This window comes from Pseudomonas sp. AN3A02 (assembly GCF_011765255.1).
GTDB lineage: Bacteria > Pseudomonadota > Gammaproteobacteria > Pseudomonadales > Pseudomonadaceae > Aquipseudomonas.
In genome coordinates, this window is sequence record NZ_JAARNI010000003.1 from 112991 (window position 1) to 168568 (window position 55578).

55 protein-coding genes (2 of these 55 only partly in view) are annotated in these 55578 nt (G+C 61.4%); 32 read left to right on the forward strand and 23 right to left on the reverse strand.

All coding sequences use genetic code 11. The annotated features are described in order from the left end of the window. Nucleotides 1-839 carry the 3' portion of an aldehyde dehydrogenase gene (locus tag HBJ59_RS15000; RefSeq protein ID WP_017476698.1) on the forward strand. 655 nt of this gene lie to the left of the window's left edge, so the window shows 839 of its 1494 coding nt (coding positions 656-1494); its start codon lies off the left edge, out of view; its stop codon occupies nt 837-839. 163 nt (nt 840-1002) lie between these two features. Next, entirely contained in the window at nt 1003-2145 is a 1143-nt protein-coding gene (locus HBJ59_RS15005; protein WP_076013146.1) for an MFS transporter, read from the forward strand. Nucleotides 2146-2235: 90 nt separating this feature from the next. Here HBJ59_RS15005 and HBJ59_RS15010 read toward each other — a convergent pair whose 3' ends face one another. Together HBJ59_RS15010 and HBJ59_RS15015 are read right to left on the reverse strand one after the other, a co-directional pair. Then, nucleotides 2236-3798 (reverse strand): phospholipase D family protein, encoded by a 1563-nt coding sequence (locus tag HBJ59_RS15010; protein ID WP_076013145.1) that lies wholly within the window; start codon nt 3796-3798, stop codon nt 2236-2238. A gap of 62 nt (nt 3799-3860) precedes the next feature. Next, nucleotides 3861-5285: a PLP-dependent aminotransferase family protein gene (locus HBJ59_RS15015; RefSeq protein ID WP_076013144.1), complete on the reverse strand. Its 1425-nt coding sequence runs from the start codon at nt 5283-5285 to the stop codon at nt 3861-3863. Between the two features lie 165 nt (nt 5286-5450). Between HBJ59_RS15015 and HBJ59_RS15020 the strand changes: the two genes are divergently transcribed. Continuing rightward, the gene (locus HBJ59_RS15020; RefSeq protein ID WP_167664001.1) at nt 5451-5687 is read left to right on the forward strand and encodes a DUF1127 domain-containing protein; all 237 of its coding nucleotides are present in this window, start codon (nt 5451-5453) and stop codon (nt 5685-5687) included. A gap of 1 nt (nt 5688) precedes the next feature. Here the strand turns inward: HBJ59_RS15020 and HBJ59_RS15025 are convergent, their stop codons facing one another. After that, entirely contained in the window at nt 5689-6981 is a 1293-nt protein-coding gene (locus HBJ59_RS15025) for an FAD-binding oxidoreductase (RefSeq protein WP_167664002.1), read from the reverse strand. A gap of 115 nt (nt 6982-7096) precedes the next feature. Here HBJ59_RS15025 and HBJ59_RS15030 point away from each other — a divergent pair, with 115 nt between their 5' ends. Then, entirely contained in the window at nt 7097-7450 is a 354-nt protein-coding gene (locus HBJ59_RS15030; RefSeq protein WP_008439419.1) for a YkgJ family cysteine cluster protein, read from the forward strand. Between the two features lie 3 nt (nt 7451-7453). Here the strand turns inward: HBJ59_RS15030 and HBJ59_RS15035 are convergent, their stop codons facing one another. Continuing rightward, nucleotides 7454-7942: an Lrp/AsnC ligand binding domain-containing protein gene (locus HBJ59_RS15035; protein ID WP_003206849.1), complete on the reverse strand. Its 489-nt coding sequence runs from the start codon at nt 7940-7942 to the stop codon at nt 7454-7456. A gap of 156 nt (nt 7943-8098) precedes the next feature. On the opposite strand from HBJ59_RS15035, the gene dadA reads away from it, so the two are divergent. The 6 genes from dadA (at nt 8099) to HBJ59_RS15065 (ending at nt 14203) form a co-directional block, all read left to right on the forward strand. Further along, the gene (gene dadA / locus HBJ59_RS15040; RefSeq protein WP_063033857.1) at nt 8099-9400 is read left to right on the forward strand and encodes a D-amino acid dehydrogenase; all 1302 of its coding nucleotides are present in this window, start codon (nt 8099-8101) and stop codon (nt 9398-9400) included. Next, nucleotides 9372-9725 carry a RidA family protein gene (locus HBJ59_RS15045; protein WP_003208752.1) on the forward strand — a complete coding sequence of 118 codons (354 nt, stop codon included), beginning with the start codon at nt 9372-9374 and terminating at the stop codon, nt 9723-9725. The genes dadA and HBJ59_RS15045 overlap by 29 nt, the downstream gene beginning before the upstream one ends. 79 nt (nt 9726-9804) lie before the next feature. Then, on the forward strand, nt 9805-10881 hold the full coding sequence (gene alr, locus HBJ59_RS15050) for an alanine racemase (RefSeq protein ID WP_167664003.1): 1077 nt from the start codon (nt 9805-9807) through the stop codon (nt 10879-10881). 116 nt (nt 10882-10997) lie between these two features. Continuing rightward, complete coding sequence (locus HBJ59_RS15055; protein WP_003208755.1) at nt 10998-11546, forward strand: cupin domain-containing protein; 549 nt, start codon at nt 10998-11000, stop codon at nt 11544-11546. Nucleotides 11547-11728: 182 nt separating this feature from the next. After that, nucleotides 11729-12145: a cytochrome c5 family protein gene (locus tag HBJ59_RS15060; protein WP_167664198.1), complete on the forward strand. Its 417-nt coding sequence runs from the start codon at nt 11729-11731 to the stop codon at nt 12143-12145. Nucleotides 12146-12280: 135 nt separating this feature from the next. After that, a complete protein-coding gene (locus tag HBJ59_RS15065) occupies nt 12281-14203 on the forward strand; it encodes an acetyl-CoA hydrolase/transferase C-terminal domain-containing protein (RefSeq protein WP_076013139.1) in 1923 nt (640 codons plus the stop codon). A 110-nt stretch (nt 14204-14313) separates the two neighbouring features. Here HBJ59_RS15065 and HBJ59_RS15070 read toward each other — a convergent pair whose 3' ends face one another. Further along, a complete protein-coding gene (locus HBJ59_RS15070; RefSeq protein WP_008439415.1) occupies nt 14314-14886 on the reverse strand; it encodes a xanthine phosphoribosyltransferase in 573 nt (190 codons plus the stop codon). A gap of 57 nt (nt 14887-14943) precedes the next feature. Next, on the reverse strand, nt 14944-16953 hold the full coding sequence (gene rep / locus HBJ59_RS15075; RefSeq protein WP_167664004.1) for a DNA helicase Rep: 2010 nt from the start codon (nt 16951-16953) through the stop codon (nt 14944-14946). A 267-nt stretch (nt 16954-17220) separates the two neighbouring features. Here rep and HBJ59_RS15080 point away from each other — a divergent pair, with 267 nt between their 5' ends. Next, entirely contained in the window at nt 17221-18891 is a 1671-nt protein-coding gene (locus tag HBJ59_RS15080; RefSeq protein WP_076013137.1) for a bifunctional diguanylate cyclase/phosphodiesterase, read from the forward strand. Nucleotides 18892-19019: 128 nt separating this feature from the next. Here HBJ59_RS15080 and HBJ59_RS15085 read toward each other — a convergent pair whose 3' ends face one another. Then, a complete protein-coding gene (locus HBJ59_RS15085) occupies nt 19020-20423 on the reverse strand; it encodes a NorM family multidrug efflux MATE transporter (RefSeq protein ID WP_167664005.1) in 1404 nt (467 codons plus the stop codon). Nucleotides 20424-20575: 152 nt separating this feature from the next. Between HBJ59_RS15085 and HBJ59_RS15090 the strand changes: the two genes are divergently transcribed. Continuing rightward, the gene (locus HBJ59_RS15090; RefSeq protein WP_167664006.1) at nt 20576-21496 is read left to right on the forward strand and encodes a LysR substrate-binding domain-containing protein; all 921 of its coding nucleotides are present in this window, start codon (nt 20576-20578) and stop codon (nt 21494-21496) included. A 178-nt stretch (nt 21497-21674) separates the two neighbouring features. Further along, entirely contained in the window at nt 21675-23651 is a 1977-nt protein-coding gene (locus tag HBJ59_RS15095) for a methyl-accepting chemotaxis protein (protein WP_167664007.1), read from the forward strand. Between the two features lie 117 nt (nt 23652-23768). Here the strand turns inward: HBJ59_RS15095 and HBJ59_RS15100 are convergent, their stop codons facing one another. Then, nucleotides 23769-24692 (reverse strand): ABC transporter six-transmembrane domain-containing protein, encoded by a 924-nt coding sequence (locus HBJ59_RS15100; protein ID WP_167664008.1) that lies wholly within the window; start codon nt 24690-24692, stop codon nt 23769-23771. Between the two features lie 114 nt (nt 24693-24806). Between HBJ59_RS15100 and HBJ59_RS15105 the strand changes: the two genes are divergently transcribed. Beyond that, complete coding sequence (locus HBJ59_RS15105) at nt 24807-25391, forward strand: TetR/AcrR family transcriptional regulator (RefSeq protein ID WP_167664009.1); 585 nt, start codon at nt 24807-24809, stop codon at nt 25389-25391. Here HBJ59_RS15105 and HBJ59_RS15110 read toward each other — a convergent pair. Beyond that, nucleotides 25378-26874, reverse strand: coding sequence for a YifB family Mg chelatase-like AAA ATPase (locus tag HBJ59_RS15110; protein WP_167664010.1), 1497 nt, complete (start codon nt 26872-26874; stop codon nt 25378-25380). The genes HBJ59_RS15105 and HBJ59_RS15110 overlap by 14 nt on opposite strands. A gap of 97 nt (nt 26875-26971) precedes the next feature. Then, on the reverse strand, nt 26972-27880 hold the full coding sequence (locus HBJ59_RS15115; RefSeq protein WP_167664011.1) for a LysR family transcriptional regulator: 909 nt from the start codon (nt 27878-27880) through the stop codon (nt 26972-26974). Nucleotides 27881-28114: 234 nt separating this feature from the next. On the opposite strand from HBJ59_RS15115, the gene cfa reads away from it, so the two are divergent. After that, on the forward strand, nt 28115-29227 hold the full coding sequence (gene cfa / locus HBJ59_RS15120; protein WP_167664012.1) for a cyclopropane fatty acyl phospholipid synthase: 1113 nt from the start codon (nt 28115-28117) through the stop codon (nt 29225-29227). Nucleotides 29228-29279: 52 nt separating this feature from the next. Here cfa and HBJ59_RS15125 read toward each other — a convergent pair whose 3' ends face one another. Then, nucleotides 29280-29540 carry an accessory factor UbiK family protein gene (locus tag HBJ59_RS15125; protein WP_167664013.1) on the reverse strand — a complete coding sequence of 87 codons (261 nt, stop codon included), beginning with the start codon at nt 29538-29540 and terminating at the stop codon, nt 29280-29282. Between the two features lie 419 nt (nt 29541-29959). On the opposite strand from HBJ59_RS15125, the gene glnK reads away from it, so the two are divergent. The 4 genes from glnK (at nt 29960) to sutA (ending at nt 32732) form a co-directional block, all read left to right on the forward strand. Beyond that, complete coding sequence (glnK, locus tag HBJ59_RS15130) at nt 29960-30298, forward strand: P-II family nitrogen regulator (RefSeq protein WP_002555808.1); 339 nt, start codon at nt 29960-29962, stop codon at nt 30296-30298. Nucleotides 30299-30332: 34 nt separating this feature from the next. Continuing rightward, entirely contained in the window at nt 30333-31670 is a 1338-nt protein-coding gene (locus HBJ59_RS15135; protein ID WP_076013128.1) for an ammonium transporter, read from the forward strand. A gap of 209 nt (nt 31671-31879) precedes the next feature. Next, nucleotides 31880-32305 (forward strand): secondary thiamine-phosphate synthase enzyme YjbQ, encoded by a 426-nt coding sequence (locus HBJ59_RS15140; RefSeq protein WP_017476675.1) that lies wholly within the window; start codon nt 31880-31882, stop codon nt 32303-32305. Nucleotides 32306-32408: 103 nt separating this feature from the next. Then, nucleotides 32409-32732: a transcriptional regulator SutA gene (gene sutA / locus HBJ59_RS15145; protein WP_076013127.1), complete on the forward strand. Its 324-nt coding sequence runs from the start codon at nt 32409-32411 to the stop codon at nt 32730-32732. A gap of 255 nt (nt 32733-32987) precedes the next feature. Here sutA and HBJ59_RS15150 read toward each other — a convergent pair whose 3' ends face one another. From HBJ59_RS15150 to HBJ59_RS15175, 6 genes are read right to left on the reverse strand one after another with little or no spacing between them, the layout of a single operon-like run. Then, nucleotides 32988-33686: an HAD family hydrolase gene (locus tag HBJ59_RS15150; RefSeq protein WP_076013126.1), complete on the reverse strand. Its 699-nt coding sequence runs from the start codon at nt 33684-33686 to the stop codon at nt 32988-32990. Continuing rightward, nucleotides 33683-34582: a tyrosine recombinase XerC gene (xerC, locus tag HBJ59_RS15155; RefSeq protein WP_076013125.1), complete on the reverse strand. Its 900-nt coding sequence runs from the start codon at nt 34580-34582 to the stop codon at nt 33683-33685. The genes HBJ59_RS15150 and xerC overlap by 4 nt, the downstream gene beginning before the upstream one ends. Nucleotides 34583-34584: 2 nt before the next feature. Then, a complete protein-coding gene (locus tag HBJ59_RS15160; RefSeq protein ID WP_167664014.1) occupies nt 34585-35301 on the reverse strand; it encodes a DUF484 family protein in 717 nt (238 codons plus the stop codon). A 13-nt stretch (nt 35302-35314) separates the two neighbouring features. After that, nucleotides 35315-36145 carry a diaminopimelate epimerase gene (gene dapF / locus HBJ59_RS15165; protein ID WP_003208798.1) on the reverse strand — a complete coding sequence of 277 codons (831 nt, stop codon included), beginning with the start codon at nt 36143-36145 and terminating at the stop codon, nt 35315-35317. Between the two features lie 4 nt (nt 36146-36149). Continuing rightward, complete coding sequence (gene lysA, locus HBJ59_RS15170) at nt 36150-37397, reverse strand: diaminopimelate decarboxylase (protein WP_076013123.1); 1248 nt, start codon at nt 37395-37397, stop codon at nt 36150-36152. A gap of 9 nt (nt 37398-37406) precedes the next feature. Continuing rightward, on the reverse strand, nt 37407-37568 hold the full coding sequence (locus HBJ59_RS15175; protein WP_003208801.1) for a lipoprotein: 162 nt from the start codon (nt 37566-37568) through the stop codon (nt 37407-37409). Nucleotides 37569-37807: 239 nt separating this feature from the next. Here HBJ59_RS15175 and cyaY point away from each other — a divergent pair, with 239 nt between their 5' ends. The 3 genes from cyaY (at nt 37808) to rnk (ending at nt 38903) form a co-directional block, all read left to right on the forward strand. Continuing rightward, on the forward strand, nt 37808-38140 hold the full coding sequence (gene cyaY / locus HBJ59_RS15180; protein WP_076013122.1) for an iron donor protein CyaY: 333 nt from the start codon (nt 37808-37810) through the stop codon (nt 38138-38140). 2 nt (nt 38141-38142) lie between these two features. Further along, complete coding sequence (locus HBJ59_RS15185) at nt 38143-38361, forward strand: DUF1289 domain-containing protein (RefSeq protein WP_010168015.1); 219 nt, start codon at nt 38143-38145, stop codon at nt 38359-38361. A gap of 131 nt (nt 38362-38492) precedes the next feature. Next, complete coding sequence (gene rnk / locus HBJ59_RS15190) at nt 38493-38903, forward strand: nucleoside diphosphate kinase regulator (protein ID WP_017476667.1); 411 nt, start codon at nt 38493-38495, stop codon at nt 38901-38903. Here the strand turns inward: rnk and HBJ59_RS15195 are convergent. The 3 genes from HBJ59_RS15195 to HBJ59_RS15205 form a co-directional block, all read right to left on the reverse strand. After that, nucleotides 38900-41740, reverse strand: a complete 2841-nt coding sequence (locus tag HBJ59_RS15195) for a class I adenylate cyclase (RefSeq protein WP_167664015.1) — start codon at nt 41738-41740, stop codon at nt 38900-38902. The two genes, rnk and HBJ59_RS15195, sit on opposite strands and share 4 nt — an antisense overlap. 168 nt (nt 41741-41908) lie before the next feature. Further along, a complete protein-coding gene (locus HBJ59_RS15200; protein ID WP_076013120.1) occupies nt 41909-42157 on the reverse strand; it encodes a TIGR02647 family protein in 249 nt (82 codons plus the stop codon). A gap of 148 nt (nt 42158-42305) precedes the next feature. Beyond that, a complete protein-coding gene (locus HBJ59_RS15205) occupies nt 42306-42590 on the reverse strand; it encodes a hypothetical protein (protein WP_076013119.1) in 285 nt (94 codons plus the stop codon). A gap of 125 nt (nt 42591-42715) precedes the next feature. Between HBJ59_RS15205 and HBJ59_RS15210 the strand changes: the two genes are divergently transcribed. Continuing rightward, nucleotides 42716-43375, forward strand: coding sequence for a glutathione S-transferase family protein (locus HBJ59_RS15210; protein WP_167664016.1), 660 nt, complete (start codon nt 42716-42718; stop codon nt 43373-43375). A 145-nt stretch (nt 43376-43520) separates the two neighbouring features. Here HBJ59_RS15210 and argH read toward each other — a convergent pair whose 3' ends face one another. Then, entirely contained in the window at nt 43521-44915 is a 1395-nt protein-coding gene (gene argH, locus HBJ59_RS15215) for an argininosuccinate lyase (protein ID WP_076013117.1), read from the reverse strand. Between the two features lie 562 nt (nt 44916-45477). Here argH and HBJ59_RS15220 point away from each other — a divergent pair. The 7 genes from HBJ59_RS15220 (at nt 45478) to HBJ59_RS15250 (ending at nt 51876) form a co-directional block, all read left to right on the forward strand. Then, nucleotides 45478-46224, forward strand: a complete 747-nt coding sequence (locus tag HBJ59_RS15220; protein WP_017476662.1) for a LytTR family DNA-binding domain-containing protein — start codon at nt 45478-45480, stop codon at nt 46222-46224. A 138-nt stretch (nt 46225-46362) separates the two neighbouring features. Continuing rightward, nucleotides 46363-47304 (forward strand): hydroxymethylbilane synthase, encoded by a 942-nt coding sequence (gene hemC / locus HBJ59_RS15225; protein WP_003208822.1) that lies wholly within the window; start codon nt 46363-46365, stop codon nt 47302-47304. Continuing rightward, nucleotides 47301-48068 carry a uroporphyrinogen-III synthase gene (locus tag HBJ59_RS15230; RefSeq protein ID WP_167664017.1) on the forward strand — a complete coding sequence of 256 codons (768 nt, stop codon included), beginning with the start codon at nt 47301-47303 and terminating at the stop codon, nt 48066-48068. The genes hemC and HBJ59_RS15230 overlap by 4 nt, the downstream gene beginning before the upstream one ends. 18 nt (nt 48069-48086) lie before the next feature. Continuing rightward, on the forward strand, nt 48087-49205 hold the full coding sequence (locus HBJ59_RS15235) for a uroporphyrinogen-III C-methyltransferase (protein WP_167664018.1): 1119 nt from the start codon (nt 48087-48089) through the stop codon (nt 49203-49205). 5 nt (nt 49206-49210) lie between these two features. Further along, nucleotides 49211-50452 carry a heme biosynthesis protein HemY gene (locus HBJ59_RS15240; protein WP_167664019.1) on the forward strand — a complete coding sequence of 414 codons (1242 nt, stop codon included), beginning with the start codon at nt 49211-49213 and terminating at the stop codon, nt 50450-50452. A 237-nt stretch (nt 50453-50689) separates the two neighbouring features. Then, a complete protein-coding gene (locus tag HBJ59_RS15245; protein WP_167664020.1) occupies nt 50690-51211 on the forward strand; it encodes a disulfide bond formation protein B in 522 nt (173 codons plus the stop codon). 206 nt (nt 51212-51417) lie between these two features. After that, nucleotides 51418-51876 carry an Rsd/AlgQ family anti-sigma factor gene (locus HBJ59_RS15250; protein WP_076013113.1) on the forward strand — a complete coding sequence of 153 codons (459 nt, stop codon included), beginning with the start codon at nt 51418-51420 and terminating at the stop codon, nt 51874-51876. 53 nt (nt 51877-51929) lie between these two features. Here HBJ59_RS15250 and HBJ59_RS15255 read toward each other — a convergent pair whose 3' ends face one another. Then, nucleotides 51930-52595, reverse strand: coding sequence for an FKBP-type peptidyl-prolyl cis-trans isomerase (locus tag HBJ59_RS15255; protein WP_167664021.1), 666 nt, complete (start codon nt 52593-52595; stop codon nt 51930-51932). A 192-nt stretch (nt 52596-52787) separates the two neighbouring features. Between HBJ59_RS15255 and HBJ59_RS15260 the strand changes: the two genes are divergently transcribed. Next, nucleotides 52788-53990: an AlgP family protein gene (locus tag HBJ59_RS15260; RefSeq protein ID WP_167664022.1), complete on the forward strand. Its 1203-nt coding sequence runs from the start codon at nt 52788-52790 to the stop codon at nt 53988-53990. Here the strand turns inward: HBJ59_RS15260 and HBJ59_RS15265 are convergent. Beyond that, the gene (locus HBJ59_RS15265; RefSeq protein WP_167664023.1) at nt 53987-54448 is read right to left on the reverse strand and encodes a TIGR02444 family protein; all 462 of its coding nucleotides are present in this window, start codon (nt 54446-54448) and stop codon (nt 53987-53989) included. The genes HBJ59_RS15260 and HBJ59_RS15265 overlap by 4 nt on opposite strands. 50 nt (nt 54449-54498) lie before the next feature. Here HBJ59_RS15265 and HBJ59_RS15270 point away from each other — a divergent pair, with 50 nt between their 5' ends. Then, nucleotides 54499-55578: the 5' portion of an ATP-binding cassette domain-containing protein gene (locus HBJ59_RS15270; protein ID WP_076013109.1), read on the forward strand. Its footprint extends 831 nt past the window's final position; 1080 of the gene's 1911 nt are visible here — the first part of the coding sequence; it begins with the start codon at nt 54499-54501; its stop codon lies beyond the right edge, outside the window.

Sequence of the window (55578 nt, forward strand, 5' to 3'; positions counted from 1 at the left end):
TGCTGCCGGGCTATGGACACACCGTGGGTAACGCCCTGGCGCTGCACATGGACGTCGACACCCTGGTGTTCACCGGTTCGACCAAGATCGCCAAGCAACTGCTGATTCGTTCCGGTGAGTCGAACATGAAGCGCGTCTGGCTGGAAGCTGGCGGCAAGAGCCCGAACATTGTGTTCGCCGATGCTCCGGATCTGCAAGCCGCTGCCGAATCCGCCGCCGGCGCCATCGCCTTCAACCAGGGCGAAGTGTGCACCGCCGGTTCGCGCCTGCTGGTGGAGCGTTCGATCAAGGATAAATTCCTGCCGCTGGTGATCGAGGCCCTCAAGGCCTGGAAGCCGGGCAACCCGCTGGACCCGGCCACCACGGTCGGCGCGCTGGTGGATACCCAGCAGATGAACACTGTGCTGTCGTACATCGAAGCCGGGCATGCCGATGGCGCCAAGCTGGTGGCCGGCGGCAAGCGCACGCTGCAGGAAAGCGGTGGCACCTATGTCGAGCCAACGATCTTCGACGGCGTGACCAACGCCATGAAGATCGCCCAGGAAGAAATCTTCGGCCCCGTGCTGTCGGTGATTGCCTTCGACAGCGTGGAAGAAGCCATTGCGATCGCCAACGACACCCAATACGGCCTGGCCGCTGCGGTGTGGACGTCGAACATCTCCAAGGCGCACCTGACCGCCAAGGCACTGCGTGCCGGTAGCGTTTGGGTCAACCAGTACGATGGCGGCGACATGACTGCACCGTTCGGTGGTTTCAAGCAATCGGGTAACGGCCGCGACAAGTCGCTGCACGCGTTCGACAAGTACACCGAGCTGAAGGCGACCTGGATCAAGTTGTAAGTAATCCCGGCGACTCCCTGTAGGAGCGAGCTTGCTCGCGAAGGACTTGAACGATGACGCGGGCATTCTGAATGCACGCGGTGCTCTCAAGTTTTTCGCGAGCTAGCTCGCTCCTACAGTTCGTTTGCGGCCCTGAAAAATAATGATCCACAGGAGCGTGGAAATGCGTTGGGCGACCTATTTCGCCGTGTTGGCGTCGGTCTTGAGCGTGGGCCTGGCCTTGGGCGTGAGCATGCCGCTGGTGTCCCTGCGCCTGGAAAGCTGGGGCTACGGCAGCTTCGCCATCGGCGTCATGGCGGCGATGCCGGCCTTCGGTGTGCTGCTTGGTGCCAAGGTCTCCAGCGGCCTGGCTTCGCGCCTGGGCACGGCGAACCTGATGCGCCTGTGCCTGTGGGCCGGGGCGATTTCCATCGGTTTGCTGGCGGTATTGCCCAGCTACCCGGTGTGGCTGGTGCTGCGGCTGATGATCGGGGTGATCCTGACCATCGTGTTTATCCTCGGCGAAAGCTGGATCAACCAACTGGTAATCGAGCGCTGGCGCGGCCGTCTGGTGGCGCTGTATGGCTGCAGCTATGCGTTGAGCCAACTGTCAGGCCCGTTGCTGCTGGGCGCGCTGGGTACGGATAACGACATTGGCTTCTGGGTGGGCGTTGGTCTGCTGACGTTCTCGCCGATCCTGCTGCTGGGCCGTTCCGGTGCGCCGACTGCCGAGTCCTTCAGCGTGACCTTCGGCGACTTGCTGCGCTTCTGCCAGGGCTTGCCGGCGATTGCCTGGGCAGTGGCGTTATTCGCCGCGTTCGAGGCGATGATTCTTACGCTGTTGCCGGTGTACTGCCTGCAACAGGGCTTCACCGCCGAGATTGCCTTGGCAATGGTCAGCACCGTGGTGGTCGGTGATGCGTTGCTGCAACTGCCGATTGGTGCGCTGGCGGACTACCTGCCTCGGCGCACGCTGTTTCTCGGCTGCGCGCTGATGCTGCTGGTGACGAGCCTGGCGATTCCGCTGTTGCTCGATACGCTGATGATCTGGCCGGTGTGGGTGCTGTTCGGGGCCAGTGCCGGTGGGTTGTTCACCCTGTCACTGATCCTGATTGGCGAGCGCTACCGCGACGACGCGCTGGTGCGCGCCAATGCGCATATCGCGCAGCTGTGGGGCATTGGCTGCTTGATCGGCCCACTGGTGGCCGGTGCCGGCAGCCAGTGGATCAGCGGGCATGCGTTGCCGCTGTTGATGGCGGCGGGAGCGCTGGGATTGGTGATTCTGCTGCTTCGCCAAGGTGCATTCGGCGCGACACAGCCCGTGTAGGAGCAAGCTTGCCCGCGATGGTCGTCAACGATAACGTTTGCTGCCTGAAAGAACGCGGTGCTCTCGGGTTTTTCGCGAGCAAGCTTGCTCCTACAACATGCGCTCCAGGCCGACGCTGGTAGCAAACCAGGCATTGAACCGGCGCCACCAACTGCCGGGTTCACGGGTCAGGGTGTGCAGTTGGCCGTTGTCTTCGGTCACCCACACCACCTGGCCGTCCTGCAGTTTCGCCTGATAGCTCAACGGGGGCGCCATGCCCTCCAGTGCCAGGTTGCGCACGTGCTCCGCCAGCTCGGGGCTGTCCACCAGCACCCCGACTTCGGTGTTCCACAGCACCGAGCGCGGGTCGAAGTTGAATGAGCCGATGAAGGATTTCTCCCGGTCAAAGATGATCGCCTTGCTGTGCAGGCTGGAATCCGAGCCGTGGAAAGTGCCCTTGCGGAACAGATGAGGGCCGCTGCCGCCTCCGTCTCCCGGCTGGCGGCGCAATTCGTACAGCTTTACCCCGTGCTCCAGCAATGCCTTGCGATAGGGCGCATAACCACCGTGCACGGCCGGCACGTCGGTGGCTTCCAGGGAGTTGGTCAGCAGACTCACCGATACCCCGGCGTCCGCGCGCCCGGTCAGGTACACCAGCCCGGGCTGCCCAGGCACGAAGTAAGCCGAAATCATCATCAGCTCATGGCTGACACCTTCCAGCTCCGGCGCCAATTGGGTGGTCAGGAGCAGTCGCGGATCCGGATCGGCCTTGGCCAGTACCTTGCTCGGCGCATCCCACAGCGCCTGGTTCCAGGCCCAGATCAGCTCGCGGCGCCAGATGTCCATGCGCGGCTGAGTCTTGTAAGTGCGCAGGCGGTTGTACAGCGCATGATTTTGCTGGCGCGATTCGGCGAGGGATTCCTCGAGGCGTATGCGGGCGCTGGCCAGGTCGCCTTTGGTGGCGCTGCTGACGAAGTCACCGATGGGTTTGCTCAGGGCGCTGTTCCAGTACTGATCGAAACTGTGGCCCAGTTGCTCGGCCACCGGCCCCACGCTGAGCATGTCGATATCGGTAAAGTTGAGGTTGGGTTCGGCGTCGAAATACTCATCCCCCAGGTTGCGCCCGCCGACGATGGCGACGCTGTTGTCCGCCAGCCACAGTTTGTTGTGCATGCGCCGATGTTGCAGCGACAGGTCGAACAGCCGCGCCATGGCACGGGTCACGCCGGTGCTGCGGCCCAGGTGCAGCGGGTTGAACAGGCGAATCTGGATCTGCGGGTGGGCGGCGAGGGTGGCGATGATCTGGTCCAGGCCGTCGCTGGTGGTGTCGTCCAGCAGGATGCGCACGCGCACGCCACGGTCGGCAGCCTTGAGCAATTCATCCACCAACATCCGCGTACTGATGCCGTCGTGGACGATGTAGTACTGCAAGTCGAGGCTGGTCTGTGCGTTGCGGATCAGTTCGGCACGGGCCATGAAGGCTTCGCTGCTGTTGGGCAGCAGGCGGAATCCGGAGCGGCCTTTGTACGGTGCGGCCTGGGCCAGGATCGAGCGGCCGAAGGACGACTCGTTGGCCGGCAGCGCCTCGCTGGGCGTGCGTGGCGCGTTGATGGTGGCGCAGCCGCCCAGGGTCAGCATGCCCAGCAGGAAAAACGGTAATAGCCGTTGGGTCATCAATGACGTGGGTTCCGAATCAGGGCGGTTGTCGGCATATGACGGCTATTTCCCGAGAAAGGTCAGTCCGCGGCTTCGGCCAGCAACTTGATGGCCGTTGCGCCGACCTTGCGCACGGCCTCTTCAATCTGCGGCGTTGGTTTGGCAGCGTAGTTCATGCGCAGGCAATTCCTGTACTTGCCGGAGGCGGAAAAGATACTTCCCACAGCAATCTGTACACCTTCATCCAGCAACAACCGGTTGAGCTTCAGGGTGTCGAAGCCTTCCGGTAATTCCACCCACAGCATGAAACTGCCCTGTGGACGGCTGGCGCGGGTGCCGGCCGGGAAGTAACGGCTGACCCAATCGAGCATCAGGTCGCGATTACGCTGGTATTGCGTACGCATTCGCCGCAAATGCGGTTCGAAATGCCCGTCTTTCAGGAATTCGGCAATCGCAATCTGCGGCTGCGTTGCGGTGGAGCCGGTGCTGATGTATTTCATGTGCAGCACGCGCTCCAGGTACCGACCGGGTGCTACCCAGCCGATCCGCAGGCCCGGCGCCAGGGTCTTCGAGAAGGAGCTGCACAGGACGACGCGGCCATCTTCGTCGAAGGACTTGATGGTGCGTGGGCGCGGGTAGCTGTAGGCCAGTTCGCCATACACATCGTCTTCGATGATTGCCACGTCAAAGCGCTGGGCCAGGGTCAGCAGCGCGCGTTTACGCGACTCCGGCATGATGTAGCCCAGCGGGTTGTTGCAGTTGGGGGTCAGCTGTATGACTTTGATCGGCCACTGTTCCAGCGCCAGCTCCAGCGCATCCAGGCTGATACCGGTGAGCGGGTCGGTGGGGATTTCCAGGGCTTTCATGCCCAGGCCTTTGAGGGTCTGCATGGCGCCGTGGAAGCTTGGCGAGTCGACGGCAACGATGTCGCCCGGCTCGCAGATGGCGTGGATACTGGCGGACAGCGCTTCGTGGCAACCGGTGGTGATCACCAGGTCCTGGGGCGTCAGTTGGCAGCCTGAATCGAGCATCAGGCGCGCGATCTGTTCGCGCAGCTCCAGGTTGCCGTGGATGGTGTCGTAATACAGTCCCGGCATGTCCTGGCGCCGACTGATCCGGGCGAGGCTGCGCAGCAGCGGTTTCATGGTCGGCGACAATACATCCGGCATGCCCCGGCCCAACTGTATGGTGTCTTTGCGTGGCACCGCGCGGATCAGTTCCAGCACCTGGTCCCATTGGGAAATCTCCACCGGGCGCTGGGCCGGGCGGCCTACTGCCGGCAGTGCCGGTAAGTCGCGGCCTACCGGTACGAAGTAGCCGGATTTGGGTTTGGGCATCGCCAGGCCGTTGTCTTCCAGCATCCGGTAGGCCTGCTGTACGGTGCTCAGGCTCACCCCGTGCTCCACGCTCAAGGCCCGCACCGACGGCAATCGATCGCCCGGGCGATAAAAGCCCTGCTCGATTCGCGTGCCCAACAGTTCGGCGAGGTTGACGTATAGGGTCATGGCGATGCTTCCCGATTACCAGTACAGATAGGCTGAAAATACAGGATTCAGCCGCCAATAGGCAGTATCTGTATGGATTTAATACTGGGTGGTTGAATCTGTCATGGTTTTGCGCGCCGGCTCATCCTACGTACTCATGGCAATACGTAAATGAGGGGCAGGAAAATGAGCGGTTTGAGCGATGTGCGGTTGGCGTTACACAGTCAGGAACTGGAAGCCGGGCAGGAGCGGCGAATGGCGGCGCGTCACAAGGCCCCGGCACTCCGCTCCTGGGCGTTGTTCTGGCACCGCATGCACACGCGCAAGACCTTGCTGGAACTGACCCCGGAGCAACTGCGTGACGTGGGCTTGAGTGTCGAACAGGCGCGCCAGGAAGGCTTGAAACCCTTCTGGCGCGGTTGATTCAGACCAGTTCTTTCAACCGGTGCCAGAGCATTCCCAGCGCCAACAGCGGCGAGCGCAAATGCTTGCCGCCCGGGAAGGTGATGTGCGGCACCTTGGCAAACAGATCAAAACGCCCGCTTTGCTGGCCGCTGATGGCTTCGCCCAGCAGTTTGCCCGCCAGGTGGGTGGCATTGAGGCCGTGACCCGCATAGGCCTGGGCGAAATACACGTTGGGTTGGTCGGCCAGCCGGCCAATCTGCGGCAGGCGGTTGGCGCCGATGCCGATCATGCCGCCCCATTGGTAGTCGATTTTTACGTTGGCCAACTGCGGGAACACCTGGAGCATCTTGGGGCGCATGTAGGCGCCAATGTCCTGTGGGTCGCGTCCGGAATAATGGCAGGCACCGCCGAACAGCAAGCGTCGGTCGGCGGACAAGCGGAAGTAGTCCACTGTCACTCGCTGATCACACACCGCCATGTTCTGCGGCAGCAGCTCGGCCGCCTGGGCTTCGCTTAACGGCTCGGTGGCGATGATGTAGCTGCCGGCGGGCAGCACCTTGCCGCTCAGGTGCGGGTTAAGGCCGTTCAAATAAGCATTGCAGCCCAGCACCAGGGTCTTGGCGCGCACGTTGCCCTGGGCGGTGTGAACGTTGACCTCCGGGCCGTAATCAATCCGCACCGCCTCGGAATGCTCGAACAACTGGACGCCCAACTGCTGTGCCGCTGCTGCCTCGCCGAGGGCCAGGTTCAGCGGGTGCAGGTGGCCGGAGCCCATGTCGATCATGCCGCCAACATAGCGGTTGGAGCCGATCACACTGCGCATCTCGCTCGCTTGCAGCAGGCGCACTTCATGGCGATAGCCAAGGCCTTGCAGCTCTTCGGCGTCGGCGGCCAGGTGTTCCAGGTCGCGGGGTTTGTTGGCCAGGTCGCAGTAACCCCAGGTCAGGTCGCAAGCGATCTGCGAACGCTCGACACGCTGGCGCACGATCTCTACCGCTTCCAGGCCCATCAGTTTCATCTGGCGCACGCCCTCGGTACCGATGACGTTGGTGAACTGGTCCAGTCCATGGCCGACACCACGAATCAGCTGCCCGCCATTGCGCCCGCTGGCGCCCCAGGCAATCTTGCGGGCTTCCAGCAACACCACGCTGAAACCACGCTCGGCCAATTCCAGGGCGGTGTTAAGCCCCGAAAAGCCGCCGCCAACCACGCACACATCGGCCACGATCTCACCTGTCAGCACCGGATAATCAGGCTGTGGGAAACTGCTGGCGGCGTAGTAGGAATTGGCGTGCCGGGCGCTGGCGGTCATGGGGAGCATCCCTGTTTGGAAAATTTGACGCAGGATACAGCGGTCGGGCGAAGCTGTCTCACCGAGGGCTTTTAGGGCAGAATTCACGCCTATTCGCCGTTCGGTCCCTGTGTCGATGAGTTGCAACAGTCAGAAAGTCAACGCGCTGCGCCGGCAGATTCCCTCGTTCGAGTGCGTTCCGGGTTGCCACGACTGCTGTGGGCCGGTAACCACGTCCACCGAGGAAATGTCGCGCCTGCCGCGCAAGACCGCTGCCGAGCAGGAAGCGGCGATGGACGAACTCAACTGCGTGCACCTCGGCCCCAACGGCTGCACGGTGTATGACGAACGCCCGCTGATTTGCCGGCTGTTCGGCACCACGCCGACCTTGCCATGCCCCAACGACCGCCGCCCGGTGGAGTTGATCCACCCGCGGGTGGAAAAGCAGATTCACGCGTACATGGCGAGCACGCGGCAAGTGCTGGTCTAGCCCTCAGTCCGGGATCGGCAGGTTCAAACTCTCCTTCACCTCTTCCATCACGATATAGCTCTTGGATTCCCTTACGTGGGGCAGCTTGAGCAGGATATCGCCGAGCAATTTGCGGTAGGACGCCATCTCGGAGATGCGCGCCTTCACCAGGTAGTCGAAATCCCCCGACACCAGATGGCACTCCAGCACGTGGGGCAGTTTCAGCACGGCGCGTCGGAATTCTTCAAAGGTGTCGCCGGACTTGTAGTCGAGGCTGATCTCGACAAACACCAGCAGGCTGCCCTTCAAATGCTGCGGATTGAGCCGGGCGTTGTAGCCCATGATGATCCCTTCGCGCTCCAGGCGCCGGACACGCTCGGTGCACGGTGTGGTCGACAGGCCGACCTTTTCCCCCAGCTCAGTAAACGAAATTCGCCCGTCAGCCTGCAGGATGCGCAGGATGTTACGGTCGATCTTGTCCAGCTCCCGCTTGGTCTGAGTGTTGGTCCGCATAGGGGATGCTCCTCCGTGAAAAGGGTTTTTGCCGAGAATTGTCGCCAAATATAGGCAGTTATATAGTGAAATGCACTGGTGATTGCTTTTTATACTGCCCACATCTTTGTGCTGAACAACAAACGTCAGCGGTCAAGCCGTGATGAGGGAATAAAAATGCGCGTTCTGGTCTTGGGTAGCGGTGTCATTGGCGTGGCCAGTGCCTACTATTTGGCACGAGCTGGTTTTGAAGTGGTCGTGGTCGACCGTCAGCCGGCTGTGGCCATGGAGACCAGTTTCGCCAACGCCGGGCAGATCTCGCCGGGCTACGCCTCGCCATGGGCTGCACCAGGTGTGCCGCTCAAGGCCATCAAATGGCTGCTGGAGCGCCACGCACCCCTGGCGATCAAGGCCACCGCCGATATTGATCAGTACCTGTGGATGGCGCAGATGCTGCGCAACTGCACCGCCAGCCGCTATGCGGTGAACAAGGAGCGCATGGTGCGCCTGTCCGAGTACAGCCGCGACTGCATCGATGAGCTGCGCGCCGAGACCGGCATTGCCTACGAAGGCCGCACCTTGGGGACCACGCAGTTGTTCCGTACCCAGGCCCAACTGGACGGTGCCGCCAAGGACATCGCCGTGTTGAAAGAGTCTGGCGTGCCTTACGAGCTGCTGGACCGCGCCGGCATTGCCCGCGTCGAGCCGGCCCTGGCCAGCGTTACGGATATCCTCGCCGGTGCCCTGCGCCTGCCGAACGACCAGACCGGCGACTGTCAGATGTTTACCACCCGCCTTGCCGACATGTGCAAGCAACTGGGTGTCGAATTCCGCTTCGAGCAAGATATCCAGCGCCTGGACTACGCCGGTGACCGGATCAACGGCGTATGGATCGACGGCAAGCTGGAAACCGCCGATCGCTACGTGCTGGCTCTCGGCAGCTACTCGCCGAAACTGCTCAAGCCACTGGGGATCAAGGCGCCGGTGTACCCGCTCAAGGGTTACTCGATGACCGTGCCGATCACCAACGCGGCGATGGCCCCGACTTCGACCATTCTCGACGAGACCTACAAGGTCGCGATCACCCGTTTCGACAACCGCATTCGCGTTGGTGGCATGGCTGAGATAGCCGGTTTTGACCTGTCGCTGAACCCTCGCCGGCGGGAAACCCTGGAGATGATCGTCAACGACCTTTATCCTCAGGGCGGTGATTTGAGCCAGGCCAGTTTCTGGACCGGCCTGCGCCCGACCACGCCAGACGGCACGCCGATTGTCGGTGCTACTCCGTTCAAAAACCTGTTCCTGAACACCGGTCACGGCACCCTCGGTTGGACGATGGCCTGTGGCTCTGGTCGTTTGCTGGCCGATTTGATGGCGAAGAAAACCCCGCAAATCAGTGCCGAAGGCCTCGATATTTCCCGTTATGGCAACCATCAGGAGTCCGCAAAACATGTCAATCCAGCGCCAGCTCACCAATGAGCGCATGAGCCAGATCGTTGTTCACAGCGGTACCGTGTATCTGGCAGGGCAGGTCGGCGACGACATGAGTGCCGGGATTGAACAGCAGACCCGCGAAACCCTCGTCAATATCGAGCGTTTGCTGGACCTGGCCGGTACCGACAAGACCAAGCTGCTGTCGGTGACCATCTACCTGAAAGACATCGACGCTGATTTCGCCGGGATGAACGCGGTATGGGACAAGTGGCTGCCAAAAGGCGTCGCGCCGGCCCGTGCCACGGTTGAAGCGAAACTCTGCGAACCGGAAATCCTGGTGGAGCTGTCGGTTGTGGCCGCTCTGCCTTAAGCAAAACTCCTCTCCCGGTGCCCGCGCAGTCAGTGGGTGCCGGTTTTTTCTTCTCACTGCCGCCTAGAAGCCCGCCGCCATGCGTCCTGCCCGTGCCCTGATCGACCTCCAAGCCCTGCGCCACAACTACCAACTGGCCCGTGAAGTCACGGGTGGGGCCAAGGCTCTCGCCGTGATCAAGGCCGATGCCTACGGCCACGGTGCCGTGCGCGTTGCCCAGGCGCTGGAAGCCGAGGCGGACGGCTTTGCCGTGGCCTGCATCGAGGAAGCGCTGGAACTGCGGGCCGCCGGAATTCGCGGGCCGGTGCTGTTGCTCGAAGGTTTTTTCGAAGCCGACGAACTGCCGCTGATCATCGAGCATGATTTCTGGTGCGTGGTGCATTCGCTGTGGCAGTTAGATGCAATTGAACAGGCGCAGCTCAGCCAGCCGCTGACCGTCTGGCTCAAGCTTGATTCGGGCATGCACCGTGTCGGCTTGCACCCCAAGGATTATCACGACGCTTACCAGCGGCTGCTGGCCAGCGGCAAAGTCGCGAAGATCGTGCTGATGAGCCACTTCGCCCGTGCCGATGAGCTCGACAGCACCAGCAGCGAAGAGCAAGTAGCGGTGTTTGAAGCAGCGCGCAAGGGCTTGTCGGCCCAGGTCAGCCTGCGCAATTCGCCGTCGGTGCTGGGCTGGCCGAACGTTTCCAGTGACTGGGTGCGCCCGGGCATCATGCTCTACGGCGCCACGCCATTTGGCGAAGACCAGGCCATCGCCGCGCGTTTGCAGCCGGTGATGACCCTCGAATCGAAAGTCATCTGCGTACGTGAACTGCCGGCCGGTGAGCCGGTGGGTTACGGCGCCAGGTTCATCACGCCGAAACCGATGCGCGTCGGCGTGGTTGCCATGGGTTATGCCGACGGATACCCGCGCCACGCCCCCACCGGGACCCCGGTGCTGGTGGCCGGCCAGCGCAGTCAGTTGCTGGGCCGCGTGTCGATGGACATGCTGTGTATTGACCTGACCGACGTGCCCCAGGCCGGGCTTGGTTCCACCGTCGAATTGTGGGGCAAAAATATCCTCGCCAGTGACGTTGCCACCGCCGCCGACACCATTCCGTACCAGATCTTCTGCAACCTGCGCAGGGTGCCACGGCTCTATTCCGGCGCTTGAGCGGCACCCACGAATGGCAGATTCCGGGATTTAGGCCAAAGTGTTGTAAATACTGAACGCTGTCGCCATGATAACGCTCAATTACAACAACGCCTGAATCCTAGGAGGCTCCTGCATTGGACGTCGGCGAACGACTGCAATCCATCCGTAAACTGAAAGGTCTTTCCCAGCGTGAGCTAGCCAAGCGCGCGGGCGTCACCAACAGCACCATTTCGATGATCGAAAAAAACAGTGTCAGCCCCTCCATCAGCTCCTTGCGCAAGGTGCTGGGCGGCATTCCCATGTCGATGGTGGAGTTCTTTTCCGAGGAGATCCTCCAGGAAAAACCGACCCAGATCGTCTATAAAGCCAATGAGCTGATCGATATCTCCGACGGCGCCGTCACCATGAAACTGGTGGGCCGCGCGCACCCGAGCCGGGCGATTGCGTTCCTCAACGAGATCTACCCGCCCGGTGCTGATACCGGCGAAGAGATGCTCACCCATGAGGGCGAGGAAACCGGGATTCTGGTGGAAGGCCGCCTGGAACTGGTAGTCGGCCTTGAAACTTTTGTGCTCGAAGCCGGCGATAGCTACTACTTTGAAAGCACCAAGCCGCACCGTTTTCGTAATCCGTTCGAAGTGCCGGCGCGACTAATCAGCGCAGCCACACCCGCGAACTTTTAAGAAAAGAGGCGTCCTGCCTATGTCGCAGAGACTCCCGTAGCAGCATTCCGCCCTGCTGAATCTCCCCTTGGTTAATAGGGTTGTTTCGGCCGGGCGGGCTAACCGTTATACTTTCGCCGCCTGCGAAACCGTGGCCGCAGGCGTGAATAGCCACCATTGAGGGTGAACGCGTGAACCTAATTATGAAAATGCTGGCTGCACCAGCAACCGTACTGGCCCTATGGGCTGTCAGCGCTCAAGCTGCGACGAATGATGAAATTGCCAAACGCCTGGAGCCTGTCGGCCAGGTGTGCGTCCAGGGCCAAGAGTGCAAGGGGATGGAAGTAGCAGTGGCTGCTGGCGGCGGCGGTGGCGCGAAATCGCCGGATGAGGTAATCGCCAAGCACTGCAACGCTTGCCACGGTACCGGCCTGTTGGGCGCTCCGAAAATTGGCGACACCGCCGCCTGGAAAGACCGCGCGGATCACCAGGGGGGCCTCGACGGCCTGCTGGCGAAGGCCATCACCGGCCTGAACGCCATGCCGCCAAAAGGCACCTGTGCCGACTGCTCGGATGACGAGCTTAAAGGTGCGATCGAGAAGATGTCGGGTCTTAAATAAACCGATCTTCGCCAAAAAAGCCGCTGATCAGCGGCTTTTTTGTGCCTGAAATTTGCCTTTTGAGGCTGTTCTTTGCAGCAAAGACCCGGCAAGCTCGGTCCAACCCCAATTCATGGAATGTTCGGGAGAAGTCGGATGGTGCAGTTGTGTTCAATTGAGCAAGCGGTCGACGACGTACTGGCACGGCTGCCGGCGCATATTCACATGGGCATGCCCTTGGGCCTGGGCAAACCCAACCTGTTCGTCAACGCGCTGTACCGGCGTATCGCCAAGCTGCCGGACCGGGCGCTGACCCTCTACACCGCCCTGGCCCTGGGTCGGCCCACCTTGGGCGACGGTTTGCAGAAGCGCTTCCTCGAACCCTTTATCGAACGGGTCTTCGGTGACTATCCCGAGCTGGATTTCCTCGCTGCCCTGCACAAGGACAATCTGCCGGCCAACATTCATGTGCAGCAGTTTTTCATGCAGCCTGGCAGTTTGTTGCACAGCGCCTCGGCCCAGCAGGATTACGTCAGCAGCAACTACAGCCACGCCGCCCGCGACATCAATGCCGCCGGCCTGAACCTCGTCGCGCAACTGGTGGCCAGCAGCGCCGAACATCCGGACCGCCTGAGCCTGAGCTGCAACCCCGACATCACCCTCGACCTGTTGCCGATGATCGCCAAGCGCCGCGAGGCCGGCGAGACCATTCTGGTGGTGGGCCAGGTTCACAGCGATTTGCCCTACATGCCCGGCGACGCTGAACTGGGCATGGATGAATTCGACTTCCTGATCGACGAGAAGGACAGCACCACGCTGTTCTCCACCCCCAACATGCCAGTGGGTTTCCAAGACCACTTTATCGGTTTGCACGCCAGCACCCTGGTGCGCGACGGTGGCACCTTGCAGATCGGCATCGGCTCCATGGGCGACGCGCTGACCGCCGCCTTGCTGGCGCGCCAGGCGGACAACGAGGCGTATCGCCTGTTGCTCACCGACCTGGATGTGTACCAATGGGCGCCGCTGATCAGCCATGAAGGCGGCGTCGCGCCCTTCGCCCGTGGCCTGTACGGTTGCAGCGAAATGTTCGTCAACGGCTTGCTGGTGTTGGCCGACGCCGGGATTGTGCGGCGCAAGGTGTACCCGGACGTGGCGACCCAGGAGCGGGCCAACGCCGGCACCCTGGACGAAGCGGCGCAGACCGACGGCATTTCGGTGCACGGCGGCTTCTTCCTCGGCCCGCAAAGTTTCTACGAGCGCCTGCGGGATTTGCCCCAGAGCAAGCGCCTGGAATTCAACATGACCCGCATCAGCTACATCAACGAGCTGTACGGCCAAGAAGAACTCAAGCGCTTGCAGCGCCTGGATGCGCGGTTTATCAACAGCGCGTTTACCGTGACCCTGTTGGGCGCGGGCGTGGCCGACCAGTTGGAAGACGGCCGGGTGCTCAGCGGTGTCGGCGGGCAATACAACTTTGTCGCCCAGGGCCATGCGCTGGAAGGCGCGCGCTCGATTCTGATCCTGCGCAGCTGGCGCGAATCGGGGGGTGATGTCAGCTCCAATATCGTCTGGGAATACGGCCACTGCACGATTCCCCGGCACCTGCGGGACATCGTCATCACCGAATACGGGATCGCGGATTTGCGTGGGCAGACTGATGCCAAGGTGATTGAGCGGCTGCTGAATATCACCGACTCACGATTCCAGGAAGACTTGATCGAACAGGCGCAGAAGGCTGGGAAGTTGCCGAAGGATTTCCAGCTGGATCCGCGGTTTGCCGACAACACGCCGGAGCGTTTGCAGGCGATTCAGGCGCGGCATCCCCGGTTGTTCCCGGAGTATCCGTTGGGCTGTGACTTCACCGATGAAGAGCGGGATTTGCTGCGGGCGTTGAACTGGCTCAAGAGCAAATTCAAGCTGACGGAGATTCTGGAATTGGGCAAGGCGGCGCTGGATGCACCGGAGCCGGAGGCGTTTCCCGAGCATTTGGTGCGGATGCGGTTGGATAAGCCGGAGGGGTTGAAAGAGGACTTGTATCAGCGCCTGCTGCTGGCAGGGCTTCGGGCGACGTCACTGTAGGAGCAAGCTTGCTCGCGAAAAACGTCCAGACAACGCGTTCATCCAGAATGCCAGCGTTATCGTTAACGTTCTTCGCGAGCAAGCTCGCTCCTACAGTATGTGGGTGTCGGTTACTCGATGAAGGTAACTACACCACCCGCCAACGACTGCACCCGCGCCAGCGACTCAACCCGATAACCCTGCGCATCCAGCTCCGCACGGCCACCCTGGAACGACTTCTCGATCACAATCCCCAAACCCGCAACGGTCGCGCCGGCCTGTTTGATGATCGAAATCAGTGCTTGGGACGCCTTACCGTTGGCCAGGAAGTCATCGATGATCAGCACGCGGTCGCTGCTGGTCAGGTGGCGCGGGGAAATCGCCACGGTGCTTTCGGTTTTCTTGGTGAAGGAATACACCGTTGCCGACAGCAGGTTCTCAGTCAGGGTCAGGGACTGTTGCTTGCGCGCGAAAATCACCGGTACGCCGAGGTTCAGGCCGGTCATGATCGCCGGCGCAATGCCCGAGGCTTCGATGGTGACGATCTTGGTAATGCCCGAATCCTTGAACAACGCAGCGAATTCGTCACCGATCAGTTTCATCAGCGCCGGGTCGATCTGGTGGTTCAGAAAGGCGTCGACCTTGAGTACCTGATCGGAAAGCACGATGCCTTCTTCGCGAATTTTCTTGTGCAGTGCTTCCACGAAAGCTTCCTCTGTTGGCGCAACACGCGCCGAAAGTAGATTAAAAAGTAGTCGATTCTAGCGCTTTAACATCGCGCGTATATCCGCCAGTGCGGTATTGCCGCGAACGGCTTTGACTTCGGTTGGTGTGTCGTCGTTGCCTTCCCACGCCAGGTCATCCGGCGGCAGCTCGTCGAGGAACCGGCTGGGGGCACAATCGATGATCTCGCCGTACTGCTTGCGTTTCGCGGCAAAGGTGAAGGCCAGGGTCTGACGCGCGCGCGTAATGCCCACGTAGGCCAGGCGCCGTTCTTCTTCGATGGTGTCGGCTTCGATACTGGAGCGGTGCGGGAGGATTTCCTCTTCCATGCCCATGATGAACACGTAGGGGAATTCCAGGCCCTTGGACGCATGCAAGGTCATCATCTGCACGCCTTCGGCGCCGTCTTCCTCTTCCTGCTGGCGTTCAAGCATGTCCCGCAGGACCAGCTTGCCGATGGCATCCTCGACGGTCATCTCGCCTTCTTCGTCCTTCTCGAGGGTGTTTTTCAACGCCTCGATCAGGAACCACACGTTGCCCATGCGGTAATCGGCGGCCTTGTCGCTGGAGCTGTTGGCGCGCAGCCAGTTCTCGTAGTCGATGTCCATGACCATGCTGCGCAGGGCGCTGATCGGGTCTTCGCCGGAACATTGCTCGCGCACCTTGTCCATGAAACGCTTGAAGCGCGCCAGGCGATCGGTGAAGCGGGTGTCCAGGTGTTCGCCCAGGCCGATTTCGTCGGTGGCGGCGTACATCGAGATCTTGCGTTCGGTGGCGTAGTTGCCGAGCTTTTCCAGGGTGGTCGAACCGATTTCCCGGCGTGGGACGTTAATCACCCGCAGGAAGGCGTTGTCGTCGTCCGGGTTCACGATCAGCCGGAAGTAGGCCATCAGGTCTTTCACTTCCTGGCGTCCGAAAAAGCTGTTGCCGCCCGACAGACGATAAGGAATCTGGTGGTGCTGCAGCTTCAACTCGATCAGCTTGGCCTGGTAGTTGCCGCGGTACAGGATCGCAAAGTCGCTGTAGGGCCGGTCGGTACGCAGGTGCAGGGTGAGCAGTTCGACGGCCACGCGTTCGGCTTCGGCGTCTTCGTTGCGGCAGCGGATCACGCGGATCTCGTCGCCGTGGCCCATCTCGCTCCACAGTTGTTTTTCAAACTCGTGGGGGTTGTTGGAGATCAGTACGTTGGCGCAACGCAGGATGCGGCTGGTGGAGCGGTAGTTCTGCTCCAGCATCACCACTTTCAGGGACGGGTAGTCCTCCTTGAGCAGCATCAGGTTTTCCGGGCGGGCGCCGCGCCAGGCGTAGATCGACTGGTCGTCGTCGCCCACCACGGTGAACTGGTTGCGCGTGCCGATCAGCAGCTTCACCAGCAGGTACTGGCTGGCGTTGGTGTCCTGGTATTCGTCCACCAGCAGGTAGCGGACCTTGTTCTGCCACTTTTCGAGGATGTCGGCGTGTTCCTGGAACAGCTTCACCGGCAGCAGGATAAGGTCGTCGAAGTCCACCGCGTTGAACGCCTTGAGCGTGCGCTGATAGTGGGTGTAGACGATGGCGGCGGTCTGTTCCTTGGGGTTACGCGCATTTTCGAGGGCTTCGGCGGGCAGGATCAGGTCGTTTTTCCACGAGCCGATCATGTTCTTGATCTCGTCGACGCCGTCGTCGCCCGCGTATTCCTTTTGCATGATGTCGGTCATCAGCGCCTTGACGTCAGTCTCGTCAAAGATCGAGAAGCCCGGCTTGTAGCCCAACCGCACATGCTCCTTGCGGATGATGTTCAGCCCCAGGTTGTGGAAGGTACACACAGTGAGGCCACGGCCTTCGCCACCCTTGAGCAGGGTGCCGACGCGCTCTTTCATTTCCCGCGCCGCCTTGTTGGTAAAGGTCATGGCGACGATGTACTGGGCGCGGATGCCGCAGCTCTGGATCAGGTGCGCGATCTTGCGGGTGATCACGCTGGTCTTGCCGGAACCGGCACCGGCGAGCACCAATAGAGGGCCGCCGACGTAGTTCACGGCTTCTTGCTGCCGGGGATTGAGTCGGGACATACAGAATTCAGGGAGTCATTGATCAAAAGGGCGGGCATTTTAACAGGCTGGCAAGATTCTGCTGCCTCTGAACGACAGTGTGACGTACCACTCGATCTAAATTTGCCGGTTTTGTTACTTTGCCGCAGGATGTATAGGGTATTTAGGACTATTGTTCGGTCTAGAGCCGCGCAGTGCGTATTTGATAACCCATATCATTGGTCATTATCTGGCCGCACGTCATAATGCCCGCCGCCAACGAAATTTTGCAGAGTCTAGGGAGCTAGCTTGTCTACGCCTGTCGAACCCTTGCGTTTGCTGCTACTGGCCGATGAGCCAGCGTGGGCAGCGTTATTGCGCGAGTGCCTGGCGCCGATGGGCGACGGAGCTGTGCTGATCAGCGCGCCAAACTGGGAGTCTGTGAGCAATCTGTTCGACGACGATCACAGTGCGGTGTTGTTGACCACGGCCAGCCTTCAGCCCGGCCCCGGTCGTTGCAGCTTGCCAACGGTATTGCTGTTGGAAGAGGAACCTCTGGTTTCGCCCCTCGGCGTCAGCGACTGGCTGATCCTGAATGCATTGGATGTCGATACATTGCGCCGTTGCCTGCGGCATGTGCGCGAGCGCGGTGTGCTGGAAAACACCCTGCAACGCCTGGCCGAGCAGGACCCGCTGACCGGTATCGCCAACCGCCAGGGTTTCCAGACCCTGCTGACCGCCCGCCTGGCGGAAAACGAAGGCCGTGGCGTCGCCCTCGGTCACCTCGACCTGGACAACTTCCGCCACGCCAACGACGCCCTCGGCCACCAGGCCGGCGACCGGCTGATCCTGCAAGTAGTCTCGCGGCTCAAGAGCCAGCTGGAGGCGGGTGATCAACTGGCGCGCCTGGGCAGCGATGAATTCGCCCTGCTGATCGACACCCGCCGCGCGCCCCAGCGCGCCGAATGGATGGCTGAACGCATCATCGAAGCCATGGCCGAACCGTATTGGGTCGATGGCGAAAGCCTGCTGATCGGTTGTAGCCTCGGCGTGGCACATGCCCGGGCCAGGGCCGGCGCCGACCCGCTGATGTGGCACGCCCATATCGCCATGCAGCAAGCCAAGAGCACCCAGGGCTGCACCTTTCATATCTTCAACGAACGCATCAACCGCAACGCCCGCAGTCTCGCCGACCTGGAAAGCGAACTTCGCCGGGCGTTGCGCCGTGACGAGCTGGAACTGCATTACCAGCCGCGGCTGGACCTCGACGACGGGCATATCGTCGGCCTTGAAGCGTTGGTGCGCTGGCGCCACGGTGAGCGCGGGCTGTTGCCGCCGAGCGAGTTCGTGCCCCTGGCCGAGCAGAGCGGCTTGATCGTGCCGCTGGGCTACTGGGTGATTTCCCGGGCCCTGCGCGACATGCAGGACCTGCGCGAACGCGGGATTGCGCCGTTGCACATGGCCGTCAACCTGTCGTTCCGCCAGTTCCAGGACAGCCAATTGCTCAGCACCCTCAGCCGGCTGATTGCCGAGCGTGGCGTGGAAGCCCAGTGGCTGGAATTTGAACTGACGGAAACCGCGGTGATGCGCCGCAGCGACCTGGTCAAGCAGACCATGGACGCCCTTGGCCGCCTGGGCGTGCGCTTTTCCCTGGATGACTTTGGCACCGGCTTCTCGTCGTTCGTGCACCTCAACAGCCTGCCGATTGCCTTGCTGAAGATCGACAAGAGCTTCGTCGGCGGTATGGAAGAGCGCGAAGAGAACCGCAAACTGGTCCACGCGATGATCAACCTGGCCCACAACCTGAACCTGGAAGTGGTGGCCGAGGGCGTGGAAACCGCAGAGCAACTGGCGTTGCTGCGGTTGTTCGGCTGCGATCAGGCCCAGGGTTACCTGATCAGCAAACCGTTGCCGCTGTCGGAACTGGTGGACTACCTGACGTTTGGTGACAGCCAGGAGTTGGTGGGCGGCGTGATCTAATATTGTGAACCCGATCAGAAATGTGGGAGCGGGCTTGCTCGCGAATGCGGTATTTCAGGCAACCAATTCATAGCTGACCCACCGCATTCGCGAGCAAGCCCGCTCCCACATTTGACCGAGTACAGCCGTTACTCAGGCTGCGCGCCTTGAAATCCGCGTTGGGTTTCAGGCTCCTGGCGAATCATCCGCTTCATCTTCCGTTCAAACGCCCAGGTAAGGCTGACTGCCGCGCACGCCAGGCCCAGAGCCAGGCCCCACCACACGCCAGTCGGCCCCCAGCCGAGATTGAACGCCATCAACCACGCAGCCGGTGCGCCGATCAGCCAATAGCAACCCAACCCGACCAGGAACGTGGTCTTGGCATCCTTGAGCCCGCGAATGCAGCCCATGGCGATGGTCTGCACGCCGTCGAACAGCTCAAACCAAGCGGCCACCGCCAGCAGGCTGACCGCGAGGTTGATCACGTCGCGAAACGCCGGGTCATTCTGGTCGAGGAACAAGCTGATCAACTGGTGCGAGAACAACCACAGCACCGCTGCAAAGCCCAGCATCACCAGCGCGCCAAAGCCGATGCCAACCCTTCCGGCCAGCCGTGCGTCCAGCAGGTTCCCGGCCCCGTAATGCTGGCCGATGCGCATGGTGATCGCGTAAGACATGCCCGCCGGAACCATGAACGCCACCGACACAATCTGCAGGGCAATCTGGTGCGAGGCCAATTGCGTGCTGCCCATGGTGCCCATGCACAGCGCCGCGAACGCAAACAGCCCGACTTCCACCGCATAGGTGCCACCAATCGGCAGGCCCAGGCGCCACAGTTCCCGCAGGTAATGCAGGTTGGGCCGCAGCAGGCCCTTGCGCAGCGGATAGGCGTCGTAGGCGCGGTTGTATTTGATGTACCAGATCAGCGCCAGGGCCATGCAGTTGGCGACGATGGCCGTGACCAGGCCAATGCCCACCAGCCCAAGTTTCGGCAGGCCGAACATGCCTTCAATCAACGCGTGGTTGAGCAGGTAGTTGATCACCGTGCCGCCCAGGCTGATAACCATCACCGGCGTGGCCTTGCCGATGGCGCTGGTGAAGCCGCGCAGGGCCATGAACGTCAGGTAGCCGGGCAGGGCGAACGGCAGGATGGTCAGGAACTGGCCGGCCGACGCGACGTTGGTTTCGGTCTGGCCGAACATCAGCAGCACCGGCTTGAGGTTCCACAGCAACAAGCCGGCCACCAGCGCCATCAACCAGGCCAGCCACAGCCCGGCCTGGGTCAGGCGCGTGGCGCCTTCAATGTCGCCCGCGCCCTGGCGGATCGCGACCAACGTGCCCACGGCGGCGATCACGCCGATGCAGAAAATCGACACGAACGAATAGCTCGCCGCACCCAGGCCACCGCCGGCCAGGGCCTCGGGGCTCAGGCGGGCCATCATCAGGGTGTCGGTCAGCACCATCAGCATGTGGGCCAACTGTGAGGCAATCAACGGCCCTGACAGCCGCAGAATGGCCCAGAGTTCGGTACGTGCCGGATGCTGCATGATCATCACGCTCAAAAAGTCAGGGAAGGGTGGAAGGGTTGATTCTCGGCGCTCACAGCGCGTTGCACAAAGGGATAAATCCGATGGCACGCATGATTAAAACTCATGCCTGAATGATTCTGGTAGGGTTTCGAGATTGCGCCGTCGGAGCTTTCGCCATGTCTCGTCGTCTTCCTCCTCTTTACGCCTTGCGCGCGTTTGAAGCCGCATCCCGCTACAACTCGTTCACCCGGGCGGCGGAAGAGTTGTCGATCACCCAAAGCGCGGTGAGCCGGCACATTCGTACCCTGGAAGAGCACTTCGCCTGCCGCCTGTTCCAGCGCAGCGGCCGCACCTTGCAGCTCACCGAGGCGGCGCGCCTGTTGCTGCCGGGCGTGCGCGAAGGCTTCGCGGCCCTGGAGCGCGCCTGTCACACGTTGAACGCAGAGGACGACATCCTGCGCATGAAGGCGCCCTCCACCCTGACCATGCGCTGGCTGCTGGCGCGGCTCAGTCGCTTCCGGCATTTGCAGCCGGGCAATGAAGTGCAACTGACCAGCGCCTGGATGAGCATCGATGAAGTGGACTTCAACCAGGAACCGTTCGATTGCGCGGTATTGCTGAGTAACGGCCATTTCCCGCCGGACTGGGAAGCCAGTTACCTGTTTCCTGAGCTGTTGATTCCGGTGGGCGCGCCGAACCTGTTGAGCGACGGGCCCTGGGATGTCACACGGCTGGCAACCGCCGAGTTGCTGCATCCGACACCCGACCGGCGTGACTGGCGCTATTGGCTGGAGCGCATGGGGTTGTCATCCCAGGTTTCGCTCAAGGGCGGGCAGGTGTTCGACACATTGGAATTGGGCATGATCGCGGCCGCACGGGGTTACGGCGTTTCCATGGGCGACTTGCTGATGGTGGCTGAAGACGTTGCTCAAGGCCGCCTGAGCCTGCCATGGCCAACCGCCGTGGCCAGTGGGGAAAATTACTATCTGGTGTGGCCGAAAACCCGGCCCGGTGGTGAGCGTTTGCGCCGGCTGGCGGACTTTCTCCAAGGCGAGGTCCAGGCGATGGAATTGCCCGAGGTAGAGCGGCTGGATTGAGCGGATTACGCATTTGCGAGCAATCGTTTGCGTGATACCCCTGTGATTCGCTCAAGTATTGAGCCTGCCCGCCGAAGTAGGGTTGTTGGAACTACCGTTCTACAACGTTTCCCCTATTAGAATTTTGCCGAGCAGCGCTATGAGATCAGGATGATCCTGGCCTCGGCCAGGAGCCTTCATGTCTCAACCTCGCGCCCGGATCGCCTCTCAACTGGGGCTTGCCCTCGCCGTGATACTGGCTGTCGTCATCAGCGGCAGCACGGTGTTCGCCTTGCGTTCGCTGGACTCAGCCAACCTCGACACCCGCGAGGAGCATCTGGCCAGCGAGGCTCGCTTGCTGGCCGACCAACTCAATACCTTCCACAGCACCTTGCGCGAGAGCACCCAGCGTTTGAGCGGGCTGTTTGAAAAGCGCTTCAGCGCCGGCTTGAGCACGCGTCCTGAACAACCGGTGACGGTGGCGGGCGTGCAGACCCCGGGCCTTTACCTGGGCGAGGAAGTGCTCAACAACAATTTCGCTGAAGTTGATGAGTTCAAGCAGATGTCCGGCGGCGTGGCGACCGTATTCGTACGCAGCGGGGAGGACTTTATCCGCGTCAGCACGTCCCTGACCAAGCAGGACGGCAGCCGCGCCATCGGTACGGCGCTGGATCATCAGCACCCGGCCTATCAACGCTTGCTCGGCGGGCAGGGCTATGTCGGCCGCGCGGTGTTGTTTGATCGCTCCTACATGACCCAGTACAGCCCGGTGCGTGATGCCAGCGGCAAAGTGATTGCGGTGCTATTTGTCGGCTTCGACTACACCGACGCGCAGAACGCCCAGTTCGACAACCTCAAGCGCTTCCGCATCGGCCAGACCGGTTCCCTGGCGCTGCTGGACGAGCAGAAGCACTGGCTGGTCCCGCCAGCTGGGGTGCAGGCATTGGATCAGTCGATTCCGGTCATGCTCGACCTGGCCGCCAAACCTGGAAAAGGCCGTTTCTGGAGCGACAAGAACGAAGACTTCTACAGCGTCGCGGTGCCGTTTGAAGGCGGCCCGTGGTCGGTGGTGGCGAGCATGCCGAAAGCCGAAATTCGCGCGGTGACCTGGTCGGTGGGGATTCGCCTGGCGATCGGCAGTTTGCTCGCGATGCTGCTGGCGGTGGGCGCGGCGGTCTGGCTGCTGCGCAGCAAATTGCAGCCGTTGGGCGACCTGGTGCGTCAGGCTGAAGCCCTGGGCGCCGGTGATTTGAGCGTGCGCTTGAACGTTTCCAGCCATGATGAAATCGGCCAGCTAGCCCGCAGTTTCAACCAGATGGGCGAAGCCCTGTCGACCATGGTGTCGCATATCCGCAAGGCGGCAGAAGACGTTAACAGCCGTGCCCAGGCGTTGTCGGGTTTGTCCGGCGGTGCGTACGAAGGCATGGAGCAACAGTCCGGCGAAATCACCAGCATGGCCGGCGCGGTAGAAGAGTTCAGCGCCACCTCGCTGAACATCGCCGACAACATGGGCAACACCGAGCGCCTGGCCCAGGACAACGCCCAGCAAACCAAGATCGGCCGCACCTCGATGCAAGAAGCGTCGTCGTCCCTGGAACACATCGCCACCGCGCTGAACAGCACGGCCACGGTGGTCAATACCTTGGGCCAGCGCTCCCAGGAAATCGGCGGGATCGTCGGTGTGATCACCGCGATTGCCGAACAGACCAACCTGCTGGCGCTCAACGCCGCCATCGAAGCGGCGCGGGCCGGTGAGCAAGGGCGCGGGTTCGCGGTGGTGGCCGATGAAGTGCGCAACCTCGCGTCGCGCACCCGTCAGGCCACGGATGAGATTTCCGGAATGATCCAGAGCATCCAGCAGGAAACCGGCAACGCCATCAGCACCATGGAACAAGGCAACGTGCTGATGCAGGAAGGCCTGGCACGCAATGCTGACGTGGCATCAGCCTTGGCGCGGATCGACGAGCAAAGCCGCTCGGCGGGCCAGCAGTTTGCGGCGATTACCACCGCTACCCAAGAGCAGAGCAGCACCGCGACCTTGCTTAGCAGCAACTTGCAGAGCATCGCCCTGGCCAACAGCGAGCAGCGTGAAGTGGTGTCGAACCTGGCGATTACCGCCAAGGAACTGGAGACCCTGGCGGCGGGCTTGCGGCATGAGGTGGACCGTTTTCGTTGATTGACTGTTCGGGCCGCATCGCGGGCAAGCCCGCTCCCACAGTTGACCGTGTTCAATTGAAGAAACCGGTTCGATGTGGGAGCCGGGCTTGCCCGCGATGACGGACGATTCGACGCCTCAAAGTTCGGATCGGTCGCCCAGCCCCGGGTCCACACGCTTGCCAATGTCCTTGAGTCGCGCCAGTTGGTCGACCATCCCTGGCGCTTCATCCAGGCTGCTGACAAAGGTCCACAGGTAAGTCATCACCGCATACACGTGGCCGGCCTTGACTGCCGGCGACAGCGCCAACTGGCTGATCGCAACCACAAACAGCAGTGCCGCCAGCGTGCCGATAAACAGGAACGCTGCGGCCTCGCGGTCCGACAGCCAGATGCGCAGGCGTGACAGCACCTGGTAGTGCCGCTGCAAGGTCTGCGCGCCGACCTTTTCCACCAGGCCGATTTCCTTTTCCAGGCGGTCATTCAAGCGCTCATGCAGCTCCTGATTGCGCCGGGCGAAACGTGGCAGCAAGGTCGTGCAGAGCACCAGCGCGGTCAGGCAGGCCAGGCCGATCCACGGTTCGATCACCAACAACATCACTGCCGCACCGACGATCGACACCAGCGCCGTCGCGATGATTGGCACGTGTTTTTCGAAGAAATCCACAAAGTCCCGCGCCAACACCACCCGCGCCGCTGCCCGTGAGGTGCTGTGGTTTTGCAGGCGCTGGTTGAGAATCACCGGTACCGCGAGGTCGGCGTAGATGCGGGTGAAGGTGCGCGTGTCCAGCGCCCGTCGCGCCGCCCCGACCACCCAGAACGCCAGCACCACGGCGGCGTAGAACAGCGCGCTGCCGGCGTCGCCGCGGATAATTGAGTCCACCGCGAACCCGGCAAACAGCGGGTAGGCCAGCAGCAACGCGTTCTCCAGCGCCACCAGCGACAAGGTGCAGAACAGTTTCCCGGGATAGGCCCTGGCGATCGCCTTGAGGGTTTGGCTGGCGGATTGTTGCCCGATCTTTTTGCTTTCTTCGATCAGAATCTGCGGTGTTACGGATGACATGGGGTGCACCAAGGGTGAGATAAGCGCTAGTATTGAGCGACTGCTCAAGTATCCTTGAGCGACCGCTCAAAAAGCAAGCGCCGTCGATCTGCCGGTGCCTGAAGGAAAAGCCTCATGTCGCGTATCGACCGTAAAGACCAGATTATCGCCGCCGCCTTGGAGCTGTTTCGCAGCAAAGGCTTCGCCGATGTCTCCACCCGCGATCTGGCGGAGCATGCCGGGCTGTCCCGCAGCCATGTCTATCACTACTTCAGCGACTGGAAAGACCTGCGCCGCGAAGCCTTTGTGCGGTTTGCCAACGAGCAACTGGACGAGGTGCGGGTGCCGTTGGAAGGTCTGCCGCCGCTGCAAGCGCTCGAAGGTTTCCTGCGTGACTGCTTGCCCTCCACGGCAGACGCCGGCTGGGCGCTGTGGCTGGATGCCTGGGATGAAGCCATGCATGACGAGCCACTGGCCCAGGCTTACCTGGTGATCAACGCCCAATGGCAGGCCATGCTCGCCGAGATCATCGAGCAAGGTGTGGCGGCCGAGGTGTTCCGCTGTGAGTCGCCCAAACGCGCGGCGCGGCAGTTGTTCGCCGTCGCCATGGGCTATGCCGATGACTTGATGCTCAAACCCTCCGTTGAATCCGCTGAAGCGGTAATGGATGAGGTGATGGAAGTGGCGGGGCTGCTCCTGGCGTTGCCTAAGAAGCGCTAGCCGGCCGGTACTGCAAGGCTTCCGCCAGATGATGGCGGGCGATGGCCTCCACCTGTTCCAGGTCGGCCAGGGTCCGCGCGACCTTGAGCAAGCGATGGGCTGCCCGCAATGACAGTGTCAGTCGTTCGCACGCGCTCTCCAGCCAGCCTTCATCGGCCTTCGCCAGTTTGCAGTGCTGGCGTAGCCCCGGCAGGTCGAGAAAAGCATTGGCGCAGCCCTGGCGCCGTTGTTGGCGTTCCCGGGCCTCGGCGACGAGCATGGAAGCGCTGGCGGTATCGTCACCTGACTGTTTGCCGGGGTTCAGCGCGGTGCTTTCCCGGGCGACGGTCACGTGCAGGTCGATCCGGTCCAGCAGCGGACCCGAGAGCTTGTTGCGATAGCGCTGGATCTGCTCCGGCGTACATCGACAGCGCCCGCTCGGCTCGCCCACATAGCCGCAAGGGCATGGATTCATGGCCGCCACCAACTGAAAGCGCGCCGGGAAACTCACCCGGTCGCGGGCGCGGGAAATCACGATATGCCCGGATTCCAGCGGCTCACGCAGCACCTCTAGTACCTTGCGATCAAACTCCGGCAGCTCGTCGAGAAACAACACACCATGATGGGCCAGAGTAATTTCCCCTGGCTGCGGTTTCGAGCCACCGCCCACCAGCGCCGGACCGGATGCCGAATGATGCGGCTGGCGAAACGGCCGGTGTGGCCAATGGCTCAGCGGCGCCAGGCTGACCACCGACTGAATCGCCGCCACCTCCAGCGCTTCCTGCTCACTCAAGGGCGGCAACAACCCCGGCAGACGGCTGGCCAGCAAGGTTTTGCCCGTTCCCGGTGGCCCGCTGAGCAACAGGTTGTGGGCACCCGCCGCAGCGATCAGCAGCGCGCGTTTGGCTGCGAGCTGGCCTTGGACTTCACTCAAGTCCGGGTAGGGTTTGTTCAGGTACATCAGGCCACTGGAAACGAAGGGCTCGATCGGCACGTGACCGTTCAGGTGCGCCACCACTTGCAGCAGATGATCCACCGCAATCACCTTCAACCCCGAGGCCAGGCACGCCTCTTCCGCATTGGCCCGAGGCACGATCAACGTGCGCCCGACCTTGCGCGCCGCCAGGGCTGCCGGCAACACACCTTTCACCGCCCGCACCTCGCCGGACAGCGCCAGCTCGCCCAGGCATTCCACGTTGTCGAGGGTCAGCGTCGGCACCTGCACACTGGCGGCAAGAATCCCCAAGGCAATCGCCAAATCAAAACGCCCGCCGTCCTTGGGCAGGTCGGCGGGCGCGAGGTTGAGGGTGATGCGGCGGGACGGGTATTGCAGCGCAGAGTTGAGAATGGCGCTGCGCACGCGGTCCTTGCTTTCCTTGACGGCGGTCTCCGGCAGGCCTACCAGCGTCAGCGAAGGCAAGCCGTTGGCCATGTGCACCTCGACGGTGACTGCGGGGGCTTCAACGCCAATCTGGGCGCGGCTGTGGACGATGGCGAGGGACATGCTCGTTCCTTGAAATGAGTGGCCGCTTCCTGCGGTTTTTCAAGGGTAGTTCAGCGCTGGCGCAGCGCAGCGGCGAGGTTTTACAGAACGTATCGGGCTACTGGCTGGGCGGTGGCACACACAAGAACTCCTTCGCCAACGTCAACCACGCCTGCGCCGCAAACGACAGCTTGCACTGCCTACGCCACGCCAGCATCAGTCGCCAGTTCAGGGCCGGCGATTGTATTTCCGCGATGCTGAATTGGCTGGCGTCGAGGGTGTCGCAGAACGCCCGGGGCAGCAGGGTGATGCCCACGCCCAGGCGCACCAGGGAGGCAATAAAGTCCCATTGGCTGCTGCGGCCACTGATACGCGGCTCAAAACCGGCCAGGGCGCAGGCATCGAGTACAAATTGGTTAAGGGTGAAGGTGTCATCGTAAAAGATGAATTCGCAGGCTTGCAGCTCGCTCAGTTCAACTGAGCTGCGCCCCTGCCAGGGCGAGTCATGGGGCGCGAGCAGGCACAGTGGCGATTCGAACAAGGGCATGGATTCAAATTCGGACCAGATGTCCGCCACGCGCGGCGAGTCCAGGATGGTGCCGAACTCCAGGGTGCCTTGGCGCAGGTCCTGAATGGTGACGTTGCCGCCGCTTTCGAACAGTTTCAGTTCGATCTTCGGATAACGGGCGTGATACGCCGCAAAGATCGGCGCCAATGCGAGGTGGGTGGAGGGCGAAAGCCCCATGCGCAGGGCGCCGCGCTCGACCTGCTGGAGGTCTTGCAGCTCCACGTTCATCTCATCGTGCAGCGCGATCATTTCCCTGGCGCGCTTGAGCACTATTTCCCCAGCGTCCGTCAGGGTGAAGCGTTTCCCCATACGATCCAGCAGCTTCAGCCCAAGGCTCGCCTCCAGTTGCTGCACCATTTTGCTGACCGTTGGCTGGGTCAGGTGCAGCTTCACGGCGGCTTTGGTGAAGCTCTGCTGGTCCACGACTTCTACGAAATAACGAAGCGCCCTGATGTCCATCTTGCATTCCAATTTCGCATGGTTTTCATAAGATTAATTCATTATATCTTTAAAAAATGGCTGGATAAGATTTGTTACATCTGTTCCCAGCCAGCGTACCCGGTGATGCCGTAAGGGCCTTGCCAGACGCTTCCATGGCCAGATTTCTCGCAGTGTATGAATCAAAGGCAACGCTATTTCTGGAGAGCAATTGTGCTTAACAAAACGCGTCATTCTTTTTCCGGTTCTGATGAGATGTCTCAGGGAGCGCGCTTCGTTAAGGAGTTGCTGGCGCAGGCGCAGATCGAGGTCAACGGGCCGTCGGCTGCGGATATGCAGCTGTACCACGGTGGCACGTTCGACCTGGCCCTGGCCAAAGGCAACCTTGGTCTTGGCGAGGATTACATGGAAGGCGGTTGGGACGCCGAGGCGCTGGATGAGTTTTTCTACCGGCTTATGCGTTCCGGGGTGATCGACCAGGCCAACCCGGCCACCTTGTTGTTTCACGCGTTCAGCTCCCGGTGGTTGAACCTGCAAAACAAGAAACGCGCCTGGCAAGTCGGCGAGGCGCATTACGACCTTGGCAATGAGTTCTACGCGCGCATGCTCGACTCGCGCATGACTTACACCTGTGGCTACTGGAAAGACGCCACCACCCTGGAGCAGGCGCAGTTCGCCAAGCTGGACCTGATCTGTAAAAAGCTCGGACTCAAGCCGGGCATGCGCGTGCTGGATATCGGCTGTGGCTGGGGCAGTTTCATGAGCCATGCTGCCGAGCACTATGGTGTCGAGTGCGTTGGCGTGACCATTTCCAAAGAGCAGGCGGAGTGGGGCCGCGCCAAGTACTCACATCTGCCGATCGAGTTTCGTCTGCAGGACTATCGGGATATCGACGAGCAATTCGACCATATCGCCAGCGTCGGCATGTTTGAGCATGTGGGGCGCAAGAACCATCGGGCGTATATGGAGGTGGCCAACCGCTGCCTGAAGGACGACGGGCTATTCCTGTTGCACACCATCGGCAAGAACCAGCGCAACAGCACGCCGGATCCGTGGATCGACAAATACATCTTTCCCAACGGGGATTTGCCCTCGATCGGGCAGATTGGCGACGCCATGGACGGGTTGTTTGTTGCCGAGGATTTGCACAACTTTGGCGCCGACTACGACAAGACGCTGATGGCCTGGTGCGAAAACTTCGAACTGGCTTGGCCGGATTTCGCCGAAACCTTCGGCCGGCGTTTCTACCGGATGTGGCGCTATTACCTGCTGTCGTGTGCAGGGGCGTTTCGCGCGCGGGATATCCAGTTGTGGCAGTGGGTATTGTCGAAGAAGGGGGTTGTCGGCGGGTATCAGCGGGTGAGCTGAAGGTTACAACGGTTTAACGGGGACAGGCGAAGCCTGCCCCGGTTGGGCCGGTTTATTCGGCGGCCGATGTCAATCGCGCTTCCAGTTCCGCCACCTTGGCCTCAAGGCTTTCCAATCGCGCCCGAGTGCGCGCCAACACCACCATCTGGCTATCAAACTCTTCCCGGCTTACCAGGTCCAGCTTGCTGAAACCGCTTTGCAGCAGCGCTTTGAACTGGCTTTCAATTTCATTGCGCGGCAGCGGCGTGTCGCCGCTGAACAGGCGGGAGGCGTGGCCGCTCAGGGCGTCGAGGAGGTCTTTGGGCGCGAGCATGGGAAGTAGTCCGGAAAATCTGTTGGCCGGCAGTGTATCACGCAGCGTCTATAGTCATTTCCAGCAGCGGCGGCGCACGCTTTTCGCGCATGGGGACGGGCGGTCGCGCACCGTTTTCGTGCGTATCTTCGCCGTCGTAGCGCCCGGTAGGTGGGCGCGAGCGAACAAAGGACTGATTTCAGTGATTTTTACGGAGCTGGCAAGCTTTCTGCTTAGACGATCATGACCCATGCACTGATGCAGTCGCTGTGACGATGCAGTGCGCCGACGGAGCGGGGTAGGTTTCGTCACCAGTGGTTAGCGAGCGTCGCAATGGCAAATGCCAAGGCGACGAAGCGTTACAAAGCCAGGCACTGCGCTTAGACTTGAGACGGGTTTGTTTTCCTGGGGCAAGTCCACCAATTCGGGAGAGAGTTTTCATGAAGCTAGTCACTGCCATCATCAAGCCGTTCAAGTTGGACGATGTACGCGAGTCACTGTCCGAGATCGGCGTGCAGGGCATTACCGTTACTGAGGTCAAAGGCTTCGGTCGGCAGAAGGGTCACACCGAGCTGTATCGCGGCGCGGAATACGTGGTCGATTTCCTGCCAAAGGTGAAGATTGATGTCGCCATTGACGACAAGGATCTTGACCGGGTTATCGAGGCGATAACCAAGGCTGCCAACACCGGCAAGATCGGTGACGGCAAGATCTTCGTGGTCAATCTGGAACAGGCTATTCGCATCCGTACCGGCGAAACCGATACCGACGCAATCTAAGCCGCCAAACCCCAACGCCCCAGGAGAAAACAATATGACTCTGCGTAAATTCGCAGGGCTCGGAGCCCTGTTGTCCATCGTAATGCCAAGCCTGGCCATGGCGGCAGACGAAGTGGCTGCTCCAGTCCTCAATTCCGGCGACACCGCTTGGATGCTCACATCCACTGCGTTGGTGCTGTTCATGACCATTCCAGGCCTGGCGCTGTTCTACGGCGGCATGGTTCGCTCCAAAAACATTCTTTCCGTGATGATGCAGTGCTTCGCCATCACCGGCTTGATCACCATCCTGTGGTTCGTCTACGGCTACAGCATGGCGTTCGACACCACCGGGATGGAAGCAGGCGTCGTCAACTTCAACTCGTTTGTGGGTGGCTTGTCCAAACTGTTCCTCTCGGGTGTGACCCCGGCCAGCATCACCGGCCCGGCGGCGTTGTTCCCTGAAGCCGTGTTTGTGACCTTCCAGATGACGTTCGCGATCATCACCCCGGCGCTGATCGTCGGTGCGTTCGCCGAGCGCATGAAGTTCTCCGCGATGCTGATCTTCATGGGCGTCTGGTTCACCCTGGTCTACGCACCGATTGCCCACATGGTGTGGGGCGGTCCGGGTTCGTTGCTGGGCGACTGGGGCGTGCTGGACTTCGCAGGCGGCACCGTGGTGCATATCAACGCCGGTGTGGCTGGCCTGGTGGCGTGCATCGTGCTCGGCAAGCGTAAAGGCTTCCCGACTACCCCAATGGCACCTCACAACCTCGGTTACACCCTGGTGGGCGCGGCCATGCTGTGGGTTGGCTGGTTCGGCTTCAACGCTGGCTCCGCTGCTGCGGCCAACGGCACTGCCGGTATGGCGATGCTGGTGACCCAGATCGCTACCGCGGCTGCTGCGCTGGGCTGGATGTTCGCCGAGTGGGTCACTCACGGTAAGCCAAGCGCTCTGGGCATCGCCTCGGGTGTGGTCGCTGGCCTGGTGGCAATCACTCCAGCCGCTGGCACCGTGGGCCCGATGGGCGCCCTGGTGATCGGCCTGGTTGCCGGTGTGATCTGCTTCTTCTGCGCCACCAGCCTCAAGCGCAAGCTGGGCTACGACGACTCCCTGGACGCGTTCGGCGTTCATGGTATCGGCGGTATCGTGGGTGCGATCCTCACGGGTGTGTTCGCAGCCCCTGCACTGGGCGGCTTCGGCACTGTGACTGACGTGGCGGCGCAGGTCTGGATTCAGGCCAAAGGTGTCGGCTTCACCGTCATCTACACCGCTATCGTGACCTTCATCATCCTCAAGGTGCTGGACATGGTGATGGGCCTGCGGGTGACCGAAGAAGAAGAGGCGGTTGGCCTCGACCTGGCGCAACACAACGAGCGCGGCTACAACTTGTAAGTACGCGAAAAAAAGATGCCCGGCTTGCCGGGCATTTTTTTGCCTGGGGTTTGTCTGTGGCTAAAGGTGTATGGGTTTTTTGGCGACTTTGTGATGGGATCCACACCGCACTTTTCGGTGTGCGAATGTCTTACAGGCATGTAGGCGTATTCGGCACTTTGTTTTTTTCCTGAGCGCGCTAGAATGCGCGCCGATAGGCGGAGAACTGTATGTGGCAACAGACCCTGATTACCCTGCGGGCCAAGCCCCGGGGCTTTCATCTGGTGACGGACGAGTTGCTCGCCGGCCTGCCCGAATTGAAGGCCTGTCGGGTGGGCCTGTTGCATTTGTGGCTGCAGCACACCTCGGCCTCGTTGACGGTCAACGAGAATGCCGACCCGGCGGTTCGCCGTGACTTCGAGCGTTTTTTCAATGCGCTGGTGCCGCAAGGCATGGCGGGATATGAACACAACGACGAAGGTCCGGATGATCTGCCGGCGCACTTCAAGGCCAGTCTCCTGGGCTGCCAGCTGAGTTTGCCGGTAAGGGCCGGCCGCTTGGCGATGGGGACCTGGCAAGGTGTTTATCTGGGCGAGCACCGTGATCATGGCGGTGCTCGTAAAGTCCTCGCCACCTTGCACGGTGATGGGGCATAAGCCACTGGTTATCCGGTGGATGTTGATTTTTTCCCGGCGGCCGTCGACAGGTGGCGAAGCTGGGCTATAACTAATCTGCTTTTCGCAAGTCATGAGGTAGAACATGAGCGACGATGATCTGGAAAACGACGACCTCGAAGTAGGCGACGACGAAACCGAAGAAGGTCTTGAGGCGGCTGCCGAAGACGTGGCTGACGACGACGGTGGCGACGATGCACCGGCCCCGGCAGCCAAGGGCAAGGCCAAGGCTGCGGTGTCGGTCGACGAACTGCCGAGCGTAGAAGCCAAGAACAAAGAGCGCGATGCGCTGGCCCGTGCGATGGAAGAATTCCTCGCTAAAGGCGGCAAAGTGCAGGAAGTCGAGGCTAACGTGGTGGCAGATCCGCCGAAGAAGCCTGATAACAAGTACGGCAGCCGGCCTATCTAAGGTCAGCTGTTCGCTTGCTGAAAAAGCCCGCCGTCGCTGCGGGCTTTTTCATGGGCGCTACAAAATGGTTAGGGCCAACACACATCTAAGGATGAAGAGCGTGTGTGGCGAGGGAGCTTGCTCCCGTTGGGGCGCGAAGCGGCCCCTGGTTGGGTCGACGCGTTCTTTCAGAAAGGCCGTCGTGGCTGGTTCAGGGGCCGCTTCGCAGCCCAGCGGGAGCAAGCTCCCTCGCCACAAAAGCCCTTCATCATCAGGTTACGCGTTCCAGCGGGCGAGGAGTGCTGGCAACTCGGTCAGGCTGCGAATCTCGGCATCCGGGCGTTTTTCTGCTTCCCAGGCCTTGCCCGCCGGGTTGAACCACACCGCCCGCAGCCCCGCCTGCTGCGCACCGGCAATGTCATCCCCCGGATGATCACCCACATGCACCGCCGCGCCCGGCTCTACGCCACCGCGCTGCAAGGCTTCCTGAAACAACCGCGCATCCGGTTTGGCGATACCAATGTCTTCAGCCCTCAGGGCAAAGTGAAAGTAATCCGCCAGCCCCACACGCTGCACGTCGGCATTGCCGTTGGTAATCACCCCCAGCAGGTAGTGCTGGCGTAGCGCGTGGAGCATCGGCTCGGCCTCGGGGAATACCGTGAGCTGGTGCCGGGCGTGGATGAACGCTTCAAAGCACACATCCGCCATCTGCGCCGCTTCCGGCAGCGGATATCCAGCCTCCTCGAAAGCATATTGCAGCACCTTGTGACGCAGCACGCTGATGCGGTATTTCAGCTCAGGATGCCGCTCCAGCACCTGTTGGCGCAGGCTGGCAAACTTCTCCAGGGGCAAGTCGCCCACCTTGGTGGCATGGGTCGCCAACCACTCGCGCATTGACGCCTCGGCGCTGACGATGACCGGCACGTTATCCCAGAGCGTATCGTCCAGGTCGAAGGTGATCAGCTTGATGCTCATGAGTCACTGCCCTTAATGCGTTTGGCCCGAGGATGGGCGCTGTCGTACACCGTTGCCAGGTGCTGGAAGTCCAGGTGGGTGTAGATCTGGGTGGTCTTGATGTCGGAGTGCCCAAGCAGTTCCTGCACCGCGCGCAGGTCCTGTGACGACTCCAGCAAGTGGCTGGCAAAGGAGTGCCGGAGCATGTGCGGGTGCAGGTTTTGCCCCAGCTCGCGCTCGCCGGCGGCCTTGACCCGTACCTGAATGGCCCGGGGCCCGAGGCGCCGGCCTTGCTGGCTGATAAACACCGCGTCATCCGCCGGGTTGGCCAGCGCACGCAGGGGCAGCCACAGCAGCAAGGCTTCGCGGGCCTTTTTGCCCACCGGCAACACGCGGGTCTTGCTGCCTTTGCCGAGCACTTGCACCAGGCCATCTGCCAGGTCCAGTTGATCGAGGTTAAGCCCGGTCAGCTCCGACAGGCGCAGGCCTGAGGAGTAGAACAGTTCGAGGATCGCCTGGTCGCGATGGGCCAGGAAGTCATCTTCCACCGCGCCATCGAGCAACTGAAGGGCACGATCGGTGTCGAGGGTCTTGGGTAGGCGACGTTCACCCTTGGGCGGCGCCAGGCCGTTGGCCGGGTCGTGGTCGCACAGGCCTTCGCGGTTCAGGTAGTGATAGAGGCCGCGCACCGCCGACAGCAGGCGCGCCAGGCTGCGGGAGGATTGGCCTTGCTGGTGCAGGCGGGCGATCAGGCTGCGCAGACCCTGGATATCCAGGGCCTTCCAGCTGCTGATGTGTTGTTTCTCGCAGAACGCCAGGACCTTGTTCAAGTCCCGCCGGTAGGCTTCCAGGGTATGCGGTGACACCTGGCGCTCGCTGCGCAGGTGAGCGCAGTAGGCGTCCAGTTGTCGTTCCATGGCTAGCGCACCGCGCGCAAGGCGGTGGTGAAGCGCGGCAGGACGCGGCCCAGCACTTCGGCGATGTAGCTCAGGAACAGCGTGCCCACCGAGCTTTTGTAGTGCTGCGGATCGCGGCTGGCGATGGCCAGCACTCCATGCAGCCCTTGATGACTCAGGGCAACCACCGCCGTGGAGCCGATCTGCTGGCGCTGCTCGGCACCAAACAGGAAGTCCAGCTCATGCTCACGCAGGGTGCCGCTGATGGTCTTGCCTTCGGACAGCAAGCCGCCAATGGCAGTCTGGGCATCGCTGCCGCTGACCCAACGCCCTACCGGCATCGGGTTGTCGCTGAACAGGATCAGGCTGACAAAAGGCACCTGGAAGTCCTGGCGCAGGCTGTCTTCGACGGCAATCACCGCTTCTTCCAGGCTGGCGGCGTCCATCAGGGTCAGGACCAGGCGGCGGGTCTTGTCGAAAAGGCGGTCGTTGTCGCGGGCCACGTCCATCAGCTGCGAGAGCCGATGACGCATCTCGATATTGCGCTCGCGCAGGATCTTCATCTGCCGCTCCACCAGCGACACGGTATCGCCGCGCTGGTGGGGAATACGCAGGGCTGGCAGCAGCTCTTCGTGTTCGACGAAGAAGTCCGGATTAGCCTCCAGATACGCCGCAACGGCTGCGGCCTCCAGACTTTCGCTTGGGGATGCTTGCGCGGGTACTTGAGGCTTATCAGTCATTAGATTTGCTCACTCATAGACGGACCTGTCCTTCGTAGACGCGGGTGGCCGGGCCGGTCATTTTCACCGGTTGGCCGGGGCCTGCCCATTCGATGGACAGACGTCCGCCGGGCAGGTCGATCAGCAGCGGCGAATCCATCCACCCTTGGCTGATCGCGGCTACGGCAGCGGCGCAGGCGCCGGTACCGCAAGCCTGGGTTTCGCCGGCACCGCGTTCCCAGACGCGCAAGAGCGCACGGGAGCGGTCGATGACCTGCAGGAAACCCACGTTAACCCGCGCCGGAAAGCGCGGGTGGTTTTCGATCTTCGGCCCCAGTTCGTGAACCGGTGCGCTGTTGATGTCATCGACCCGCAGCACGGCATGGGGGTTGCCCATGGACACGGCGGCCAGGTTGACGGTCTTGCCGTCCACGTCCACGGCGTAGCTCAGCGCTTGCTCGGTGGCCTGGAACGGAATGTCCGCCGGCACCAGCCGTGGGGCGCCCATATTGACGCCGATCTGGCCGTCGCTGCGAATATCCAGCTCGATAATGCCGCTTTTGGTCTCGACGCGAATCTGCCGCTTGGCGGTCAGGCGCTTGTCCAGCACAAAACGGGCGAAACAGCGGGCACCGTTGCCGCACTGTTCCACTTCTGAGCCGTCGGAGTTGAAGATCCGGTAACGGAAATCCACTTCCGGGTTGCTCGGTGCTTCCACCAGCAACAATTGGTCGAAGCCGACACCGGTGTGCCGGTCGCCCCACAACTTGGCGTGCTTGGGCAGGATGTGCGCGTGCTGGCTGACCAGGTCGAGAACCATGAAGTCATTGCCCAGCCCGTGCATCTTGGTAAAACGCAGCAACATGGCCTTACTCCGGCAGCAGGCTTTCGCCAGCAAACAACTCGGCTACCGTCTCGCGGCGACGCACTTCAAACGCTTGATCACCGTCCACCAGCACCTCGGCGGTACGTCCGCGGGTGTTGTAGTTGGAGCTCATGACAAACCCGTAGGCACCGGCCGAATGCACCGCCAGCAGGTCGCCTTCTTCGAGGGCCAGCTGACGCTCCTTGGCCAGGAAGTCGCCGGTCTCGCAGATCGGACCGACCACGTCGTAGGTGCGGCCTTCGCCCGCGCGTGGCTTGACGGCCGTCACATCCATCCAGGCCTGGTACAGCGCCGGGCGGATCAGGTCGTTCATCGCCGCGTCAACGATGGCGAAATCCTTGTGTTCGGTGTGCTTGAGGTACTCGACCTGGGTCAGCAGCACGCCGGCATTGGCGACAACGTAGCGGCCCGGCTCGAACATCAGCGTCAGGTCGCGGCCTTCGGTGCGCTCGCGCACGGCCTTGATGTAGTCGCAAACCAGCGGCGGCTCTTCATCGCGATAACGCACGCCCACGCCGCCACCGAGGTCGATGTGGTGCAGGTAGATGCCGCATTCGCCGAGACGGTCGATCAACGCCAGCAGGCGGTCGAGGGCGTCGAGGAACGGTGGCAGGCTGGTCAGTTGCGAGCCGATATGGCAGTCGACGCCCAATACTTCCAGGTTCGGCAGTTGGGCGGCGCGGATGTACACGTCCTCGGCGTCGGCAATGGCGATGCCGAACTTGTTCTCTTTGAGACCGGTGGAAATGTACGGATGAGTGCCGGCATCTACGTCCGGGTTGACCCGCAGGGAGATCGGCGCGCGTACGCCCATCTCGGCGGCCACCACTTGCAGGCGCTCCAGCTCGTCGGTGGATTCAACGTTGAAGCAGTGCACGCCTACTTCCAGGGCGCGGCGCATGTCTTCGCGGCTCTTGCCGACGCCGGAGAACACGATCTTGTCAGCCTTGCCACCCGCCGCCAGCACACGCTCAAGCTCACCACGGGACACGATGTCGAAACCGGCGCCCAGGCGCGCGAGGACATTCAGTACGCCCAGGTTGGAGTTGGCTTTTACCGCGTAGCACACCAGGCTTGGCGTGCCTTCCAGCGCGTCGGCAAAGGAGCGGTATTGCGCTTCGATGTGGGCACGGGAGTACACGTACGTCGGGGTACCAAAGCGCTCGGCAATGGCGGACAGCGCGACACCTTCCGCGAACAGCTCGCCGTCCCGGTAGTTAAAAGCGTCCATGATGTTCCCTTAGTAGGTGTCGTGCTTGTGCGCTTTGGTTTGCGACGATTGCGCCTGTTCATTCGGGTCTTTGCTGTCATCGGGCAGATACAGCGGGCCTTTTTGACCACAGGCACTAACGAGGCAAGCGACCGCGACGAGCGCAGCAAGGGAAGAGATCAGGCGCTTCATGGCGAAATCCTTGAATATGCATTAATTGCGCCCGAGTATACCGACCACCCGCCGGATTGCCTATGTGCCGAAATACCCGTCCGGCGGGGCTTTGCCGAGTTTGTCGCGATTGCGCTTACGCTAATCAGGGATAATTCACGCGGCTGCGGGTAATGAAATCGGTATCCTTTGCAATCATGATGGCGCGTCCGTATTGTGCGGCGCTTGAGCGAGACCAGACACTTTTCGAGGTTCCCACAATGAGTTTGACCGAAGCCCGTTTTCACGACCTGGTGGATTCGACCCAGCAAGCGCTGGAGGATATTTTCGACGACAGCGGTCTGGATGTGGACCTGGAGAACTCGGCCGGTGTGCTGACCGTCAAGTTCGAGAGCGGCCAGCAACTGATCTTCAGTCGCCAGGAACCGCTGCGTCAGCTGTGGCTGGCTGCGCGTTCCGGTGGCGTTCACTTCGACTACGACGAAGAAAGCGGCAAATGGCAGTGCGACAAGAGCGAAGAGTTGTTGGGCGAGATGCTCACGCGCCTGGTCCATGAATATACCGGCGCCGAGCTGGACTTCGACGAGATCTGATCGTGACGCAGCCCGCACCCGTACGCCCGCCCAAGCCGCTGTTCAGCAATGTCAGCCCGGCGGTGCCGTCACCTTGTATCAGTTTATGTCGGCTGGATGAGCACAAAGTCTGCCTCGGCTGCTTCCGCCATGTAGAAGACATCCGCGAATGGCGCTCCGCCGATGATGCGCGGCGCCGCGTGATCGTCGCCCAGGCCGAGCAGCGCAAGGCCTGCGCCTGAGGCCGTCTTGTTTATTTATTGTGCTGTGGTAGTGTCCGGATACACCTCAACTCATCGAGGTCCGTGAGAACCCCGCCTTTTCCTGGCGGGGTTTTGCTTTTTTGTGCAGAAAAAAGGAGTCTGCCTGAATCATGACCGCACCTTCCATCATCCTCACCCGTCTTGACGTGCAGCGTCTTGAGCAACTGATCGACCGTGTCGGCGAGGCGTCGCCGGGCGTTGAAGCCCTGCAACACGAACTCGACCGCGCCGAAGAAGTGGTTGGCCACGATGAAGTGCCTGCAACGGTCGTGACCATGAACTCCAGCGTGCATTGCCGTGAACAAGGCAGTGGCAAGGACTATCACCTGACCCTGGTCTACCCCAAGGACGCGAACGCCGACGAAGGCAAAATCTCGATCCTGGCTCCAGTGGGCAGTGCATTGCTGGGCCTGCAAGTCGGCCAGCACATCGACTGGCCAGCACCGGGTGGCAAGACTCTGAAGCTTGAATTGCTCGGCGTCGAAGGCCAGCCGAAAGACGGTGGCGCCTTTCCTCTCTAAACCTGGTTCAGCGCCTCATTGAGCGCCAGTTCCAGATCAGCCTTGTAGCGCAGGTACAGATTGCTCGGGCTTTGAACATCACCGAGCAGGCCGGACAGGTCCAGATCGGTGATGTAGCAGCGGTAGCGCTCAGCTTCTCGGCGTTGCCCGACGATTTGCTGGGCGACCACCGCAAACAGTTGGTCGCCAAATTCCAGCTCGGAAAACTCCCGTTGATTGCAGTACAAGGTGATCCCCACCTGGCCCGGCGCTGCCTTGCCGATAATCGCCTGCACGTCGTAGAACGGTTTATTGGCCGGGGTTTGCGGCGCAGGGCGCGGTTCGGCCCTGCGTGCCCGGCCGGTGCCAGACGGCAACAGCTGGTAATACAGAATTTGCACCGCGCCGAGGGGCTGTTGCGGGTCCAGCGGCAGCAGCGCGTCACGGCGATAAATGATCGACTGCAGGAAGCGTTGCAGCGGCACCAACAGGCTTTGCTCGTCGTGAAACGGCAGGCGCTGCTGCCAGAGCGCGTTGAATTCATCCAGCACGTACAGCTCGGCAACCCCTTCGTTGATCCGGTAGAACACCTGCACGCAGTCGGGCAGGCCCATCGGCAGCAACAGCGCCAGGTCGTGGTCTTCGAGGGCCATGCTGTCCAGGTGCAGCGGGCTGTAGCTGGCCAGCTCTTCGCTGAGGTAGGCGATCAACGCGTCCTGGGTCGCCAGTGACACATGGTTCGCTTGGCCGGGCGTCAACTCCATCACGTGGTAGTGCTGTTGTACCTGCACCAGGTAGCGATGGTTTTCCTGGCTGAGCAGCAGGTTTTGCGCGGTGTCGAAGATCTCTTCCACGCGCTGGGCAATGAATTGCGCGCGGTTGTGGCAGAAGCAGCGCACGCGCAATCTCGGCAAATGATTGGCCGGCAGTTGATTGAGGTAGTCGCGCAGGCAGTCGAGCAGCGCGTGGGGGCCGTCGTAGCGGCTGACCATCACCTCGTTCCAGCTGTTGAGGATGACCTGGTCCAGGGTCAGCACCAGGTTTTCCCGCACACCCGCATAACTCAGGGAGTCGGTGCGCTCGGTGGTCATCAAAATATTCAGGTCGCGGTGGTGCTTGAGTGGGTCGACGCCGACGTTGATCAACAGCAGCACTTCCTCGGGCACCGCCGAGCGCAACAGGCGTTCTTCATCGACGCTGGCCAAGGGCAGGACGACGGTCTGTTGCAGGCCGCCCAGCAGGTTGAACAGCTCGAATTCGGTCATGTCGCTGCTGCCGGGGTGCAAAGCCAGGCGGGTGCTGCTGTCGATCACGCCGTTGCGGTGGCACCAGGTGAGCATTTCCAGCAGGTCGCGGCTGCGCTTGATCGGCGCGAAGTGCTCCCATTCCAGGGCGGTCAGGCTGCCGTTGTACAGGCCCCAATGATGCTGGCCCGGCTCTTTGCGGTTGGGCGACTGCACCAGGGTCAGGGTGTCTTCGGCAAGATCGGGCGCAATGCCGGGGTTGATGAACTCGACCTTGCCGGCCTTGCGCTCAAAAGCGGCGTACAGGCGCCGGCCGAGCACATTGAGGTCGCGCTTGTTGATCAGGCTGACGGTCTGTTCGGTGCGGGCAAACTGGGTCAGGAAGCGATAGCTGTAGTTAAGCTCGTTCACCAGCGCCCGGCGCTCGGAAGCCACCTGGCGGACTTTCCATTGGCTGCGGCTGTCCAGCAGGGCCAGTTGGCGCTGGTCCCAACCCCATTCACGGGCCAGGCGCTCCAGTAGCAAGCGTTGCCAGCGGTCGGTGCGTTGGCCGGCCGTGAGTTTGCGGTTGACCTTCAGGTACAGGGCGCGCCGCACCAGTTCCAGGCGCTCCGGCTCGTTGCGGGCCTTGAGGTATTCCTCGATGCGGCGGTAGACCACGATGTACGGGTCCAACTCGTCGAGGTCCATCTGGTTGGCAAACACCGCGCGTTTGAAGCGCAAGCTCAGGCACTGCACCTTCGGGTGTTCGCTGGCGTAGACCTCGGTCAGCAGGAGTTTGAGTACCGACTTGTAGGGCGATTCGATGCCCTTGAACAACTGCCACAGGCCGGCGCCGATAAATTCACCCGGTGGGATGTGAGCCAGATGGCCCAGGTCGAGGGTTTCATCGGCGCGGATAAAGCGCTTGGAGATCAGCGCGTGGGTGAATTCTGCATAGCGGGTTTCTTCATACACCGGCACCAGCCACCAGATCGGCGTGCGCCCGGCCAGCCAGATGGCGGTGCGGTAGAACTCGTCCAGCAGCAGGTAATGCTGGCTGGTGCCGCAGTCTTCGGAGCTGAGCTGGGTGTCACGCTCGCCCTGGATAAACCGCGTGGGCTCGATCAGGAAAAAATGCGCCTCGGCGCCCATGCTCAAGGCCCAGGTTTCCAGCAACTGGCATTTTTTGCGTAGCTCGGCCAGCTCGTTCTCACTGAGATCGGCAGCGTGGCAGACCCACACGTCCATATCACTTTGATCGGCCTGGGCCAGCGTGCCGAGGCTGCCCATCAGAAACAGGCCATGAATCGGCCGCGGTGGGTTGCCGTGTCGGGGCTTGTAGGAAAACGTGCGGGTCAGGCGCTGAGCCTCGGCCAAGGCTTGTGCGTCGGGTTCAAAATTCGACAGGCCGGCCGGCGTGCTGCCCGACACATAGCCCGGCAGCAGCGGATGGTTGACGTGAAAGAACAGCGGCAGCAGCGTCAGTACGCTTTGCTGGCGTGGCGTCAGCCCTTCGACGGCCCGGGCCATGCGGCCCTCGTTCAGGGCCAGAAACCGCGCGCGCAACTGGGTCAGCACCTTGCGGTCGATGCCTTCGTCCAGGTCGGGGCGGATTTCGTGGGTGCGGGTCATGTCGAACTCGGTGGCTCGCAGGGCCCGACATGGGCGGCCGTGTAGGAGTTTACAGCCAGTAGCGTAGGAGGTTTAGCGGGATTTTGTTTTTGGCGCCAGAATTTTATCCCGGGCGCAGAAATGCCCGCGGAATCCGTGAAAAGAGGATCCCGTGGGCGATACGAGGTGTCAGGCGGCTTCTTTGCTGGTCGTCAGGATAATCAGCAGGCTTTGTGCGTGTTCGGCAGCATCCCGGCCAAGGCTGGTGAGGTAGCCACCATCTGGCTGGTCGATCAGGTCTTTATCAAACAGGCGCCGGGCAGCGGCAATGGCAGTAGGAGCGGCAGTCTGATGAACTTTCAGACCTTCCTGGGAGCTGCCCAGGTTGAAGAGTGCAAGGATTTCCAGTTCGGCAACCAACTCAGGGGTATACGACATAAGGACTCCAGACTTTCTAGGAATTTTTAGACGTTAGCAGCCATAAGGTGAACGCACTTTGGCGAGCTGTCCAGTCGGAACTCATGCAGTGTTGATGTGGGGCAGGATTGTGGCCAGCAAGCGCTTGCTGGCCAGCGCGGTGTCGGGCTTATTGCTTCTCGGGCGGTAGCTCTGGCAGGGCGCGCAAGGCAGTTTCATACCATTCGGTATTGAAGGCGCGGTCTTCTTCGAGCAAGGCGTCGATTTCGATGGCGAGTACGTGGGCCATCATTTGCAGGATGTCTTCGCGCTCGTAGCCCACCAGGGTCAGCTTGTTGAACGTGGCCTTGGCGGCGGGCGGGTTGTCGCTTTCGAGCTGGTTTTCGATCGCTTCAATCAAGGTGGTCTCGGCGAACTCTTCTTCGTCGTTGTCGATATCGGTTGGCTCGCTCATGGCAGGCTCCTGAAGGAAAGGGCGCCAGTCTACCCCCATTCACTCGGCTGATGCTGCTGGTCAGGCGTGGCATCCCGTTCTATAACCACTGCTGCCAACCCCGTACACGGCCTGGAGGCTTTGTGATGCTCAAGCTTTATGGATTTTCGGTCAGCAACTACTACAACATGGTCAAACTGGCGCTGCTGGAGAAAGGGCTGCCCTTCGAAGAGGTGCCGTTCTACGCAGGCCAGACCCCTGAAGCATTGGCCGTGAGCCCGCGGGGCAAGGTGCCGGTGTTGGGTGTCGAACAAGGCTTTATCAACGAAACCAGCGTGATCCTCGAATACATCGAACAGACCCAGGGCGGTCGATCGCTGCTGCCCAGCGATCCGTTTCAGCGGGCCCAGGTGCTGGCGTTGTGCAGGGAAATCGAGCTGTACATCGAGCTGCCGGCCCGGGCATCTTTTGCCGAGGCGTTTTTCGGGATGCCGGTGCCGGAGGCGATCAAGGAGAAGTCCAGGGCGGAGTTATTGCTGGGGATCGCATCGTTGGGGCGGCACGGGAAGTTCGCGCCGTATGTGGCGGGGGACAGTTTCACGATTGCGGATTTGTACTTTGTGTACAGCGTGGACCTGGCGTGTGCCGTGGCTGGGAAGCTGTTTGGGCTGGACCTGTTGGCTGAGTTGCCGAAGGCCAGGGCGTTGCTGGAGCGCTTGCAGGCGTTGCCGAATGCCCGGCGGGTAGCGGCGGACAAGGAAGCGGCGATGCCGGCGTTTATGGCGATGATTGCCGCCAAGAAATAAAGACTGCTTTTGTGGCGAGGGAGCTTGCTCCCGTTGGGCAGCGAAGCGGCCCCAAAAATGGGACTGCTGCGCAGTCCAACGGGAGCAAGCTCCCTCGCCACAGGTTCAGTGTTCGCCCCTATTTGCCGGGGTACTTACCTTTGGGTTAGCGGCTGGCGAGCAGTTCCTGGCCGCGAACCACGGCAGCCTTCACCTGCGCCGGCGCAGTCCCGCCGATATGGTTACGAGCATTCACCGAGCCTTCCAGGGTCAGTACCGCAAACACGTCCTGCTCGATCTGGTCGCTGAACTTACGCAGCTCTTCCAGGCTCATTTCCGCCAGGTCCTTGCCGGTGTCCACACCGTATTTCACGGCATGCCCGACGATTTCGTGGCAGTCACGGAACGGCAGCCCACGGCGTACCAGGTAGTCGGCCAGGTCGGTGGCGGTGGAGAAACCACGCAGGGCCGCTTCACGCATGATGGCGTGCTTGGGCTTGATCGCCGGGATCATGTCGGCAAAGGCCCGCAGCGAGTCGCGCAGGGTATCGGCGGCGTCGAACAGCGGTTCCTTGTCTTCCTGGTTGTCCTTGTTGTAAGCCAGTGGCTGGCCTTTCATCAGGGTCAACAGGCCCATCAGCGCGCCGAATACGCGGCCGCTTTTGCCGCGTACCAGCTCAGGCACGTCGGGGTTTTTCTTTTGCGGCATGATCGAGCTGCCGGTGCAGAAGCGGTCCGGCAGGTCGATGAACTGGAATTGCGCACTGGTCCACAGCACCAGCTCTTCGGAGAAACGCGACAAGTGCATCATCGCGATGCTGGCCGCGGCGCAGAATTCGATGGCGAAGTCACGGTCCGACACGCCGTCCAGGGAGTTGCCGCCCACGGCGTCGAAACCCAGCAACTGCGCGGTGTATTCGCGGTCGATCGGGTAGGTGGTGCCGGCCAATGCGGCGCTGCCCAGAGGCATGCGGTTGGCACGCTTGCGGCAGTCCACCAGGCGCTCGTAGTCGCGGCTGAGCATTTCGAACCAGGCCAGCAGGTGGTGGCCGAAGGTCACAGGCTGGGCGGTTTGCAGGTGGGTGAAGCCGGGCATGATGGTACCGGACTCACGCTCTGCCTGCTCCAGCAGGCCTTTTTGCAGGCGGGTGATTTCGGCCAGGATCAGGTCGATCTCGTCCCGCAGCCACAGACGGATATCGGTGGCCACTTGGTCGTTACGGCTGCGCCCGGTGTGCAGTTTCTTGCCGGTCACGCCGATGCGGTCGGTGAGGCGGGCTTCGATGTTCATGTGCACGTCTTCCAGGTCGACGCGCCAGTCGAAGGTGCCAGCTTCAATCTCACCACGGATGGTGGTCAGGCCGTCGATGATGCTGTCGCGCTCGGCGTCGGTCAGTACGCCGACCTTGGCCAGCATCGTGGCGTGGGCGATCGAGCCCATGATGTCGTGGCGGTAGAGGCGCTGGTCGAAGGTGACGGAGGCGGTGAAGCGCGCGACGAAGGCGTCGACGGGTTCACTGAAGCGGCCGCCCCAGGACTGGTTGGTCTTGTCGGTGCTCATGGATTCGCTCGTGATCTGCTGGAAAGAGGGCATGAAAGTGTGGCGCCGATAATAACAGGGTTGCCCCCGGAGGCGAGGATGCGGGGGCGCGGCATTTTTATTTGTTTCCAAGATGGCTAAGTGCCTTGCCGCCGGACTCGCGCAGGACGAGACTGGAGCCAGGACCGAACGGGGGTTTAAAACTTGCGGTCTTGGGTAAACAAAGCGTGTTTATTGAAACGATATTTGACGATTGAGCAATATCGTCTTCACGAGCGTCTACAGTGCACTGATAGAGCGTCGCGCTGACAGACGGTGCATTGCACCAATGCCGGGCGATGAGGTCGAACTCCAGGCTAACCATTAGAGAGGGGGTGTTCGTATTGTGTATCAGCAAACCCTACGACGATGCCCAAAGGCAGCAGGCTTTGGGCGCGATTGAACAGGTCCGGGTAAATATTGGTGCCACTCTCGGGGCACTTTTTGCCGCTCGCGCTAGTCTTAGCGTGGATCGCCGTGACGGAAGTCACCGCACCTGTCTACGCTATCCTTGTGCGAGACTCACGCAGGAATCCAGCGCAATATGAATGTCCTGATCGTTGATGACGAACCCCAAGCCCGCGAGCGACTGAGCCGTTTGGTCAGTGAACTCGAGGGTTACAGTGTCCTTGAGCCGAGCGCCACCAGTGGCGAAGAAGCCTTGGCCCTTATTGACAGCCTCAAGCCGGACGTCGTGTTACTCGACATCCGCATGCCGGGCCTTGATGGCTTGCAGGTAGCTGCCCGCCTGAGCGAGCGAGAATCGCCGCCTTCGGTGGTGCTGTGCGCCTCCCAGGATGAGTTCTCCTCCGAGGCTCTGGATGCCAGTGGCGCCAGCTTCCTGGTCAAGCCGATCAATGCCGATGCGTTGCTTCGGGCCTTGAAAAAGGCCGAGCGTCCCAATCGCGTCCAGCTCGCTGCCTTGACCCAGCCCGCGGCCCAGGGCGGCAACGGGCCGCGCAGCCATATCAGTGCCCGCACCCGCAAGGGCATCGAACTGATTCCCCTGGATCAGGTGGTCTATTTCATCGCCGATCACAAGTACGTGACCTTGCGTCACGAGGCCGGTGAAGTGCTGCTCGATGAGCCGCTCAAGGCCCTGGAAGACGAATTTGGCGACCGCTTTGTGCGCATCCACCGCAATGCGCTGGTGGCACGCGAGCGTATCGAACGTCTGCAGCGCACGCCGCTTGGGCACTTTCAGCTGTTCCTGAAAGGCCTCAATGGCGACGCCTTGATCGTCAGCCGGCGCCACGTCGCCGGCGTGCGCAAGATGATGCAGCAGCTTTAGCCCAAGGGCTGACGCGAGCTTCACCGCCCATATCCCGGTGCGACGCGGCCAGGGAGGCCCCGCACTTGCTGATTCAAATCAAAGCGCATTTGCCTGAGCTGTTATTATCTGCCGTATCTATTCAGTACGGATTGATCCATGTCCTCTCGCGAAATCCGCATCGCCACCCGTAAAAGTGCCTTGGCCTTATGGCAGGCCGAGTACGTCAAAGCACGTCTTGAGCAGGCTCATCCTGGCCTGAAGGTGTCCCTGGTGCCCATGGTCAGTCGCGGCGACAAGCTGCTTGATTCGCCATTGTCGAAAATCGGCGGCAAGGGCCTGTTCGTCAAGGAACTGGAAACCGCTCTGTTGGAGAACGAAGCCGACATCGCCGTGCATTCTATGAAAGATGTGCCCATGGACTTCCCCGAAGGCCTGGGCCTTTTTTGCATCTGCGAGCGCGAAGACCCGCGCGATGCTTTCGTTTCCAATACCTACGCCTCTCTTGATGAACTGCCGCTGGGCAGTGTCGTCGGCACCTCCAGCCTGCGTCGCCAGGCACAGTTGCTGACCCGCCGCCCGGACCTGCAAATCCGCTTTTTGCGGGGCAACGTCAATACCCGCCTGGCCAAGCTCGACGCCGGTGAATATGACGCGATCATCCTCGCGGCAGCCGGCTTGATTCGCCTGGGTTTTGAAGACCGCATCACTTCGGCCATCAGCGTCGAAGACAGTTTGCCGGCTGGCGGGCAGGGCGCCGTGGGGATCGAATGCCGCACCGTCGACAGCGAAATTCACGCGCTGCTCAAGCCACTGGATCACCAGGACACCGAGATTCGCGTCACCGCCGAACGCGCCTTGAACAAGCACCTCAACGGTGGCTGCCAAGTGCCGATCGCCTGCTACGCGGTGCTTGAAGGTGAGAACCTCTGGCTGCGTGGGCTGGTGGGCGATCCGAGTGGTGGGTTGCTGCTCACCGCAGAGATCCGCGGGCCACAAAGCGAAGCGACCAGCCTGGGGATCAAAGTCGCCGAGGAACTGCTGGAGAAAGGCGCCGGTGCCATTCTGCAAGCGGTGTACGGCGAGGCCGGGCCGCAGTGACGCAATGGCGTGTGCTGCTGACGCGGCCTGCCGAGGAGTCGGCAGCGTTGGCCGCGACGTTATCTGAAGAAGGTATTTTCAGCAGCAGCCTGCCGTTGCTGGAGATCGAAGCGCTGCGCGTCACGGCTGAGCAACACGCGATCTTTCGCGAGCTGGACCGTTATTGCGCGGTGATCGTGGTGAGCAAGCCGGCGGCGCGCCTGGGTTTGCAGTTATTGGCTCAACACTGGCCACAGCCACCGGCATTGCCGTGGTTCAGCGTCGGTGCTGCTACGGCGCAGGTGCTGGCTGACCACGGCCTTGATGTCAGCTATCCCAAGGAAGGCGACGACAGTGAAGCCTTGCTTGAACTGGTCGCCTTGCGCGAGGCTATCGCCCGGCCTGGGGCCCGGGTGCTGATCCTGCGGGGCGAGGGCGGGCGCGAGTTGCTGGCTGAGCGTTTGCGCGAGCAAGGTGCTAGTGTCGACTATCTGGAGTTGTATCGCCGTTTCCTGCCGGATTACGACAGTGCAACCCTGATCCAACGCATAAACGTGGAACGCTTGAACGGCGTGGTGGTCAGCAGTGGGCAGGGTTTTTTACACCTGCAAGCCCTGGCCGGCCCGGATTGGCCCCTGGTGGCACAGCTGCCATTGTTCGTGCCCAGCCCACGAGTCGCCGAGATGGCCCGTGTCGCTGGTGCGCAAGAAGTTGTGGATTGTCGTGGCGCCAGTGCCGCGGCTTTGTTAGTGGCGTTACGGAGTTTCTCCGTTCCCACTCTCTAATACGCAAAGGATGGATACGTGAGCGAAACAGCCTTGCCTAAAGATGAAGCTCCGCCCGCGCTTGATGCGCCTGTTGAGACACCGGTTACCACCGCCCCGCGCCGTGGTAACGGCCTGGCTATCGTGGCCTTGTTGCTCGGCGCTGCCGGTGTTGCCGCCGGTGGTTGGGGGATCTGGCAGGTCCGTGCACTGCAGGCGAGCAGCCAGCAACAGCTGGGCCAAGTGCAGACCCTGGACGACCAATCCCAGAGCCTCAAGCAGAGCCAGCAGCAGCTGTCGGCACGCCTGGGGCAACTGCCGGGTGCTGAGGAACTGGAAGAGCGCCGTCGGTTGGTGGCGCAATTGCAGGGCGATCAGCAGCGATTGAGCCAACGCCTGGAAACCGTGCTGGGTGCCAGCCGCCAGGACTGGCGCCTGGCCGAGGCCGAACACCTGATCCGCCTGGCCAGCCTGCGTCTTTCCGCCTTGCAGGACATCAACAGTGCCCAAGCGCTGGTCCAAGGCGCTGACGAAATCCTCCGCGAACAAAGTGATCCCGGCTCGTACGCCGCCCGTGAGCAGTTGGCCAAGAGCCTCGCCGCGTTGCGCAATATCGAACAGCCGGACCGTACCGGGTTGTACCTGCAACTGGCGGCATTGCGCGATCAGGTCGTGCAACTGTCGGCCATCGCCCCGGAATACCAGCTCCCGGAAGCCGCCAATGGGGGCCGTCCGACTGCCGATACGGAGAGCCGCTGGAGCCAGTGGTGGGAGCAGATCTCGCGGTATTTCCGCATCGACTTCAACCCGGATGACAACATTCGTCCGCTGCTGGCAGGGCAAGGTCTGAGTCAGGTGCGCCTGGCGCTGAGCCTGGCGCTGGAGCAGGCGCAATGGGCGGCGCTCAACGGCGAGCCGGCTGTGTATAGCCGATCCTTGGGCGAGGCGCGCAGCGTCCTGCAGGACAACTTCAATCAAGACAACCCGCAAAGCAAAAACATGCTGGCCCGTATTGCCGAGCTCGAGCCCAAGGCTGTCTCGGTGGTAACGCCGGACCTGGCCGCAAGCCTGGCCGCCGTGCAGGCTTACCTTGACCGTCGCCACCTGTCTGCCGAAGAAGCCAAGGTTTCTGCTGGCAAGCCGGCGACCCAGGAGTAAAGCCGATGAAGCGTTTCTATGTGATCCTGGTGCTGGCGATTGCGATCGCCCTGGCACTGGCTGTGGGCATTTCGAAACACACCGGTTACGTGCTGATTACTTATCCCCATGTGCTGCATTACGAGTCCGGACTTTGGTCGACGCTGGTGGCGGTGTTTGCCATTGGCTTGGTGATCTATCTGGTCAGGGTGCTGTTGAGCCTGGTGCTGACTTCCGGTGGTGTGGTCAACCCATGGTCGCGGCGCAATCGTAGTCGTCGTGTTCAGATCGCCATCGAACAGGGTCAGATGGACCTCGCCGAAGGGCGGTGGGCCAGTGCCGAGCGTCACTTGCACCGTGCGGCCGAAGCGGAACGCCAGCCATTGCTCTACTACCTCGGTGCTGCCCGCGCGGCCAACGAACAGGGCCGTTATGAGGAGGCGGACGGCCTGCTGGAGCGGGCGCTTGAGCGCCAGCCCCAGGCAGAACTCGCGGTGGCCTTGAGTCATGCGCAGTTGCAGGTGGACCGTGGTGACACCGAGGGTGCCCTGGTCACCTTGCAGGCCATGCATGAGCGGCATCCGCATAACGTCCAGGTATTGCGTCAATTACAGCGGCTTTATCAACAGCGCGGTGATTGGTCTTCGGTCATTCGGCTGTTGCCGGAACTGCGCAAAGACAAAGCGCTGCCGCCTGCCGAGCTGGCCGACCTGGAGCGTCGTGCATGGGGCGAGAACCTGACCTTGGCTGCCCAACGCGAAGAGCAAGGCGAGGCTGGTCAGCAATCCCTTGAGCGGGCGTGGCAGCAATTGACTTCGGCCCAGCGCCAGGAGCCGCAACTGGTGCTGGCCTATGCCGAGCAACTGCGTCAATTGGGCGCGGATGCCAAGGCTGAAGAGGTGCTGCGTGGTGCGCTCAAGCGTGAGTACGACAGCCATCTGATCAGGCTCTACGGCTTGCTGCGAGGCAGCGATTCGGCGAAGCAGTTGAAGTTTGCCGAAGGCTGGCTCAAGGACCATCCGGGCGATGCCAGCCTGTTGCTGACCCTCGGCCGCCTGTGCCTGCAAAACAGCCTGTGGGGCAAGGCGCGGGACTACCTGGAAAGCAGCCTGCAGGTGCAGCGCAATCCCGAAGCCTGCGCCGAACTGGCACGCCTGCTGGCGCAATTGGGCGACACCGAGCGCAGCAATCAGTTGTTTCAGGAAGGGCTGGGCTTGTTGGACAGGCGTCTTCTGGCGTCACCTCTGCCTGTGCCGGCACGGGTTTGAAGTAGGAAATGGCGTAAGGGTTGCCTCAGAGTTGTCTCGTGGGCAACCCTTCAATAGCGCTCAATAGCTGTAGGCAATACGGCTTGTAGTAAACTCCTACGCAGGCGTGCGTTTAATCGTTCACCTTCTGACGGGATATCCCTACGCTCTCGCGGAATCGTCTGCTCTGATGCGTATTGAAAGGGGTAAGGCCTTTCCTCTACCGTAACTACCTATCTCTTGCGTTGCGGATAAACAATGTCTTTGGCCCCCTCACGCTCCTTGTTCCTCCTGGCGTTCCTGGCTGGTGCGCTGACGCTGGGCGCGTCCTTTTACCTGGAATATGCCGCGCTGTTGCGGCCTTGTTTCCTGTGTCAGGTGCAACGAATTCTTGTGGCGGCCTTCACGCTGATCAACCTGGTGGCGGCGATTCATGGGCCCAAGCGTTCCGGGATCTACGTGTATTGGGCGGCGAGCATGGGCTGTGCCGTGCTGGGCGCCATCACCGCCGTACGCCAGGTGCTGCTGCAAAATACGCCGCCGGATCAGCTGCCGACCTGTTGGCCCGGCCTTCAATCCATGATCGAAAACCTGTCCATACGAGAAGCGTTGGCCCTGATGTTCAAGGGCAGCGTTGACTGCGTGGAAATCAACTGGACGCTGTTCGATTTAAGTATTCCCGAGTGGAGCCTGCTGTTCTTCGTGGCGATGCTGATCCTTGGTGTAGCGCAGTTCTCGCGGTTGGCGTTGAGTCAGCGTTTTGGCCTTGCACGGCACTGACAGGTGCCCGCGGGTTGTAGGAAGGGATTAAACACTTGTATGAACTTTCTCTCCTGCGTACCTTGATGCCATAGTCGTGCGGGCATAATCTGGCCCGCACGCGTTAGTGAAACAGACTGTTCGATGCACGTCTGCCCGGTTGCCGCTTTAACCTTGAAGTGTTGCGCGGGCAGCGGGCGGCGCCCCTATAGGGAAGAGAGATCATCATGTTGGAAAGTTGTCAGAATGCTCAGGAACGCTGGGGTGGGGTGCACAAACTGATCGATGGTTGGTTGAAAGCGCGTCACGAACTGGTTCGGTCCTTTGATGCTCTCGGTGCCAAGCCCGAAGCGCTGAGCGAGAACCGCAAGCCGTTGCAGGAATTCTGCGGTGTATTGGTGGATTACGTCTCGGCGGGGCACTTCGGTGTCTACGAGCAGTTGACCAAAGAGGCCGAAGCCTTCGACGATCAACGTGGCTTGGACCTGGCAGAAACGATTTACCCGCGCATCGATGTCATCACCGAGAAGCTGCTGGCCTTCAACGACCTGTGTGATGCCGGCAAATGTGTCGCAGAAAAATTCAAAGAGTTGGGCGGTTTGCTGCATGAGCGTTTCGAGCTGGAAGATTGTCTGATCGAAGTGCTGCACAATGCTCACAAGGAAGAGTTGGCGGCCAAAGCCTGACTCGCCGCAACACAAAAAAACGGTGCGCATTGCGCACCGTTTTTCGTTTGGGTTCAGGCACTCGCGCCGAGTAATTCGATCTCAAATACCAACGGTGTGTAAGGCGGGATCAACTCGCCGGCACCGTCAGCCCCATAGGCTTGGTCGGACGGAATCACCAGACGCCATTTCGCACCCACCGGCATCTGTTGCAACGCGCTTCGCCAGCCGCTGATCACACTGTCCAGGCGAAACCACTGAGGCTGCGTGCTTTTGTCGAAGACAGTCCCGTCGGGTAAACGCCCAACGTAATTCACTTGCACGCGATCATCGGCCGCAGGTTTTTTTCCGCTGCCAGAGGTCAGTTCGGTCATCAGGATGCCGCCTGCCAATTCGCGCACACCACTTTTGGATTTCTCACTGGCTAAAAATTGTTGCTCGGCAGCCAGAGCCTTTTCACTTTGTGGTGCTCGATTGTCCGGTGCGTTTTGCGCTTCGTGCTGGGCAAGTATCTGTTCGATGCGTGTGTCGTCCAGCGCCAGCGGCTTGCCCTGGTAAGCCTGTTTGAGGCCGTCGATCAGTGCCTCGAGTTGCAGGCCCGGCATCTCCTGGCGCAGGCGCTCACCCAGGCTGGCGCCCAGGCTGTAGGCCAGGTCGTGGTCATCTTTGGACGGGGATTTCTCACTCGCATTGGCCACTGAAAACGCCAGGCCCAACACTAAAAAAAGGTAACGCGACATGGGCGTTCTCCAGCCGAAAGTGCGATGGATTATGCCAGTGTGAATGCTTAAAAAGTGGCGTGGATTTTCGTTATATCAATAAGAATTTTCGTGCGGTGCAACGCAAGCCAATCGATACTGTCAACATGCCCTAGCGGCGGTAAGAGCAGAGGGCTAGTATGAGCCGCACCCACGTCAGCCAGGAGGTAAACCATGTCGGCCAAACAGAAGCCTGTAAATACCCCGTTGCATTTGCTCCAACAACTTTCGGGCAGCCTGCTCGAACATTTGGAAACTGCTTGTTCCCAAGCCTTGGCTGATGCTGAGAAGTTGCTCGCCAAGCTTGAAAAACAACGCGGCAAAGCTCAGGAAAAACTGCACAAATCCCGTACCAAACTGCAAGGCGCCGCGACCGCTGGCAAAGCCAAGGCACAAGCCAAAGCCAAGGACGCCGTCAAAGAACTTGAGGACTTGCTCGACGCCCTCAAGGATCGTCAATCTGAAACCCGCACCTACATTTCCCAACTCAAGCGTGATGCTTCCGAGAGCCTGAAACTGGCTCAGGGTGTTGGTCGTGTGAAGGAAGCTGTAGGCAAAGTGCTGAGCACCCGTGCTCCGGCTAAAGCTGTTGCAGCCAGCGCAGCGAAGAAGCCAGCCAGCAAAGCAGTCGCCGCCAAGGCACCTGCGAAAGCTGCGGCCAAACCTGCGGCAAAAGCACCGGCTAAATCGGCTGCCAAGCCAGCCGCTAAAACTGCTGCTGCGAAACCAGCCGCCAAGCCAGCTGCTAAAACGGCTGCTGCAAAACCAGCCGCCAAGCCAGCTGCTAAAACGGCTGCTGCGAAACCAGCCGCCAAGCCAGCTGCTAAAACGGCTGCTGCAAAACCAGCCGCCAAGCCAGCTGCTAAAACTGCTGCTGCGAAACCAGCCGCTAAGCCAGCTGCTAAAACCGCTGCTGCGAAACCAGCTGCCAAGCCAGCCGCTAAACCTGCTGCTGCAAAACCAGCCGCCAAGCCAGCTGCTAAACCTGCTGCTGCAAAACCAGCCGCCAAGCCAGCTGCTAAACCTGCTGCTGCAAAACCAGCCGCCAAGCCAGCCGCTAAACCTGCTGCTGCGAAACCAGCTGCCAAGCCAGCCGTTAAACCTGCTGCTGCGAAACCAGCCGCGAAGCCAGCTGCTAAAACCGCTGCTGCAAAACCAGCCGCCAAGCCAGCTGCCAAGCCAGCCGCTAAACCTGCTGCTGCAAAGCCAGCCGCAAAACCAGCAGCCGCCAAGCCTGCACCGGCCAAACCAGCTACCCCAGCTGCAAAGCCTGCGACACCGGCCGCACCGGCTGCCAGCACCGCAGCGCCAACCGCTCCGGCCAGCAGCACGCCTGCACCGGCAGCGCCAAGCGTCACCCCAACCAGCGCTTCCTAAGTGCTGGTGACTGCGGCGCGCAGCTGATGCAGCGCGTCGTGGTCAAGGTTGGCGGTTTCGGCCGCCAGTCCTTCAAGCCACGCTTGAACGCCCGCCTCGGCCATCGGCCAACCCTGCGCAACGCCTTCCAGGCGCGATAACAGCAGCCGCTCAGCTTCCAGCTCCAGAGCCTTGACCCGTTCCCGTAACGCTCCCAGCTCAGCATCCTGCTGCGCCATGGCCCGCCATTGCGTGCGCACTTGCCGCAGCGGCTCGACCACCTCCGCCTGCCACGGCTCGGCGACCTGCCGAAGTGCCTGCAAACGCGACGTTTCCGGCGCCACGCCACGCTGCTCCAGCCACAACCCGCACAACATCAGGCACACATCAGCCCCTTGCGCCTGCAGGCGCAGGCACGCGTCCTCGACGCCCGGCCGGGCGTAAGTCGAGAGGGCAAAGCTCCACAGGTCAGCGCACATATTCACACCCAAGCCAGCGGCCAACGAAGCTGGTAGACTCCGCCGCCATTATGATCCGACTTCAAAGCCTAACATTACAGCGTGGCCCGCAACGTCTTCTCGAAGACGCCGAGCTGACCCTGCACGCCGGTCACAAAGCCGGCCTGATCGGTGCCAACGGCGCCGGCAAATCCACGTTGTTCGCCTTGCTGCTGGGTGAGCTGACGCCTGATTCCGGGAACTGTCTGCTGCCGGCCGACTGGCGCATCGCCCATATGCGCCAGGAGATCGACACCCTCGACCGCATTGCGATCGACTACGTGCTCGATGGCGACCTGCGCCTGCGCCAGGTGCAACACGACCTCGCCGAGGCCGAGAAAGCCCAGGACGGCGCCGCACAGGCCCGCCTGCACTCGGAACTGGACAGCGCCGACGGCTACACCGCCGACGCCCGCGCCCGCAAGATGCTTGCCGGCCTTGGCTTTACCAACGAACAGATGGACCGCCCGGTCGCCGACTTCTCCGGCGGCTGGCGCATGCGCCTGAACCTGGCCCAGGCGCTGATGTGCCCCTCGGACCTGTTGCTGCTCGATGAACCGACCAACCACTTGGACCTCGATGCAATCCTGTGGCTGGAAGACTTCCTCAAAAGCTACCCGGGCACTTTGCTGCTGATTTCCCACGACCGGGATTTCCTCGACGCCGTGGTCGACAACATCGCCCACGTCGACCAGAAGAAAATCACCCTTTACCGCGGTGGCTACAGCGCCTTCGAGCGCGCCCGTGCCGAACGCCTGGCCCAGCAGCAGCAAGCCTACGAGAAGCAGCAGGCGCAACGTGCGCATATGGAAAGCTACATCGCCCGGTTCAAGGCCCAGGCCACCAAGGCCCGTCAGGCCCAGAGCCGGATCAAGGCCCTGGAGCGCATGGAAGAACTGTCGGCGGCCCACGTCGATTCACCGTTCGACTTTGTGTTCCGCGAGTCGGTGAAAATCTCCAGCCCGCTGCTGGACCTGTCCGACGCCCGCCTGGGTTATGGCGACAAGACCATCCTCGAGAAGGTCAAGTTGCAGCTCACCCCCGGCGCGCGGATCGGCCTGCTCGGCCCCAACGGTGCGGGCAAGTCGACCCTGATCAAAAACCTCTCGGGC

Coding starts and splice junctions, on each gene's coding strand:
- HBJ59_RS15140 (WP_017476675.1), top strand. CDS start 31,880: ATGTGGCAACAGACCCTGATTACCCTGCGGGCCAAGCCCCGGGGCTTT.
- HBJ59_RS15150 (WP_076013126.1), bottom strand. CDS start 33,686: ATGAGCATCAAGCTGATCACCTTCGACCTGGACGATACGCTCTGGGAT.
- HBJ59_RS15115 (WP_167664011.1), bottom strand. CDS start 27,880: ATGGACATCAGGGCGCTTCGTTATTTCGTAGAAGTCGTGGACCAGCAG.
- HBJ59_RS15265 (WP_167664023.1), bottom strand. CDS start 54,448: ATGTGCGCTGACCTGTGGAGCTTTGCCCTCTCGACTTACGCCCGGCCG.
- HBJ59_RS15090 (WP_167664006.1), top strand. CDS start 20,576: ATGTCTCGTCGTCTTCCTCCTCTTTACGCCTTGCGCGCGTTTGAAGCC.
- HBJ59_RS15105 (WP_167664009.1), top strand. CDS start 24,807: ATGTCGCGTATCGACCGTAAAGACCAGATTATCGCCGCCGCCTTGGAG.
- HBJ59_RS15210 (WP_167664016.1), top strand. CDS start 42,716: ATGCTCAAGCTTTATGGATTTTCGGTCAGCAACTACTACAACATGGTC.
- HBJ59_RS15195 (WP_167664015.1), bottom strand. CDS start 41,740: ATGACCCGCACCCACGAAATCCGCCCCGACCTGGACGAAGGCATCGAC.
- lysA (WP_076013123.1), bottom strand. CDS start 37,397: ATGGACGCTTTTAACTACCGGGACGGCGAGCTGTTCGCGGAAGGTGTC.
- HBJ59_RS15005 (WP_076013146.1), top strand. CDS start 1,003: ATGCGTTGGGCGACCTATTTCGCCGTGTTGGCGTCGGTCTTGAGCGTG.
- HBJ59_RS15205 (WP_076013119.1), bottom strand. CDS start 42,590: ATGAGCGAGCCAACCGATATCGACAACGACGAAGAAGAGTTCGCCGAG.
- HBJ59_RS15160 (WP_167664014.1), bottom strand. CDS start 35,301: ATGACTGATAAGCCTCAAGTACCCGCGCAAGCATCCCCAAGCGAAAGT.
- HBJ59_RS15045 (WP_003208752.1), top strand. CDS start 9,372: ATGTCAATCCAGCGCCAGCTCACCAATGAGCGCATGAGCCAGATCGTT.
- HBJ59_RS15250 (WP_076013113.1), top strand. CDS start 51,418: ATGTTGGAAAGTTGTCAGAATGCTCAGGAACGCTGGGGTGGGGTGCAC.
- HBJ59_RS15100 (WP_167664008.1), bottom strand. CDS start 24,692: ATGTCATCCGTAACACCGCAGATTCTGATCGAAGAAAGCAAAAAGATC.
- HBJ59_RS15020 (WP_167664001.1), top strand. CDS start 5,451: ATGAGCGGTTTGAGCGATGTGCGGTTGGCGTTACACAGTCAGGAACTG.
- HBJ59_RS15245 (WP_167664020.1), top strand. CDS start 50,690: ATGTCTTTGGCCCCCTCACGCTCCTTGTTCCTCCTGGCGTTCCTGGCT.
- HBJ59_RS15035 (WP_003206849.1), bottom strand. CDS start 7,942: ATGCGGACCAACACTCAGACCAAGCGGGAGCTGGACAAGATCGACCGT.
- cyaY (WP_076013122.1), top strand. CDS start 37,808: ATGAGTTTGACCGAAGCCCGTTTTCACGACCTGGTGGATTCGACCCAG.
- HBJ59_RS15260 (WP_167664022.1), top strand. CDS start 52,788: ATGTCGGCCAAACAGAAGCCTGTAAATACCCCGTTGCATTTGCTCCAA.
- alr (WP_167664003.1), top strand. CDS start 9,805: ATGCGTCCTGCCCGTGCCCTGATCGACCTCCAAGCCCTGCGCCACAAC.
- HBJ59_RS15025 (WP_167664002.1), bottom strand. CDS start 6,981: ATGACCGCCAGCGCCCGGCACGCCAATTCCTACTACGCCGCCAGCAGT.
- HBJ59_RS15125 (WP_167664013.1), bottom strand. CDS start 29,540: ATGCTCGCGCCCAAAGACCTCCTCGACGCCCTGAGCGGCCACGCCTCC.
- HBJ59_RS15010 (WP_076013145.1), bottom strand. CDS start 3,798: ATGACCCAACGGCTATTACCGTTTTTCCTGCTGGGCATGCTGACCCTG.
- sutA (WP_076013127.1), top strand. CDS start 32,409: ATGAGCGACGATGATCTGGAAAACGACGACCTCGAAGTAGGCGACGAC.
- HBJ59_RS15135 (WP_076013128.1), top strand. CDS start 30,333: ATGACTCTGCGTAAATTCGCAGGGCTCGGAGCCCTGTTGTCCATCGTA.
- HBJ59_RS15255 (WP_167664021.1), bottom strand. CDS start 52,595: ATGTCGCGTTACCTTTTTTTAGTGTTGGGCCTGGCGTTTTCAGTGGCC.
- dapF (WP_003208798.1), bottom strand. CDS start 36,145: ATGTTGCTGCGTTTTACCAAGATGCACGGGCTGGGCAATGACTTCATG.
- HBJ59_RS15065 (WP_076013139.1), top strand. CDS start 12,281: ATGGTGCAGTTGTGTTCAATTGAGCAAGCGGTCGACGACGTACTGGCA.
- HBJ59_RS15200 (WP_076013120.1), bottom strand. CDS start 42,157: ATGTCGTATACCCCTGAGTTGGTTGCCGAACTGGAAATCCTTGCACTC.
- dadA (WP_063033857.1), top strand. CDS start 8,099: ATGCGCGTTCTGGTCTTGGGTAGCGGTGTCATTGGCGTGGCCAGTGCC.
- HBJ59_RS15030 (WP_008439419.1), top strand. CDS start 7,097: ATGAGTTGCAACAGTCAGAAAGTCAACGCGCTGCGCCGGCAGATTCCC.
- rnk (WP_017476667.1), top strand. CDS start 38,493: ATGACCGCACCTTCCATCATCCTCACCCGTCTTGACGTGCAGCGTCTT.
- HBJ59_RS15015 (WP_076013144.1), bottom strand. CDS start 5,285: ATGACCCTATACGTCAACCTCGCCGAACTGTTGGGCACGCGAATCGAG.
- HBJ59_RS15110 (WP_167664010.1), bottom strand. CDS start 26,874: ATGTCCCTCGCCATCGTCCACAGCCGCGCCCAGATTGGCGTTGAAGCC.
- cfa (WP_167664012.1), top strand. CDS start 28,115: ATGTCTCAGGGAGCGCGCTTCGTTAAGGAGTTGCTGGCGCAGGCGCAG.
- rep (WP_167664004.1), bottom strand. CDS start 16,953: ATGTCCCGACTCAATCCCCGGCAGCAAGAAGCCGTGAACTACGTCGGC.
- HBJ59_RS15240 (WP_167664019.1), top strand. CDS start 49,211: ATGAAGCGTTTCTATGTGATCCTGGTGCTGGCGATTGCGATCGCCCTG.
- HBJ59_RS15175 (WP_003208801.1), bottom strand. CDS start 37,568: ATGAAGCGCCTGATCTCTTCCCTTGCTGCGCTCGTCGCGGTCGCTTGC.
- HBJ59_RS15060 (WP_167664198.1), top strand. CDS start 11,729: ATGAAAATGCTGGCTGCACCAGCAACCGTACTGGCCCTATGGGCTGTC.
- HBJ59_RS15085 (WP_167664005.1), bottom strand. CDS start 20,423: ATGATCATGCAGCATCCGGCACGTACCGAACTCTGGGCCATTCTGCGG.
- HBJ59_RS15095 (WP_167664007.1), top strand. CDS start 21,675: ATGTCTCAACCTCGCGCCCGGATCGCCTCTCAACTGGGGCTTGCCCTC.
- glnK (WP_002555808.1), top strand. CDS start 29,960: ATGAAGCTAGTCACTGCCATCATCAAGCCGTTCAAGTTGGACGATGTA.
- xerC (WP_076013125.1), bottom strand. CDS start 34,582: ATGGAACGACAACTGGACGCCTACTGCGCTCACCTGCGCAGCGAGCGC.
- argH (WP_076013117.1), bottom strand. CDS start 44,915: ATGAGCACCGACAAGACCAACCAGTCCTGGGGCGGCCGCTTCAGTGAA.
- HBJ59_RS15220 (WP_017476662.1), top strand. CDS start 45,478: ATGAATGTCCTGATCGTTGATGACGAACCCCAAGCCCGCGAGCGACTG.
- hemC (WP_003208822.1), top strand. CDS start 46,363: ATGTCCTCTCGCGAAATCCGCATCGCCACCCGTAAAAGTGCCTTGGCC.